General features: G+C 66.9%; 27 protein-coding genes and 1 pseudogene. 11 read left to right on the plus strand and 17 right to left on the minus strand.

All coding sequences use genetic code 11. The annotated features are described in order from the left end of the window. Positions 1-228: 228 nt before the first annotated feature. Entirely contained in the window at positions 229-651 is a 423-nt protein-coding gene (locus AB0C21_RS41535) for a hypothetical protein (protein ID WP_500211846.1), read from the minus strand. 294 nt (positions 652-945) lie between these two features. On the opposite strand from AB0C21_RS41535, the gene AB0C21_RS41540 reads away from it, so the two are divergent. After that, complete coding sequence (locus AB0C21_RS41540) at positions 946-3,033, plus strand: HEAT repeat domain-containing protein (protein WP_500211848.1); 2,088 nt, start codon at positions 946-948, stop codon at positions 3,031-3,033. 405 nt (positions 3,034-3,438) lie between these two features. Here AB0C21_RS41540 and AB0C21_RS41545 read toward each other — a convergent pair whose 3' ends face one another. The 5 genes from AB0C21_RS41545 to AB0C21_RS41565 all read right to left on the minus strand — a co-directional run bounded on the left by AB0C21_RS41545 (position 3,439) and on the right by AB0C21_RS41565 (position 11,773). Then, on the minus strand, positions 3,439-5,229 hold the full coding sequence (locus AB0C21_RS41545; RefSeq protein WP_500211849.1) for a hypothetical protein: 1,791 nt from the start codon (positions 5,227-5,229) through the stop codon (positions 3,439-3,441). A gap of 93 nt (positions 5,230-5,322) precedes the next feature. Beyond that, entirely contained in the window at positions 5,323-8,772 is a 3,450-nt protein-coding gene (locus AB0C21_RS41550; RefSeq protein ID WP_500211884.1) for an AAA family ATPase, read from the minus strand. A 5-nt stretch (positions 8,773-8,777) separates the two neighbouring features. Continuing rightward, positions 8,778-10,136 (minus strand): metallophosphoesterase family protein, encoded by a 1,359-nt coding sequence (locus tag AB0C21_RS41555; protein ID WP_500211851.1) that lies wholly within the window; start codon positions 10,134-10,136, stop codon positions 8,778-8,780. 71 nt (positions 10,137-10,207) lie between these two features. Then, complete coding sequence (locus AB0C21_RS41560; RefSeq protein WP_500211852.1) at positions 10,208-10,681, minus strand: DUF4352 domain-containing protein; 474 nt, start codon at positions 10,679-10,681, stop codon at positions 10,208-10,210. Between the two features lie 159 nt (positions 10,682-10,840). Then, a complete protein-coding gene (locus AB0C21_RS41565; protein ID WP_500211853.1) occupies positions 10,841-11,773 on the minus strand; it encodes an exonuclease domain-containing protein in 933 nt (310 codons plus the stop codon). A gap of 129 nt (positions 11,774-11,902) precedes the next feature. On the opposite strand from AB0C21_RS41565, the gene AB0C21_RS41570 reads away from it, so the two are divergent. From AB0C21_RS41570 to AB0C21_RS41590, 5 genes are all read left to right on the plus strand, one after another. Further along, positions 11,903-13,996: an N-6 DNA methylase gene (locus AB0C21_RS41570; RefSeq protein ID WP_500211855.1), complete on the plus strand. Its 2,094-nt coding sequence runs from the start codon at positions 11,903-11,905 to the stop codon at positions 13,994-13,996. A gap of 79 nt (positions 13,997-14,075) precedes the next feature. After that, positions 14,076-16,079, plus strand: coding sequence for a type I restriction-modification system subunit M (locus tag AB0C21_RS41575; protein ID WP_500211856.1), 2,004 nt, complete (start codon positions 14,076-14,078; stop codon positions 16,077-16,079). Between the two features lie 371 nt (positions 16,080-16,450). Beyond that, a complete protein-coding gene (locus tag AB0C21_RS41580; protein WP_500211857.1) occupies positions 16,451-17,311 on the plus strand; it encodes a restriction endonuclease subunit S domain-containing protein in 861 nt (286 codons plus the stop codon). 3 nt (positions 17,312-17,314) lie between these two features. Then, complete coding sequence (locus AB0C21_RS41585) at positions 17,315-20,470, plus strand: type I restriction endonuclease subunit R (RefSeq protein ID WP_500211858.1); 3,156 nt, start codon at positions 17,315-17,317, stop codon at positions 20,468-20,470. A gap of 112 nt (positions 20,471-20,582) precedes the next feature. Further along, the gene (locus tag AB0C21_RS41590; protein WP_500211860.1) at positions 20,583-22,154 is read left to right on the plus strand and encodes a serine/threonine-protein kinase; all 1,572 of its coding nucleotides are present in this window, start codon (positions 20,583-20,585) and stop codon (positions 22,152-22,154) included. 42 nt (positions 22,155-22,196) lie between these two features. On the opposite strand, the gene AB0C21_RS41595 is transcribed toward AB0C21_RS41590, so the two are convergent. Then, the gene (locus AB0C21_RS41595) at positions 22,197-22,595 is read right to left on the minus strand and encodes an ATP-binding protein (RefSeq protein WP_500211862.1); all 399 of its coding nucleotides are present in this window, start codon (positions 22,593-22,595) and stop codon (positions 22,197-22,199) included. A 144-nt stretch (positions 22,596-22,739) separates the two neighbouring features. Between AB0C21_RS41595 and AB0C21_RS41600 the strand changes: the two genes are divergently transcribed. The 3 genes from AB0C21_RS41600 (at position 22,740) to AB0C21_RS41610 (ending at position 27,750) form a co-directional block, all read left to right on the plus strand. Next, complete coding sequence (locus AB0C21_RS41600; RefSeq protein ID WP_500211864.1) at positions 22,740-23,576, plus strand: helix-turn-helix domain-containing protein; 837 nt, start codon at positions 22,740-22,742, stop codon at positions 23,574-23,576. Beyond that, positions 23,531-23,734 (plus strand): DUF397 domain-containing protein, encoded by a 204-nt coding sequence (locus AB0C21_RS41605; protein ID WP_500211865.1) that lies wholly within the window; start codon positions 23,531-23,533, stop codon positions 23,732-23,734. The genes AB0C21_RS41600 and AB0C21_RS41605 overlap by 46 nt, the downstream gene beginning before the upstream one ends. A 461-nt stretch (positions 23,735-24,195) precedes the next feature. Next, on the plus strand, positions 24,196-27,750 hold the full coding sequence (locus AB0C21_RS41610; RefSeq protein WP_500211867.1) for an nSTAND1 domain-containing NTPase: 3,555 nt from the start codon (positions 24,196-24,198) through the stop codon (positions 27,748-27,750). On the opposite strand, the gene AB0C21_RS41615 is transcribed toward AB0C21_RS41610, so the two are convergent. Then, positions 27,744-28,043 (minus strand): NIPSNAP family protein, encoded by a 300-nt coding sequence (locus AB0C21_RS41615; RefSeq protein ID WP_185030248.1) that lies wholly within the window; start codon positions 28,041-28,043, stop codon positions 27,744-27,746. The two genes, AB0C21_RS41610 and AB0C21_RS41615, sit on opposite strands and share 7 nt — an antisense overlap. A gap of 334 nt (positions 28,044-28,377) precedes the next feature. Beyond that, complete coding sequence (locus AB0C21_RS41620; RefSeq protein ID WP_500211869.1) at positions 28,378-29,058, minus strand: RibD family protein; 681 nt, start codon at positions 29,056-29,058, stop codon at positions 28,378-28,380. A 141-nt stretch (positions 29,059-29,199) separates the two neighbouring features. On the opposite strand from AB0C21_RS41620, the gene AB0C21_RS41625 reads away from it, so the two are divergent. Then, positions 29,200-29,781, plus strand: a complete 582-nt coding sequence (locus tag AB0C21_RS41625; RefSeq protein WP_500211871.1) for a TIGR04222 domain-containing membrane protein — start codon at positions 29,200-29,202, stop codon at positions 29,779-29,781. Positions 29,782-30,193: 412 nt separating this feature from the next. Continuing rightward, the gene (locus tag AB0C21_RS41630; RefSeq protein ID WP_500211872.1) at positions 30,194-30,685 is read left to right on the plus strand and encodes a hypothetical protein; all 492 of its coding nucleotides are present in this window, start codon (positions 30,194-30,196) and stop codon (positions 30,683-30,685) included. Here the strand turns inward: AB0C21_RS41630 and AB0C21_RS41635 are convergent. From AB0C21_RS41635 to AB0C21_RS41670, 8 genes and pseudogenes are all read right to left on the minus strand, one after another. Then, the gene (locus AB0C21_RS41635) at positions 30,580-32,487 is read right to left on the minus strand and encodes an MGMT family protein (protein WP_500211873.1); all 1,908 of its coding nucleotides are present in this window, start codon (positions 32,485-32,487) and stop codon (positions 30,580-30,582) included. The genes AB0C21_RS41630 and AB0C21_RS41635 overlap by 106 nt on opposite strands. A gap of 274 nt (positions 32,488-32,761) precedes the next feature. Further along, positions 32,762-34,639 (minus strand): hypothetical protein, encoded by a 1,878-nt coding sequence (locus tag AB0C21_RS41640; RefSeq protein WP_500211875.1) that lies wholly within the window; start codon positions 34,637-34,639, stop codon positions 32,762-32,764. A 236-nt stretch (positions 34,640-34,875) separates the two neighbouring features. Beyond that, positions 34,876-37,218: an AAA family ATPase gene (locus AB0C21_RS41645; RefSeq protein ID WP_500211877.1), complete on the minus strand. Its 2,343-nt coding sequence runs from the start codon at positions 37,216-37,218 to the stop codon at positions 34,876-34,878. Positions 37,219-37,226: 8 nt separating this feature from the next. Further along, positions 37,227-38,867, minus strand: coding sequence for a hypothetical protein (locus AB0C21_RS41650; RefSeq protein ID WP_500211879.1), 1,641 nt, complete (start codon positions 38,865-38,867; stop codon positions 37,227-37,229). Continuing rightward, positions 38,864-42,394, minus strand: a complete 3,531-nt coding sequence (locus AB0C21_RS41655; protein ID WP_500211880.1) for a DEAD/DEAH box helicase — start codon at positions 42,392-42,394, stop codon at positions 38,864-38,866. Before AB0C21_RS41655 ends, AB0C21_RS41650 begins: the two co-directional genes overlap by 4 nt. Beyond that, the gene (locus tag AB0C21_RS41660) at positions 42,394-43,773 is read right to left on the minus strand and encodes a protein kinase domain-containing protein (protein ID WP_500211882.1); all 1,380 of its coding nucleotides are present in this window, start codon (positions 43,771-43,773) and stop codon (positions 42,394-42,396) included. The genes AB0C21_RS41655 and AB0C21_RS41660 overlap by 1 nt, the downstream gene beginning before the upstream one ends. A 105-nt stretch (positions 43,774-43,878) precedes the next feature. Beyond that, on the minus strand, positions 43,879-44,571 hold the full coding sequence (locus AB0C21_RS41665; RefSeq protein ID WP_500211883.1) for a vWA domain-containing protein: 693 nt from the start codon (positions 44,569-44,571) through the stop codon (positions 43,879-43,881). A 664-nt stretch (positions 44,572-45,235) separates the two neighbouring features. Further along, a pseudogene (locus AB0C21_RS41670) lies at positions 45,236-45,490 on the minus strand (hypothetical protein); the annotation flags it as partial.

Genomic DNA, 45,490 nt, shown 5'->3' on the forward strand with positions numbered 1-45,490 from the left:
AACTCGGGCGGGTGAGGTGGTGGCACGAGACACTTCTTTCCCAAGTTGATCAAGGTCAACTCAGATGAGGTGTCCGTGGAACCGGGGGAAGCTCACGCCACGATGTGCGGGTTGTGATGCTCGCCGTTGGCGCCCGGGCCGTAGAGGTAGCGCAGCAACCCCTGGACCCGGACACCCCGCAAGACCTTCCCGATCACGACGCAATGCTCAGGGCCAATGCCTTCACGATCACGGCAGCCGCCTTCTCAACTCCTCGGCCAGGTCGTCCAGCTTGCAGACCGTCTGCGCGGCGGCACGGGCATACCACTGGATCGTCGACGACACCTCCCCCGAATTCAGCGCAGCGACAGCCTGGTTGAGATTGACGCCGATCCGCTGCGCCTGACCACGCGCCTGCATGACGGCCTGCAATACCTCGCGCATCTCGTTGTGCTCTGCTCGCGGCGTCCCGCTCGCCGCAGCAAGCAACGTCAGCGCCGCCCAGGCCGCGGTCGCCAGCCGCTCACGCTCGGCCGCCCTCGACACCGCCGCGTGCTCGTCCTCCGACAGGAGGATGTACAACACCCGCTTCCGCTTCGACTCGCCATGAGCTCGGCGGTTGCGTCGCCTCGCCATGCCCGACGAGGACTCGCCGCACCCCTCTTCGACCATCAGCCTCCTGACCTGGGATCGCGCTCGATCCCGCTCCCACTGCGGACCGCGCCCGGTCCGCAGCCGATAACGCTTGCGTTTTCCATTTCTTGCCCTGCGCCCTGCGTCTGCGCCAGCGCGGCACAGGGACAGGGTCGGCGCCCAGCTTCTCTCATCGCACGCGAGTGCAGTCACTTTAAACATCGGCGCGTCGTACTGTCGCTCAAAAACAACCGGAGACCACCAGGGAGAGCCGGGCGCCGTCTCGGTGCCGGGGTGGTCGCTGTGTCGGTGCCACCGGGCATAGTGCCGCTTATGTTCAGTGGACTTCACGCCATCGGCTGGTCGTCGATGGAGCATGCGTACGGCTCAGCCGAGGAGGTCCCGACCCTCCTACTGGCGCTGCGCTCCTCAGACTCAGAGGAGCGGCAGAAGGCTCTCGGCAGGTTCTATGGCGCGGTCCATCACCAGGGCGATGTGTACCCGTGCACGACGGCGAGCCTTCCGTTCCTGTTCGAACTTGCAGATGACGTCACGACGCCCGACCGGTCCGACATCGTGGAGCTGTTGGTCAGCATCGGATCGCAAGCCCTCGATCGCTGCAACGGGCAGTACGGCGCCAATGAAGAACACGTTGAAGCGGTGGCGGCCATGCGCAGCCGTGCTGAGACGCTCATCCGCTTCACCGGCGATCCCGATGTCTGCGTGCGCCGAGCTGCGATCCCCGGGCTCGGGTCATTCATCGACGACGTCGACCGGGCTTCGACGGTGCTGCGCGGTCGGCTGCCCGCCGAGCCGAGCATCGTAGAGCAGTTGCTGATTGTTGAAGCGATGGCAATCCTGGCCCTGCGCCTGCCGGAGCGCGCCGAGGCTCAGGTGATGGCGTGGTTCACCGAACTGGCCGCCGACCCGACCACAGCCCCTCAAACCAGGCTCGCGGCCGTGGTCCAGCGGGCTCGCTGCGCACCCGAGCGAATTGATGACGGCACCATCGCGACCGCGATTAACCTGCTGCGCGAACTGGAAGATGCCGCCGTGACGGCCGAAGCATGGTGCGATCCGCCTCGCCCAGCGAGCCCCACGGCCTCCGAAGACGAAGCACCACCGCAGGTCGTCGCCGCTTTCGAGGATCTCGAACGACACCGTCAGCTCCACTCACTCACCACAGATCTGCTGCACACCTTCCATTCGACTTTGGCGGCAAAGGTCCCGCAGCGCACGGCGCTTCTCGCCGAGCAACTGTGCAGCCGCGACCTAGGCTCCTGCCTGGACGCCATCCGGATGGGCGCCGGGCTCATGAAGTCCTGGCGCGGAGACCACGCACGGCTCATCAACCTCGTCGCCGAACACCTCAACGCGCCTCACGATCAAGTTGCTGCAGAGGCGGCGGCCACGTTGAACTCTTGTCATGCGATCGCCGAACCGGCTCGCGAGGCCCTGGCGGCGCACGTTGCCGCGCAGTACGCCATGTACGGGCCGGATGTCTGGTTCGCGCCCCAGCCGCACCTGCGCAGGAGTCATCAAGAGGCCGTTCAAGCACTGGCCCGTCTCGGCGATGTACGAGCGTTGCCGAGCCTCCTCACGGCCCTGGACAGCGGAGACGACGCCTGGCGGGCCGTGCAGGTCGCCGGAACACTCCCGCAAGCCGCCGACCAACTGGTACCCCGCCTGTGCAACCACCTGAGGAGTCTCGACCTCACCCAGGAACTGTGGGAGATGAGCGCACGCTCCGACCTGTCGTCCCTGGCCGCCCTCGCCGACGACAGCGCGATCGGCGTGATCACAGAGACCCTCGCTACAGCAATTCCGCACGAGCTCTGGTCGGCCGCACGCTCAGCCCTGGAAGCGCTAAAAGCGTTCGGCTCGTCAGCGGCCCCCGCTCTGCCAACGATCCGGTCCCTGATCACGGCCTCCGACGCACTTGTGCGTCCCGCAGCCGTCGCCGCGCTGTGGGCCGTCGTAGGCGACCCGGACGAAGTCATGCAGCCGTTGCTCAAACTGCTCGACGACTCAACCCCGTTCCGGATCAGCGCGGCAGCCGACGTACTGGCCGAAATCGGCCCTCCCGCGCAAGAAGCACTGCCTCGCCTACGAGACCTGCTGACCCACAGCTACGAATGGGTCCGCGTCCCCTGCGCGTCCGCCCTCTGGGAGATCGGGGGCGACGCGGAGGCGCCGGCCGTGCTGGACACGCTCCTCCAAGCCTGGGAGCAGAACCCTGCGACCGCCAACCATGTCGTGGCATCCCTGGACCGCATGGGCCCCGCCGCACGACCCGCCCTGCCTCAGCTTCGCTCCGAGCTTCTCCATGCTCGGCGTCGCGGCAGATACGACAGCATCGACAACGACGAAGAACTGCAGGAGATCACCCGCACCCTCATCGAACGGCTGACCGGAAACTAACCTCTCCGCCAGACGCGGTATGCGGCCCAGGCCGGTGATCCGGCTTGGGACCCCGGTATGCCGGTGCGGCTTCAGGCCGCGGGGGTGACGGTGAACCGAGGGCTTGGAGTCGGCGGATGTGGCCTTGCGCCTTCCAGGGCTGGCCGCTTCTGTCTGCTTGGGCGGATGCCGCCTCGCAGGTGATCACGACATCGGGCGGAGTTGTCGTGCCCCGGCACGAACGCCGCTCGACGGGCCCACCGACCAGGCGCGGACGGAAGGGCCCGCGCACGTCGCTGAGCACCCGCTCGTATGCCTCCAGGAGAGGGGCGATCCGTGGCTCGCATCTGCCCACATGGCCGACCGACGCACGCGGCCTGGTCCAGTGCGTGCGTCGGTCGCGGCGCCGTTTCTCCGGCTTGAGCCCTATTCGGCGTCGCCGGTCGCGGCCTCGGATTCAATCGGTTCGGTAGACCTCGTGCCAGCGCTCTCGCCCTGCTCGCCCGCCTCGAGGGCGGCGTAGCGGCGCCGTTGAAGATCGTCGCGTTCCGTGTCCGGGATCGTCATCGACTCGGCGAGCACGGCGGCGAGCGCGTCCACGTGTGCGTTCTCTATGTCGGCCTGGAAGATCAACCGAATGTTCTCATCGGGCGTGATGACGTCGATCGCCGAGCGCCCGTTTCCGTCCTGTGCGGCCGCCCGGACGTACCGCACCTGGTCGATCGGAATCTCCTGACCGAGCTGGCCTTGCTTACGGAATGCGTTGGTCCTCGCCATGATGATGCGGCGATCCGTGACGGCGACCAGGTTCTTTGCCGCCTTGTCGATCGCTGCTGCCGCCATGTCCCTCGCTGCCGCCACCATCTCTTTCGCTCCGCCCGAGGTCGCACCAAAGGAACCGAGGACATCGAGTTGCTCGGGGAAACCGAGGGCGCAGAGGGCCTCACCGTCCTCAAGAAACCATCGCAGGGTGCGAAGATACGGTCCGCGGTCCAACGACGCGGGTGCGCAGACGACGTCCGGATCATCAAGCGGAGGAACTGGTGGATGGAGAGCATCGGCAAGAGGCTCGATCGCCTGGAGAAGTTGGGCGCAGGTCAGGCGGGCGGCCTTCGAATCCTTCCGACTGCGGGTCAGCGGCATCGTCGCGCGGCCGGGAAGCTCGGCGATGATTCGCAGTTCCCGCGTCAGTGAGTAGACGAGGCTCCTCATCTCGATCAGAGCGGAGTCGCGCTCTGCGCGAGTGTCGCGCTCAATGACTTCGACGAGCCCCTTCTCATCTTCCCGTCCGGCGGCGTTCACCTTCGCGGCGAAGAGCACCTGATACTTGGTCCATGCTTCGAGGGATGACCGGAGGGCATAGGTATCGAAGACGATGGCCTCGGCGTTCATTTCGAGATACTCACGGCGGCCATGTGCCGCCAGTTTTTTGATCTTTCGGATGTGACCCCCGACGTTCTCTCGGTACTGGTCCCTTGCCTTGAGAAGCTCTGCTCGCTTGGGCGCGATGGTTTCCCACACGTGCAGTGTGACCAATTCGAGTTCTTGCGCCTCACCGAGGGCGGTATCGACGGCTTTAACGAGTCCCTTCAGTGTGGACCACTGCTCGTGGTACATGGTCGTGAGTACCTGGCTCGTCAGCGCGATATTGGTCTTGACGAGGCCTGCGACCTCGCTCAGCTGCAACTGAAGGGCGACCATGGCCAGCGCCGGCCCGACGGCGGCCATCCTCTCCGCCGTGCTGACCTTAGTCACTGGGATGAAGCGGGCTTGATGAAAAAGCTTGCCGTTGAGGAATACTGCCCCGATGTTCGCGCCATCCTTGACGGCAAGCGTTCCGCCGGCGTTCAGTATGGCCCGTGTCGCGTCGGTGATCCGGTAGATCCCCTCCACGCTGGCGAATGCGTTTGCGAGGTTGCCGCCCAGGTTCGCCGCATTTCCGGTCGAGGCGAGGAGCATGGTGATCTTCTCACGGTCGGTGACCGGCAGGAGTCTAGAGTCGATCGGCTCAAGCTTGAGGTCGCGCTTGAGCTTTTCCGGGACGTCACCGAAGGCGAAAGCAACCCCTGGTAGCACCTCCGCCAAGACCGTCGATACCGTTGTTGATTCGCTGTCCGAGCCGGGTGTTGATTCGTCCACATCCGGTGAGATGGCGGCATCGCTCTGGCCGTTCTCATCAGGCTCGGAGTCATCCATCGAATGCGAAGTGTCCTGCATGCGTTTCTCCTTATGGCGGGGGCGTCGGGGGGTACCGGTGTTCGCTGGTGGATGACGACGGCACAGCGTGCCGTCCCTCTCGTGTCGTTCGGGCTAATTGGGCAGCTGGTGTACGTGGCACCGCCCCTCAGGTAGTTCCTTGGCAGCACTGCGGATGACGTGCTCGTGGTGCGTGAAGACGATGACCTGGAACCGGTCCGCCATGCCGTCCAGGACTCGTAGCGCCGCCTCGGTTCGCGGTTCGTCGAACGTCATGAAGATGTCGTCGACGGCGATGGGGAGGGCGTTGCCGACTGCGGCATGGCGCTCGAGAGTGGCCAGGCGCAGCGCCAAGTAAAGCTGGTCGCGCGCGCCCTCACTCAGGGCGGCGGGTCCCAGCAACTTTCCCGCGGACGACTTGGCGCGGATGCTCGGGCGCTCCTCGTCGGACAGTTCGAGCCCGGTGTAGCGACCGAGGCTCAACTGAGTGAACATCTCGGAGGCCTGCGCCAGGACGGGTTCCTGGTCGCTGCTCCGGTACTCCTCTATGCAGGCCAGGATGGCGATCCTCGCGGCTTCCAGGCGCAGGAACTCTTCGGCGCCCTCGGCGAGTTCGGCACAGATCTGGGCGATGTCGGCCTCGGCGCGGGCGGCCTCGCCACCCCCGTTGAGACCGTCGAGCACCTGCCGTCGCGCCAGACGTTGTTCGAGCCAGGTGGCTTTGGCCTCCCCCAGTCCCTCGATATCACGGTCGAGCTCGGTCAGCTCGTCGGCGAGTTCCTCAGCGGACGTCTTGTCCGCCTGCTCGCGAAGGACGATCAGCGCCTGCCCCGCCGGAAGCGCCCGCCGGATGTTCGCGAGAGCGGTGGACTTCTCTCTCAGGGCGGCGGCGCGCTGGACGGCCGCCTCCAGTTCGGCGATCGAGGAGAGATCCAGGCGTGCAGAGAAGTCCTGCAAGCGGCTTTCGAGCCCGTTCAGTTCAGCCTCCGCGTCGCTTACCCGCTTGGCGAGGTCGGCCTTTTGCTTGAGCAGGTTCGTGCGTTGCTTCGCGCCGTCCCGCTGCTCCTCCAGATCCTGCGCCAGCAGCTCGATGGCTTGGCGCCAGCCGGCGACGGCTGTCGGCACACTCCGGCCACAGGCACTGAGCGTGTTCTCCAGCAGCTGCCCGAACTCGGAGATCCGCTGCTCGCCTTGGAGGAGTTTCTGCTCCATCGCCTCCGCAGCATCGACGTCCGCCGCCACGTGGGACAGGCTTTCCAGGTCCGTGAGAGCGGTGTCGAAGTCGCGGTCGGTGGCGAGGCCTGCGCTGCTCAGGAAGCGCTGCCATTGCCCATCGTGAACGGCCACGGCCTTCTCGGCTGCGGCCTTCACCGATTCCGCTTCCTCGAGGTCGGTGTCCGCGTTGGCCAGGTCGCGCTGTTTGGCTTCTCTATCTCGGGCGATCTGCTGGTGTTCGTCAAGGCGTTCACGTGCCATCTCGACGATCTCGGCGAATATCGCGGAGGCCTGGGCTGTACCCACGACGACCGGCGCGTCCTCACCGAGGCGCAGCAGGTGCTGGAGCCTCGCCGTGTGGGCGTCGAGGCGTTCGCGCTGACCTTCGAGTTCGATGCGGACATCCTGGAGTTCTTGCGCGTCGGTCTGGAGCCGGCCGAAGGCGTCCAGGACCTTGGTCGCCCCTTCGACATCGGGCGCAGGAGCCGGATACCCCTCCCACAGCGACTCCCAGCGCCGCTGGTCCAGCTCCTGTTCGGCGAGCACGTCCTCCACGGCCGTCTGATGGGCGGGTACGGCCGCTTCCAGGTCGGTGATCTCGCGCAAAAGCTCAGCCCGCTTGTTGACGCTCTCCGCATGCCGCAACATCATGTCGGCGGTGTCGTCGGCCCGCCGGACGGCCTCGCTGAGCGAATCCATGATGCTCGGATCGTCGCGGAACCGCGCGATGAGATCGTCACGCTCGACTCGGCGCGCTTGAAGCTCGTCGTGTGTCGGCGGCGCGTCATCGGTCACGAGCCGCTCGAGGTCGCGCCGGCACTTCGCCAGTTGCCGTTGCACGTCGTCGAGTTCTCTGGCGCGAGCATCGAACCGCTGCTTGAGGTCGCGGAAGGCCTGCACGGCTCCGGTGACCTGCTCGTGGTCGGGGAGCCGGAGCTCCAGGACGTCGGCGGGGGCGATCTCGGGCAGTTCGAGCCGGTTCCGCGCCTGGCGGAACCGGCGGTCCAGCTTCTTCTCGTCGGCCTCCGTGTCGGCGAGCTTCCCTGGCAGGTCCGCGGGGATCGACGCGCACGCGTTCCGCAACTGCGAGGCATCCTCGCCCGCTGGGAGGGTGCTCAGCTCCTTACCGAGTCGCTCGTGCTTGTCGCGGCATCGCTTCACCGTGTCGCGCGCGTGATCGAGGTCATCGCGGAACGTCCGGCCCTGGTCCCGGAGCTCCCGTCCCTTCCTACGCAGAGCGTCCGGAATCCGGTAGAGCCCTTCGTCGGCCAGAGTCGCATGCGGGTGAACGTCACGCAGCCGCGACTCGGCTTGGTCCCGCTTGTCTGCGATCTCATCGGACGCCGAGTTCTGCCGATCCAGCTCGTCGACGATCGCCGTGATGCCCTTGGTCAACTGGTCGATCTCGGCGGCATGCGGGAGGAGCGAGTCGTCCTGCACCGTTTCAGAGAGTTGCCGCTCGGTTCCCTTGAGGAGGTCGGCGTTCGTCGAGTGCACGGCCTTGTGCTCGCTTCGCCGTTGGAGCAGTTCCGGGAGCTGAGCGCGGATGTCGTCGGGGGCCACGGGCCCTTGGGCACTGATCTCCTCGATCTGTTCTTCGAGATCACGGCACTGATCCAGCGCGGGCAGGTTCTGCTGGAGTCGATGCTTGGCATCCCGCAACCGCTGCGCGGCCCGCCACTCGGCCTCGGTCTCGGCGAGGCGTCGCTCCGTCTCGGCGGCGGACTGTTCGGCCTCCCGGTACTGCTCGGGGCGGAGGGTCGCCTCGCGGGACCTCTGCCAGAGACCCTTCAGCCGGTCCAGCGCAGCATTGATCGCGGGCTTCTTTCCCTGCTTCAGGAACAGCTCGCGCTGGCGGAGCTCGATCTTGTCCAGGACGGCGTTGAGGCGCATCCCAGACCGTGCGGCGGCGAGCAGTTGGGCCATGTCGCCCTCGCCGGAGGCGAGCAGTTCCCCGCCCTTGCGGAGTTCGGCGCTGTTGAGGGCGAACTCGGTGGTGAAGGTCTTGCGGTCGACACCGCCGAGGAAGGGGGCGAGCGCGTCTTCGCTGAGCGGGTTGCCGTCACCGTCCACGAGGTCGTCCTTGCGCTTCTTCCGGCGGACGATCTCCAAGGCCACCCCGTCGGCCGCTGAGAGCCGGGCACCGAGCCGTGTCCGGTTCCCGTGCAGGAAGGCGTAGCGGGAGTTGTGGTGAATGCCGTACAGCAGCTGATCGAAAGCGCTGAGCGCCGTGGACTTGCCCGCTTCGTTGGGGCCGTAGACCAGATGAACGCCGGCCCTGCCCAGACCGTCCAGGCTGTGGCCGTTGAAGGCGCCGTAGGCGATCAGGTCGAGACGTTCTATGCGCATTCCGGTCACCGCGCTTCCTGCAGCAGGGACTCCACGAGTTGGTAAGCCTCGTCGGCCAGATTCCCGACCCACTCCGGGTCGTTCGGGGCGATGCCCTCCGGGCCTCGGATCTGGGCCGGGATCCTTCCGATGAGCGGGTGGCTCGAGAGCCTGGCCATCAGACCGTCCGGATCAGCGCCGAGCGCGGAGAGGGTGCGGCGAAGGTCGGTCAGGATCCCGGAGGTGCCCTCGGTCGAGTCGCCGCTGTCTTCACCGGACGTGTGGACCTTGATCTTCTCCAGCCACAGGTTCGGGTGGTGGCCGGCCGCCGCCCGGAGTTCGTTGAGGATCCTTTCGTGGTCACGCCACAGCGCGGCGTGCGCCGACGTCGCACCGGTGAGGGTCACCCGGACGGCGGTCAGCCGTTCCTCCGGGATCTCCTGGAAGCGCTGCTCGACGAGGCTGAGTACCTGGTCGATGTCGTCGCGGCCCGTGACGTCGACGTCGAGACTCTCCCAGCGGGCGGTGTCCAGGTCATGGTGCTCGACCGATTCGACCCGGAGGTCTGTGTCCACGGTGACGACGATGCAGCCCTTCGGTCCCGTCTCACGGGCGTGCCGTCCCTGGATGTTGCCGGGGTAGACGATCCACGATTCCCGGCTGACGATCTGCTGGGTGTGGACGTGGCCGAGCGCCCAATAGTCGTAGTCCCGCGCCTGGAGGTCCGCAACGGTGCAGGGCGCGTATCGCTTGTGGTCGGAGTAGCCGCCCTCGAGACCGGTGTGCAGCAAGCCGACGTTGAACAGGCCACCGTCACGCGCTGGATATCCGGCGGCAAGGTTGTCGCTCAAGTCCCATCGGGCGAAGCCTTGGCCGTGAACTGCAAGCCCCGCCTGTTCGTTCCGGACGGTCTCGGGCTTCCCCGTCGCGAAGACGTGCACATTGTCGGGGAGCTTGAGCGTGCGCATCGTGCGGTTCTGCGCGTCGTGATTGCCGGAGACCATGTAGACGGGGATGCCGGCCTGCCCGAGGAGTGCCATCTGCCGACTGAAGTAGAGGCCGGTCTGGTAGTCCTTCCACTCCCCGTCGTACACGTCGCCGGCCAGCAGCACGGCGTCCACTGACATGTCGGTCGCGAGCCGGACGAGGTTGTCGAGGGCTCTCCGAGTCGCCAGCCTCAGGTCGTCCTCCGGAGCTCCTTCGTAGCGGGACAGGCCCCGCAGTGGACTGTCGATGTGAAGATCGGCGGCATGCAGGATCTTCATGCTCTCCCTTTTCAGGTGGGGTCGGCGACCGATGCGGGGATGGCCCTGGAACTCCAGTGACCTGCGAAACGGTAGCCGCGTGTTGCGACTTGTCTGCTTAAAGAGACGAAACAGCGTCATGTGGTGACCGGGTTGGGCCATGAAGCGGCGTCTCGCATCACGAACCGCCTTTTCCTTGGCCCGGTCCCTGATCAGGCGACCTGGGCTCGCGCAGCCTCGGAGAACAGGGGGTTGGTCATCGCGACGACCTTCGGGCGGAAACTCCCCTTGGCGCACACGAGACCGGTCGCCTTCTCGCCGGGCGCAAGGCTCGTGGTGTCGATCTGGCCCTCGTACTCGCCGAGGGCGGAGCTGCTGTCGTGCTTGGTGTTCTTGGTGTCGGTGATGGAGAAGTAGAGCGGGTTGACTTCGAGCTGCTTCTTGGTCTGGTTGGTGACGGTGACCTTGACGCAGGACAGGGCGCCGCCGTCGCTCAGGACGCTCTTGCTCGCGTGCGCCCGCTTGGCGGTGAGCTTGATCGGGAAGGCCTTGCCCTTGGACGCGGCGCCGCTCTTGCCCGTCGACTTGCCCGGGTCGGCCGACTGGACGGCGACCGGGTCCTCTTCGAAATTGCAGCCGACGGTGAGGACGGCGACCACGGCGAGGCCAAGGATGATCTTGCGCATGGGGTGCTCCTTTGTGTCCGGGCACGTTCTGCATGGCGCCCTGGGGATGGGATTCGTGATGGAGGGGCGCCGCCGCCCGCTTAGGGGTAGGGCTGGTCAAGCGGACGGCGGCGCGTCTTCGGGGGAGCGGAGGCTGCGGCGGGCCTCCGCATGGGCTGGTCAGCCCTCGGCGACCGCGAGGAGCTCGTAGAACTCCTCGGCGTCGATGACCGTGATGTCGTGACCGGAGTCGCGGAGCCGCTCGGCCTTGGCGAGCTTGCCGGTCTTCTTCGCCCCGGGGGCGAGCTTGTGGGGTTCGATGCCGCCGACCACCAGCAGGTCGACGGACCCGGTGACGCGGGGGACGGTCCAGGCTCCGAAGGCGGCGATCCGTTCGGCGGCCGCCGTCCTCGTCATCCCTGGCAGTGATCCGGTGAAGCAGACGGTGAGTCCGTAGAACGGGTTGTCCGGGTCGGCGTTGGGCTCGGCGTCCGGGTACGGCTCGCGCCGTGAGGCTCCCCGGTGCTTGCACCCCCGGCGGACGCCGCCGCGGTAGGAGCCCATCTGGATCCGGTGGACGGCCAGGAGGTCATCAAGGGTGGCCGTTCCCTGCCGTCTCAGCGCGGCGAGCATCACCTGGGCCGCCGCCCGCGCGTCGTCGCCGGCGTCGTGGTGGTGCGGCAGTTCGATGCCCAGGGCGTCGGCGAGTACCGGGAGCTTGTAGGCGAGCAGGCCGGTCCAGGTCCGCCTTGCGACGACGAGCGTGCAGGCGAACCGGAGGTCCGGGACGCGGAGGCCGCTCGCCTGGCTCGTGTCGGCGAGGACGCCGATGTCGAAGGCCGCGTTGTGCGCCACGAAAGGGGTGCCGCCGGCGAACTGGACGATGTGCTCCAGCGTCTCCGGCCAGCCGGGGGCGTCTCTGACGCGGTCCGCCGTGATGCCGTGGATTCCGACGTTGTAGGCGTCGAAGTGGTCGTGTCCGTCCGGGGGTCTGATCAGCGATGACCACTCCTCGACGATCCGCCCTCCCTTCACCTTGACCAGTCCGACCGAGCACGGGCTTGCCCGCCGGGCGTTCGCCGTTTCGAAGTCGATCGCCACCCAACTCGTCATCCTCGCCCCTAGCGTCGAGCCGTTGAAAGCATGACTATGAGAGCACGACGTGAAAGCACTGTCAAACAGCTTTGCATCATTGGATGCTGTACAGTGGGGCTGCTCCCGAAAGCTGACGAGGAAGTTCTGATGGCATCGCAGAGCGAGCAACTGACCGCCGCCGAGATCTCTCGGCTCGCCGGGGTGACGCGGGCGACCGTGAGCAACTGGCGCCGGCGCCACCCCGACTTTCCGCAGCCCAGCGGGGGGACGGAGGCCAGCCCCAGCTACGACCGGGCGCAGATCGAGGCGTGGCTCGACGCGCGAGGCCGCCTTCCCGCGCGCTCGTCCAGGGACGACCTGCGGGCGCACCTGCACGGGCGCCCGCCGCGTGAAGCCGAGGCCGTGGCCCTTTTCACGGCACACCTGGCCGGACTGGACACCAAGAAGCGCCCTGAAGCCGCGGCCCTGGACGACAACGCACTGATCGCGCTGTACGCGGAAGCACTCTCGTCGACCGGAGCCGGTCAATCGGGCCTTGCGGACGTCCCCGCGCAGCTCCTGCGCTCGGCGGCGAAGGTGGCGCACGAGGAAGGCCCGCTTGCCGTCTTCGACGTCCTCGACGATCAGACCGAAGGACCGGTCGGCATCCGCGGGACGCATCCGACGTCGGAGGCGCTCGCCGACCTGATGGCCGGGCTGGCGACGTCCGAAGGCCAGCGTGTCCGCAGCGTTCTCGACCCGGCCTGCGGGAGCGGGCGCCTCCTCGCCGCGGCCGCGGCCGCCCTCAAGCCCGGCGCGAGCGTGAACGGCCAGGAGTACCGCCCTGTCACAGCGGCCCAAGCGAAGACCCGGCTGGCCGAGACGGTGCCCAAGGCTTCCGTGGACGTCAGGACCGGGGACAGCCTGCGCAACGACGCCTTCCCCGACCTGCTTGTGGACGCCGTGGTGTGCAACCCGCCCTACGGCGACCGCGATTGGGGGCACGACGAACTCGCCCTCGACACGCGATGGGCCTACGGCGTGCCACCGCGCTCGGAACCGGAACTCGCCTGGGTCCAGCACGCGTTGGCGCATCTGGCCGAGGGCGGCTGCGCCGTGCTGCTGCTCCCGCCGGCGACCGCGTCACGCTCCTCCGGCCGCCGCATCCGGGTCGAACTGCTGCGGCAGGGGGCACTGCGAGCGATCATCGCGCTGCCGCCGGGCCTCGCCGTACCGCACCACATCGGGCTTCACCTGTGGATACTGCGGCGCCCCGAAACCGGCCGCTCCGGCCCGGAACAGGTCCTGCTGATGGACGCCTCCGACGAGGCCGCCACCACGGAGGAGCCGTCCAGCCAAGGCAAGGCGCCGGACACGGGCAAGCTCCGCAAGACGATCCTCAGCACGTGGGAGGCGTTCACCGCGCCGGCCGAGTTCACCGAGATCCCGGGGACCGCCCGCGCGGTGGCGACGATCGACCTCCTGGACGATCTGGTCGATCTCTCACCGGCACGGCACGTCCGCACGGCGCCGATGGTCACTCCGGACGCGGCCCTGCGCGATGTCCTCAAGCTCGCCGCGCGCCTCAAGGCGGACGTGGCCGCGCTGGCCGAGGCGAGCGAGATCGGGCCCCCGGCCTCGGCCGGGGAAGCGAGCCGCACCTGGCGCAGCGCCACGATCGCCGACCTCGCTCGCGGCGGTGCGCTCGCCGTCCACCGGGGAGTGCGGGCCTCCTCTGCCGATACACCGTCCACCGACCTCGCGGACCGTCCCGTACTCCGGGCCCGTGACCTCCTCGGCGGGAGGCGGGCCAGCGGCGACGCACGCGAGACGCCCCTGGCCGACCCGTTCGTCATCAAGGCGGGAGACGTCCTGATCACCCAGGTCGTCGGCCCTCAGGGCGTCGCAACCCGGGTGGCCGGCGACGACGACGCCGGATGCCTGCTCGGCAACGGCGTGTTCCTGCTTCGTCCCGACCCGGCACGTCTCGATCCGTGGTTCCTCGCCGGGTTCGTCAGCGCACCCGACAACGTCAACCAGGCGACCACCGGCAGCTCCACACCCCAGCTCGTGGCGTCCCGACTGCGCGTCCCCTTGCTCCCGCTGGACGAGCAGACCGCTTACGGCCAGGCGTTCCGAAAAGTCCACGAGCTCAGGAGGAGCGCACAATGCGCTGCGACGTGCGCCAACGAGATGGCCGACCTCATAGCCACCACCCTTAGCGGCGGAGCGCTGCTGCCCCATGGAGCCGAGTTGCCATGAGGGCCAGCGCCACGCGGCTCTGGTGAACCAGACTTGATAGCCCTTGCCCTGAGGCCCGCAACACCACGAAGGGAACCCCTTGAACCTGAGCAAGCACACCGAACTGGTGAACCACGCCTGGTCGGTCGCTGACCTTCTGCGCGGCGACTTCAAGCAGTCGGACTATGGCAAGGTCATCCTGCCGTTCACCGTGCTCCGCAGGCTGGAGACCGTCCTGGAGCCGACCCGGGCGGCCGTCCAGGAGACGGTCGAGCGGTTCAAGGGCAAGGACATGGACACCGACCGGTTCCTCCGCCGCGCGTCGGGCCAGTCGTTCTACAACACCACCGGCTACACCCTCGATAAGATCGCCAACGACCCGGAGCACGCGGCGACAAACCTCGCCAAGTACATCGCGGGCTTTTCTCCGAACGCGCGTGAGGTGCTGGAGAAGTACGAGTTCGCCCAGCAGATCAAGCGGCTGGACGGTGCGAACCTGCTCTACAAGGTCGTCGGACGCTTCGCCGACCTGGAAGTCCGCCCCGACGTGGTGTCCAACCACCAGATGGGCTACTTCTTCGAGGACCTCATCCGGCGCTTCTCCGAACTCTCCAACGAGACGGCCGGTGAGCACTTCACGCCGCGCGAAGTCATCAAGCTGATGGTCAACCTGCTGGTGGCACCAGACGCCGATGCGCTCAGCGTGCCCGGCGTCGTCCGCAAGGTACTGGACCCGGCCTGCGGCACCGGCGGGATGCTCAGCACGACCCAGGAGTACATCACCTCCCTCAACCCGGACGCGACCGTCGAGGTCTACGGGCAGGAACTCAACCCCGAGTCGTGGGCCATCTGCCGGTCCGACCTGATGATCAAGGGCCAGGATCCGGACCACATCGCGTTCGGCAACTCCTTCAGCGACGACGGCCACCGCACCGCCAAGTTCGACTACCTGCTCGCCAACCCGCCGTTCGGCGTCGAGTGGAAGAAGGTCAAGGAGGAGGTCGAGCACGAGCACGAGACGCTCGGCGAGTCCGGACGCTTCGGTGCCGGGCTGCCGCGCATCAACGACGGCTCGTTCCTGTTCCTCCAGCACATGATCTCGAAGATGAAGCCGCGGGAGGCCGGCGGCAGCCGCGTCGCGATCGTCTTCAACGGCTCCCCGCTGTTCACCGGCGCCGCCGAGTCCGGCGAGTCCCGCATCCGCCAGTGGATCATCGAGAACGACTGGTTGGAGGCCATCGTCGCCCTGCCCGACCAGCTGTTCTACAACACCGGCATCTCGACGTACTTCTGGATCGTCACCAACCGCAAGCATGAAGACCACGAGGGCAAGGTCATCCTGCTGGACGCCCGGGACTACTGGCAGAAGATGCGCAAGTCCCTCGGCGACAAGCGCAAGGAGATCGGCGACGGCCAGGACGGCTGCCCCGACCATATCGCCGAGATCACCCAGCTCTACAGCGACGCCCTGGAGGTCGCCGACGACCCCGAGCACCCGCTGCATGGCAAGGTGAAGGTCTTCTGCAACCAGGACTTCGGCTACCACCGCATCACCGTCGAACGTCCGCTCAAGCTCCGCTTCGAACTGACCGACGAGACCCTGGCGGCACTTGAGGCGGCCAGGCCGGTCCAGAAGCTGGGCTACTCGGAAGCCCTCATCAACGCGGTGCGCCCGCTCCTGGGTACCACCTGGCCGACCAAGGCGGAGATGCTGAACGCCCTCATGGGCGCCGTCGTGGACGCCGGCCTCCAGTGGCCGCCCGGCGCGCCGTTCGCCAAGGCCGTCCGCGATGCCATCGGTGTCCGCGACCCCGAAGGCGAGATCCAGAACGTGCGCAAGGGCGTCATCGAACCCGACACCGACCTCCGCGACTACGAGAACGTGCCGCTGGGCGAGGACGTCGAGGACTACCTCAAGCGCGAAGTCCTACCCCACGTGCCCGACGCCTGGATCGACCACTCCAAAACCAAGATCGGCTACGAGATCCCCTTCACGAGACACTTCTACGTTTACAAACCCCCACGCCCCCTCGCCGAGATCGACGCAGAACTCAAGGCCCTTGAGGCCGAGATACAGGCCCTCCTCAGCGAGGTGACCGAATGACCTCGCCTTTGAATAGAGTGCCGCTCTGGACAGCGGCACAGGAAGTGCGAAGAGTCGTAGATCCTTCGACGCTAGGGCGTCATGTGATTCACTACAGCATCCCTTCTCTAGACGAATTCGGCACAGGGCAGATCGAGGAAAGCGATTCAATAAAGTCTGCCAAGTTGGCTCTCTGCGGCGGCGAAGTGCTCATTAGCAAGCTCAACCCTAGGAAGAGCAGGGTCGTTTACGTCCACCGTGATCGACTTCCCCTCGTAGCTTCGACAGAATTCGTTGCCTTGCTACCACTTCCTGGCACCGATTCTCAATTTCTTGCATATACACTCGAATCGGAAACTGTTCGACAGGAACTTGATTCAAGAGCCCAGTCAGTGACGCGAAGCCACCAGCGTGCTGCGCCGGAAGACGTTTCTCATCTTTCAATATGGGTTCCGGACGTCGAAGAACAACGGCGTATCGCCGACTTCCTCGACGCCGAGACCACCCACATCGACCGGGCAGCCAGCATTCAGGAAAGGATTCTGACGACGCTCGAGGAACGCGAACAAGCGCACCTGGACATTGCAATCGATGACCTTGTCCAAGAGTGCGGATCTGCACCGCTGCGGCGCTTCGTGTGGAGTGTCGATCAGGGAGTCAGTCCACAGTGCGATGCTGTTCCCGCCAACGAGAGCGAGTGGGGAGTTCTCAGAGTCAGTTGCCTTCGCCCCGGAATCTTTCTCCCGCACGAGAACAAGCGGCTTCCCAAGGACGTGACCCCACATCATGAAAGCGAAGTTCGCGAGGGCGACCTGCTGATCACACGCGCCAACACGCCGGAGCTCGTGGGCTCAACTTCGGTCGTTCACAGGGTCCGCCCGAAACTCCTTCTTTCAGACAAAATATTTCGAGTCCGACTATCACCTGGAATGTCGCCCGATTTCGTCGCAATCGTGGCCCGCGGCAGCCGAATCCGCGCCTTGTGCGCATCCTCCTCTAATGGCGCCTCACAGTCAATGGCCAACATACGCTTCGAAGAAGTGAAGGCCTGGCCCATGCCGCTGGCCAATACGACACAACAAGATGATTTCGTCAACAAAATAACGCTAAATCGCTGCAAGATCGAAAAGATTAAGCCTCGAATTCAAAGTCAACTGGAGCTGCTAACGGAGAGGCGGCGGGCGTTGATTACGGCGGCGGTTACGGGGCAGTTCGATGTTTCCACGGCGTCCGGTCGTGGGGTTACGGAGTAGGGCATGAGTCCTGTGCATGACGAGAAGGCGTTCGGGGACGCGATCGTCGCGGGGATGCTCAAGGGCGGCTGGCTGGAAGGCGATCCGGGCGATTACCGGCCCGAGCTTGGGCTGGATACGCGGCAACTCTTCACGTTCATCGGGGCGACGCAGGGCGACGAGTGGGAACGGCTCGTCATGCTCTACGGGAACAGCACAGAGGCTGCTCAGATCGGTTTCGCCAAGCGGCTCGACAAGGCGATAGCCGAGGACGGGGTGCTCACCGTCCTGCGCAAGGGCGTGAAGGACCGGGGGGTCCTGATCCGCGTTGCATACTTCAAGCCGAACCTTGTGCTGAACGACTCCGTGCTGGACGAGTACCGGGCCAACCGGCTGACGGTCGTGCGCGAGCTGGAGTACGCGACCAAGCAGGCCGACAAGGGCAACCGGCTCGATCTGACGTTGTTCGTAAACGGGATTCCGGTCGCGACGGCCGAGTTGAAGAACCCGCTGACCGGGCAGGGCGTCGAGCAGGCCAAGGAGCAATACCGCAACGACCGCGATCCGAGCGAGCTACTCTTCCGGCAGCGGGTGGTGGCGAACTTCTGCGTCGATCCTGATCTCGTGTTCGTCGCGACACAGCTGCGCGGCAAGAAGACGCGGTTCCTGCCGTTCAACACAGGGTCCGAAGGGCCGGGCCAGCCTGGCGGCGCGGGCAATCCAGCGCCGGTCGAGCCGGGGACCTACGCCACTTCATACCTGTGGACGCGGATCTGGGAGCGGGACACCTGGCTGGACATGCTCCAGCGGTTCGTCCACGAGCAGAAGACCAAGAGCGCCGGCGGGCGCACGAGCAAGACGCTGATCTTCCCGCGCTACCAGCAGTGGGACGTGGTGAAGAAGCTCACCGCACACGCCGCCCGCTACGGGACCGGTCACAACTACCTGGTGATGGCGTCGGCCGGCTCGGGCAAGTCGAACACCATCGCATGGCTGGCGCACCGGTTGTCGTCACTCCACACCTCCGCGAACGCGGCGGACCTGGCTCCGGAGGCGGTGGCGAACGGTGTCGAGCCGGGGACGCCGGTCTTCGACAAGGTCATCGTCATCACCGATCGGCGGAACCTGGACTCCCAGTTGCGGGAGACGATCGGCGCGTTCGAGCAGACCGCCGGGCTCGTAGTGAAGATCGACGAGAAGATCGGCGCCAAGTCCGAGCAGCTCGCGAAGGCGCTGTCCCAGTCGTCCGGGAAGATCATCACGGTGACGCTGCAGACGTTCCCGGCGCTGATCGACTTCCTGCGGCGCAACCCAACCGAGATCGCCGGGCACCGATTCGCGATCATCGTGGACGAGGCGCACTCGTCCCAGTCCGGGGACGCGGCGACCGCGGTCAAGGCCGCACTGCGCGACCTGGGCCTGGACGCCGACTCCGACGACGAGGGCGCCACGACGGTCGAAGCCAAGCTGGAGAAGAAGGCAGAGCAACGCTCGCAGGCGTCCAACCTCTCCTACTTTGCCTTCACGGCCACGCCCAAGAGCAAGACGCTGGAGCACTTCGGAACGCTGGGCACTGTGGATGGCGAGCCGAAGTACCGGCCGTTCCACACCTACTCGATGCGGCAGGCGATCGAGGAGGGCTTCATCCTCGACCCGCTGCGCAACTACGTCACCTACGACACGTACTGGAAGCTCGTCAACAAGAACCCCGACGAGCGCGAGGTCGACCCGTCCAAGGCGAACACGCTGCTGGCGCGGTACGCGGTGACGCATCCCTCGACCGTCGCGCAGCACGCGAAGATCATCGTGGAGCACTTCCGGGCGCACACGCAGGGGCGGCTCGGTGGACGTGCCAAAGCCATGGTGGTGACCGCGTCCCGCAAGAGCGCCGTGCAGATGTCGCGTGCGATCAAGCAGCACATCGAGGACATGGGATACGGCATCGGCGTCTTGGTGGCGTTCTCCGGCTCCCTCACCTACGAGAAGGAGGAGGTCACCGAGTCCAAGGAGAACGGCGGCCTGCCCGAGAGCGCCCTACCCAAGGCGTTCGCGTACACGCGGGCCGACGACCTCGGTACGCAGACGGGTGGTCCCGGAAAGCCCGAGTACCGGATCCTCGTCGTCGCCGAGAAGTACCAGACCGGCTTCGATCAGCCGTTGCTGACGACGATGTACGTCAACAAGAAGCTGGCAGGAATCTCGGCCGTCCAGACGCTGTCCCGGCTCAACCGCACCGCCGACCGCAAGAGCCAGACGGACCTGGCGGTCGTGGACTTCGTCAACGACGCCAACGAGATCCAGGAGTACTTCCGGCCGTACTACGAGGAGGCGATGACCCTCCCGTCAGACCCAAACCTCCTCTACTCCGCGCAGAGCCGGGTCATGTCCGCGCAGATCCTCGTCGACGCGGAAATGGACGAGTTCGCGTGCGCCTACCTCGAAGCCGAGGAGAAGGCCGGCGGCTCGGTCGCGCGCTGGGAGAAGCTGCATGCCGAGCTGTACCGGCTGCTCCACCCCGCCGTCGAGCGCTTCACCGCGCTGATCGACAGCGAGGACGAGGACGACCACGAGGCCGCCGAGGACTTCCGCGCGAACCTCAACGATTACGTGCGCAAGTACGGGTTCCTCTCTCAGATCATCCCGTACCGCGACGCCGAACTGGAGCGCCTCCACCTGTACGGGCGGCACCTGCTCAACCGGCTTCCCAGGCGCGCCGACGGCGGTGTCGACATCGGCGAGGTCGACCTCAGTCACATGCGGGTGGAGAAGACCGGCGAGCACGACCTCAGCCTGACGCCTGAGGGTGCCGCGGTGGTCAAGGGGTTCGGGGACGGCGCCGGCGGTGCCCAAGAGCCCGAGAAGTCGCCGCTGACAGAGCTGATCGAGAAGTTCAACGCCAAGTTCGGCACGGACTTCACCGAAGAGGACATCATCCGGCCCTTCGAGGAGGCGATGGCCGAGCCGAAGGTGAAGCAGGCCGCGGTCGCCAACAACGACCAAGAGAACTTCGGGGTCGTCTTCGACAAGGTCTTCGAGGAGAAGATGATGGACCACGTCGACACCATCGCCACCCTCGGCGAGAAGTACTTCGGCTCGGACCCCGAATTCAAGTCGTCCCTCAACAGCCGCGCCCGCCGCGCGGCATGGCAACTCCTGCGCGAGCAGGCCGGCGTCGCCTGATCCTTCGCCTGTCCGGCCGTTCTCCGAGCGATTCGGAGGGCGGCTGGACAGCCGATATCCCCCGCCATAACACTGGCCACACCGGACAAAAGCGAATGCACGCGGAGCAAGGATGCCGATCCGAACCATTGCCACCCGCTACGAACTGATCGAGGAGATCGGCTCCGGGGGCATGGGCACGATCTGGCGCGGCTACGACTCGACCCTGGACCGCGAGGTCGCCGTCAAGGCCATCCGCCCCGACATGTTGCTCTCGCCGGAGCGCATCGCCGACCTGGCCGAGCGGTTCCGCCGTGAAGCGCGCGTCACCGCACGCATCCAGCATCACGGCGTCCCACAGGTGTACGACGCGGTGCTGGAGGCCGATTCCGCAGATCGCCTCTATCTGGTGATGCAGTACATCGAGGGCAGGAACCTGCGCTCCTACATCGACCCGGACGATCCGCTGCCGATCGCCTGGGCCGCCGCGACCGGTGCGCAGATCGCCACCGTCCTGTCCCACGCCCACGCGATCCCGGTCGTCCACCGCGACCTGAAACCCGACAACGTTCTGGTGACCGACGACGGCACCGTCAAGGTCCTCGACTTCGGCATCGCCGCGATCCTCCGCCGCGACATCACCAAGATCACAGTCACGGGCAGCCCGATGGGCACCAGCCGGTACATGTCCCCCGAACAGGTCAACGCCGCCCAGGTCACCCCGCAGAGCGACCTGTACGCGCTGGGCTGCGTCCTGCACGAACTCTTGTCGGGCGCGCCAGTCTTCATTGGCGATGGCCAGTACGAACTGTGGAAGCAGCACCTCACCGCCACACCCGAGCCGCTACGCGAGCTGCGTCCAGATGTACCGCCGGAACTGGAAAAGCTGGTTCTGGATCTGCTCGCCAAGAAGCCCGAACAGCGGCCGGCCGACGCCTACGCCGTCTACGAGCGCCTTCTCCCGTTCCTGCCGTCCCCCGACTCACCGGCGGTCGCCACAAGCGAGCGACTCGGCGAAATGCCTGACCCGACTCTGCTGTACCGGCAGCCGAATGCCCCTCGCCAACGCACGCGCCGTCCACCACCCGTCTCGGCACCGCCCAGCGTGCCGCAGGCGCCGACGACACCTCCGACCCAGCTCCGGGCCGCCATTGATGACGCGCTCAAGCGGTCCACCCAGCTTCTCGGCGCCGAGAGGTTCGCGCAGGCGGCCGACGTCGTCGAAGCGGTCATCGATCCGGCAGCCAAGATGCTGGGCTCCGAAAGCCCGGACCTGCTCCTGCTCCGCTTCCACCGCGCACTGATCATCTTCCTCGGCGGAGACTCGCGCACGGTCCTTCCGGAGTTCGATGCCTTGGCCGACGCCTATGCACGCACCGCCGGGCCGACCAGCGATCGCGCACTGGAATCTCGTCGCTACGCCGCCCTCTGCCGTGCCAACCTCGGCCAGACCACCGTCGCGCTCGACCAGTTCCAGCGCCTCCTCGACGACGTCGCCGCCGCCGACAGCCACGCCAGCGAACTCGCGCTCGACATCCGGCACAGCATTGGCATGCTCCTTCTCTCGGCAGGCGACAAGACCGCCGCAGAGAACGTGTTCGAGCTGCTCTACCAGGACCACCTGGTCATCAACGGCCCCGACGACGAACGCACTCGCGAGATCGCCGAAATCCTCGTCCGCATACGCCTCCCCACGACCCCATAGCGCTCCGCTCACGGGCGGGCGGGAACACCCCTCCGCTGGTCTTTAGGTGCGGTCGATGACCGCGAAGACGACCTTGCCGACGTTGTCGGCCAAGGCGCGGATTCCCCAGCAGCGGGCGTACTGGTCGACGATGAACAGGCCCCGGCCCGTCTCGCTGGAGGTGTCGGCTGCCAGCATGTGCGGGAGGCTGCAGGCGGCGTCTTGGACCTCCATCCACAGCGCGTCGTCCTCGGTGCGACTCAACCGCAAGATCACATCGTCGTCCGTTGCGGATACCGCGTGCTGGAGGGCGTTGGTGACCAGCTCGCTGGCCACCAAGCACGGGACGAAGTCGTCCATGCCCCATTGGCCAGTGACCAGCCGCACGAACCGCCGCACCTCCGCGACCACCTTGAGGTCCTGCTTCACCACCATCTCGTTCTCCGCCGCGCCCTGCCCCATGACCTCTCCTCACTGTTTGTGACATACAGCTCACATTGAGCCACTTGCTGAGCTAAGATTTGCTTGCAGCCCTGAAGTGGTAGACAGCAGCAGGCACCGGTAGATCACGTCTGCAAATGGCAGAGCACCCGATAGGTAGGAGCAATGCCCCCACGACGCCAGCGGGTTCGAGAGGCCCCCGCTCTCGTCGCTTTCGGACGCCAGATGCGGCGGATGCGCGAGACCAAGGGCATCAAACAGGAGACCCTCGCCCATGTCACCAAGGTGAGCGGTCCACAGGTGAGTCGGATCGAGGCCGGAAAGAAGCGAGCCACGCGACCGTTCGTGGAGATCGTGGACGACTACCTGGAGGCCAGTGGAGCTCTGATCAGTCTGTGGGAGGACCTGAACAAGGATGGTCACCCCGTCCCGATCTGGTTCGATTGGCCGCAAATAGAGGGCGACGCAATCGAGCTGATCTACTACCAGCTATGCGTGATAGCCGGTATGGCGCAGGCCCCGTCCTATGCGGCGGCGATCCTTGACGGCAATGAAGAGGCCGTTGCAGCCCGACTCGAACGACAGAAGATCATCGACAAGGAGAACGCCCCAACGATCACCTTCCTGGTTGATGAACAGGCGCTCTACCGGCAGGTCGGCACGGTCGAGACGATGAGGGAGCAGTTGGAGCACCTACTTGCACTGAGCGAGCGCCCCAACGTGACAGTTCAAGTCGTGCTCAGCAGCGGCGAACACGGCGGAAACGGCAGCAGCTTCGTGATCGCTACGATGGCCGACATGAGCCAGGTAGCCTATGTAGAAACGGCTATACGAGGGCTCACAACTGATGACCCCGCAGACCTGGCAGCGGCATCGCGCGTCCTGGCCGATCTTCGCAACAGGGCGCTTCCAGGCAACATGTCGCGCGACCTCATTAGGAAGGTGGCCGAAGAACGATGGACCTCAACAAGGCCGAGTGGCGGAAGGCAACCCGGAGCCTGAACAACGGCGGTGAGTGCGTTGAACTTGCCGACGTGGCTGGGGCGGCCGGTGCGTCGGTGGTGGCGGTGCGGGACAGCAAGGACCCGGACGGCCCCGTCCTCCTGCTGACCCGCGCGGCCCTGCGCACGGCCGTCCAGTCCGCAGCCGACACGCACTGAGCACCCGGCACTACCCACCCCGCCAACCCCCGACCCACCGAGTAGCGGCGAGTCGTCCCGTGCCCCGACCCGGACGACCCGCCGCACCCCACCGTCCCCATGGGCAAGACCCCACGCCCGTCCACCTCCCCAGAGGCAGCCCCAGCCGAGCGGACACGCCCGCTGGCAAGTCCAGCCGCGCGTCCGACACTGGCCTCATGCCCGTCGAGAACCTCACCGGGCGCAAGGCAAGCCGAACCCACAGCAACAGCGGCGAGCGCGTCGAGCTGGCGAGTGTGCACGGCTGACCTGGCCGTACTCCGTGCAGCGCTCACCCCGGGCGTCCAGGACCGCAGTCGTCCGGGTCGAACCTTCATCATCGCCTTCCCCTTGCGGCAATGGCGTCCCGCTCGATTATTGAAGAAGATCAGGCCGTGTCCGGGGACGGGGTGGGGTCGCATGGGTAGCGGGACGGGCGGCGCATGCCGGTGGTGCGGCGTATGAGGCCCCGCCTGAACATCGCGTTGAACGTCCTGCTCGTGGTCGTGCTCGCCCTTCTGGGCATCCTGACGAACTACGCGACCGGGGGCGACGACGCGCCGCTGCCGCTGGACCTGCTGCGAAAGATCGCTGTTCCCGGGCTCGGGGTACTGATCGTGGCGTTGATCGTCCTGACGGTGGTGTCGGCGCGGCTGGAGAATCCGCCGCGAGCGCCGGAGCGCGAGTGGGATCCGGGTCGCACCCCGTATCCGGGGCTGGAGGCGTTCGCCGAGGACGAGGCGGCGGTGTTCTTCGGACGTGACGAGCCGGTGAGCACGCTGCTCCGTCAGCTGTACCAGCGCGATGGCGAGCGGTTCGTGGTCGTCGCCGGGGCTTCGGGGAGCGGCAAGTCCTCGATGGTGCAGGCCGGGCTGATCCCCAGGTTGCGCGGGCGCCGCTGGCTCGTGCAGCCGGTACTGACGCCGGGGTCCGATCCGATGGCTGCGTTGGCGACAACATTCGGCAACGCTCGGGACGCCGAACGGTTGCGAGGGGCGCCGTCCGCGCTGGCCGAGCTGGTCGCACAAGCGCGGCGGCGTTCGGGGCGGCGCGACGCCCGCGTCCTCATCACCGTCGACCAGTTGGAGGAGTTGTTCACGCTCGCCGGATCCGACCAGCGGGACCTGTTCCTGTCGGCGCTGTCGGCGGCGTTGCGCGCCGATTCCAGGTTGTGGGTGGTGGCGACGGTCCGCATCGAGTTCTTGCGCTCCTTCCTGGAGACTGGCCATGCCGTACTGTTCGCCCGCCCCATCGCGCTCGGTGCGTTGACGCGGGCCGAACTCGCGACGGTGGTCGAGGCACCGGGCACGCTGGCCGGGCTGCGGTTCGAGCCCGGCCTGGTCACCAGGATCGTCGAGGACACCGGGACGGCCGATGCGCTGCCACTGTTGGCCTATCTGCTGCAGGAGCTGTATTTCGCGTCCGGGCGCGGGAAGGTCGCCACGTTCGACGCGTACCGCCGGCTCGGCGGGGTCGCGGGCGCGCTGTCCCGGCAGGCCGACCAGCTCGTGACCACGTTGCGCGGAGACGAGGGCATCGAGCCGATCCTGGCGGTGCTGTTCAAGTTCGTCACCACGGAAGGGACCGAAGCCACCCGCCGCCGCGTTGTCCTGGACGATCTGAGCGAGGACGAGCGACGCGTCGTCACCGCATTCGTGGAGGCCCGGCTGCTGGTCACCGACGCGTGGGAGGGAACGCCCATCGCGCAGGTCGCGCATGAGGCGCTGTTCCGCCAGTGGGCGCCGCTGCGCCAGGAGGTGGAGGCACGGGCGGAGCTGCTGCGGCGCCGCGCCGAGCTGGAACGATGGGCTGCGGACTGGCGCCAGTCCGGGCACAAGGTCGACTACCTGCTGACCGGCGAGCGACTCCAGCTCGCGCTGCAATGGCTGGAGGGCCTGGAGTCGGCCGGGCAGGATAGCGGCGAGATCCGCGCGTTCATCGAGGCGTCCAAACGGCGCGACCTGGCGTTCCTGCGACGCGTGTCGGAGGGGATCGGCCAGTACGTCCTGGCCAACGCCGAGCAGTACCCCGAGCTGGCGATCCTGCTGGCCGCGGCAGCGCTTTCGGAGTGCCCGCCGACACCGGCCGCCACACGCGCGCTCATGGCGGCATTGGCCTTCAGCCACCTGACCCAGGTGGTGGACGGGCACACCGACGCGGTCCGCAACCTCGCCTGGTCGCCCGATGGGGCCCTGATCGCCACCGCCTCCCGCGATGGCACATGCCGACTGTGGGACGCGACCACTGGCTCCAACACCGCTGTACTGGAAGGCCACCACGGCATGGTGGAAATGGTCGCCTGGGCACCGGACGCCCGCCGCATCGCCACCGCCTCCCGCGACCACACCGTCCGCGTCTGGGACACCACCACCGGCCGAGCGCTGGCTGTGCTGGCGGGCGCGGCCGACGTCGTCCGAACCGTCGCCTGGTCACCGGACGGAACCAGGATCGCTTCAGGGTCCCGCGACAGGGTGGTGCGCATCTGGCGGGCCGACACCTACGAACTCCTGACCCAGTTACACGGCCACACCGACAACATCCTCGGCATCGCCTTCTCGCCCAGCGGGAACCTGCTGGCCACCGGATCCCATGACAGGACCGTCCGGATCTGGGATCTCGCCACCGGCACGGCCACGGTGCTCCACGGTCACCAGGACTTCGTGGAAGGTGTCGCCTGGGCCCCCGACGGAGCCTTCGTCGCGTCGGCCGGGGGCGACGCGACCATGCGCATCTGGGACATCCGCTCCTCAGCACAGACCGGGCTCATCCGCTGCCACGGCACCCGAGTGTGGAACGTGGCGTGGTCACCCGATGGCACCTACCTGGCCAGTTGCGGCAGCGACAACACCGCCCGCGTCTGGAACCCGCGGACCAGCGAGGAGATCTTCGCCCTCCGCGGCCACACCGACGACGTGTGGGGCGTCGTGTGGTCACCCGACGGCGCGCATCTGGCCACCGGCTCGGCCGACACCACCGCCCGCATCTGGGACGTCACCCCCAAAGGCGCCGAGAGTCTCCAACTGGCCGGCCATCGCGGCCCCGTCCGCGCCGCCGCGGTCACGCCGTCCGGACGGTTGATCGCCACCGCTGGTGACGACGCGACGATCCGGATCTGGGACGCCGTCGACGGCACCCTCCACGCTGCGATCACCGACCACCGGGACACCGTCCACGATCTCGCCTGGGCCAGCGTGGAGGGGCGCACGATGCTGCTCTCCTGCTCCAGCGACCGCACGATCGGTCTGTGGAGGCTGGACGAAGCCTCTCCTGGTGATATCTCCGGCGAACGAATTCCCAGCAGCGACATTCATGAGGCCGTGGCCTGGCGTCCCGGCTCGGCCACCTTCGCAACCGCAGGGCACGACCGCGCCATCGTCATCCACCCCCGCGGCGACTACGAATTTACCGAGAGCCTGGACGGTCACCACGACTGGGTCGTTGGTCTCGCTTGGTCGCCTACCGGGGCGCACCTCGGCTCCACCTCCGATGACCGCACCGCCCGCATCTGGAACGTCCATGACCCTGGCGAAGTCATGACGCTGCACGGCCACGCCAACTGGGTCGACGACATCGCCTGGTCCCCCGACGCACGCCGGGTCGTCACCGGCTCCGCTGACGGCACCGCTCGCGTCTGGGACACCACCACCGGCGAGCAACTGGCCGTCCTCGACGCCCACGAGGCCCGCGTCGCCGGCGTGGCCTGGTCACCCGACGGCTTCATGATCGCCACTGCGTCCTACGACCGCACCGTCCGTCTCTGGGCGGGCAGGACCTACGCCGAGATTGGCGTGATCGGCGTCCATCGCGGCCCGGTCGTCTCCGTCACCTGGACTCCGGACAGCCAGACCGTCGTCTCCGCCTCCTTCGACGGCACCGCCCGGCTCTGGCCCTTCGACGTCGACCTCGACGTCCTGAAATCCAAGGCCGGGACCCGCGTGTTCCGCCCCCTGGCGCAAGAAGAACGCCTCGCCCACCTGCTCCCCGAGCCCGATCAGTAGACCTGCTCGACCACACGCACGTCCCGATCGACCAGGTACTCGGACGGGTCCAGCCCCATCGCCTCCCGCTCCGGCGACGCCCAGTACCGCTGGTTCGCCTCCTCGAACGTCTCCTCCCCCTCGTACCAGATCACCCACACGAACCGGCTCCGCTCGTGATCAAGCCAGGCACCCCCGATCCCGAATCCCAGCTTCAACCGCAGCGGCACCACCGACTCCCGCCATCTGGCCGCCCACTCCTCGAGCAGGCCCTCCCTGATCGTGTACGTCCTCAACTGGACGGTCTTCGGCACGATGACCTCTCTTCCACCTGGAATCCGCTGCGTCGGCTAACACCCGCCGCAAAACTCACACAACCATGGGCCCGCCCCGCCGGGCATCTCCACCTGCGGCCCTGGCAGCCGACCCGCGCGGTCCTGCGGACGGCCGTCCAGTCCGCCGCCGACACGCACTGACCGCCCGGCACGGACCGCCCCGGCGACCCCCGATCCGCCGAGTAGCGGCGAGTCGTCCCGTCCCCAACCCAGGTGACCCGTCGCACCCCCCCGGGCACGACCCACGCTCGTCCGCCAACCTCAGACGCGGCCTCTGCCAAGCGGAGCTCCCGATGACAGCTCAACCATGCGGTCAGGAGCGTGTGAGGAGGTACCGGGCGAGGATGACGTCACCGATGGGACGGGTCTCCTCGAGCGTCATCCGGTTGCCGGGATGGTGCGGGAACTGCCCCGTTCCGACGAAGCGCGGGGCGGCGGAGTCGCCGACGAAGAAGGGGGCGATGACGAGTTGGAGCTCGTCGGCCAGTCCGGCGGTGAGGAACTGGGTGTGGACGGTGCCGCCGCCTTCGACCATCAACCGCTGAACCCCTCGGTTGGCAAGGTCGGCAAGCATGGTGTTGAGGTCGACCGGGTCACCTGCGTCCACGACAGTGGCGACATCCCCGAGGCGCTCACGGCAGCTGGCCACCGCGCTGCTGGAGCAGTACACGATCTTCTCGACGCCGCCGGCGGCGAAGAACTTGGCCCCAGGGTCGAGGTCGCCGCGGGCTGTGAAGGTGACCTTGATCGGGCTCTCGGGCAGGCCGCGGGCGACGCGGGCCTTCCGGCGCTCCTCTGTCCGGACGAGCAGGCGCGGGTTGTCTCGGCGGATGGTGTTGGCACCGACGAGAATGGCGTCGCAGCCGGCCCGCACTTCGTCGACTCGGTCGAAGTCCTCGTCGTTGGACAGCAGAAGCCGCTCGGACGTGGTGTCGTCGATATAGCCGTCGATCGAGGCCGCGCAGGACAACAGCACGTAGGGGCGTCCAGTCATTAGCTGCTCCAAAGCCGTTGCTGATCAGTTGCTGACGATACGTGCGCAGTCTTCATCGTTGACGCCGGAACGTCCGCGGAGCACAGTGCGTCTTACCGGAAAGCATTCGAACTGTCACGACCTCGGTTGGAAGTGGAACTGATGCGCGATCACACCGAAGTCGGCCCTTACGAGATCGCCTACCTGTGTGGCGGCCCCGAGCGTGTCGCGATGACCGTGCTGGTCAGGTTGGCCGGAGACGGTCAGATCAGGGTCTCGCCGGATCGGCACCGGGTGTACGCGGAACGGCGCGAACCCCGCGACCCCGTCGAGGCCGCCGCGCTGAAGGTCGTGCCGGAGGTCGGCAGGGTGCTCGGCCTGACCGTGCTGATGATCGCGGCCTCCCCAGCGGTCGAGGAGGTCGGCCGGCGGCTTCGGGCGGAGCGGCTGCTGCCGGGCTCCCGCGTCCGTGCGCTGTGGCAGTGGGGCCGGGTCCGGCGGGCCCGGCGGCTGCGCCGTGCGCTTGACCGGGGGCTGTCGCTGGACGCCCTATCCCGCGTCGCGGCCACCGGCGCCGCGGGCATCGCTGACCACGAACTCCGGACGATCTTCGAAACCCACACGTGGGAGCCGCCGGTATCCATCGAGATCAGCATTCCGAAGCCGCGGGTCAGTGATCCGCTTCCCGAAGTGCCTTACCGGTCCGGCTTGTACGGCGCGTACTCCGACTTCGGGGGCTACTGAACCCGAGCCCGCGGGGGTGGAGCAGTCCGGCGGCGGGTCGGGACCCACCGCCCGCCGGTCCTAGCGGACGGCCTGGCGGAGGATCGTGCGCATCTTCTCGGGGCGGTCTCGCGAGGATCGGACAGGTAGATCTCGTGGTCCAGGTCGTGGTGCGTAACACCCTGCACCTTCATCAGTGCGGCCCTGCGCGCGAGGGGAGCAGGCTCGTCCACGCAGGGGCCGCAGTGCATCATCCGGACGCACCGCCCATCGATGTACGTGTCGGACTGGCTTTCCGGCGGGCGTGCGGGGGCGGCCTCCGGAGACGCCACCGATCCATTTCCGACCTTGCCGCCACGGCTCGGAGGCATGCTGCCCGGGACACCTCGGGAAGTACCGATGTGTAGGTGTCGGCGGTGAACGAATGGCGCGCATGGCTGAGCGTCTCGCCGATTGCGACCGTGTGGCGATCAGCGTGGAGATCGTCAATGTCGTCTGCGGCCGTTTAAAGAGCTGGGCTGGTCCCGCTGTCGGGCGTTATGTTCAGGTTGTGACGGCTATCTGGAGCACCGACCAAAGCGGAAAGTGGCGACTTCTCACCCCGAGCGGCTATCCAGCTGAGGCTGCGTTGCACGACCTCGTCGAGCAGAGTCCACAGATTTTGCCGCTGGCTGGCTCTCCGCGGATCACGGTGCTGGGGCGCGAGGTGCGGCTGGGCGGAGGATACGCCGATCTTGTGGCCGTGGAGCCCTCCGGGCAGATGGTGATCGTGGAGGTGAAGCTGGCCGGGAACTCCGAGGCTCGCCGCGCGGTGGTGGCTCAGTCGCTCACCGATGCCAGAAGGGCGTTGAACGCCTCGATGATGACATTCGCTGTGTTGGGCGCAGCCAGCACAGCGGACTCGATCGAGACACGTGCGCCGTAGTTCGCTCTCTTCAATTGCTGAGGAGTATTGGTCCAACCGGGAAGCCGCGACAGGCTACCTGCGAGATGAAGGAGTGCTTGGGAAGAGACACCATGGTCCCGCAGCTCGGCGAAGTTGATCGATAGTAGGGACTTCGTGACGCCAATGTAGATGCTCCAAGCCGCTGCCTCGTCAGTACCGACGCTGAATCGGGCCGTGACGGATGGGTACTCGCCTTCGCCGTAATGGTAACCACGGAACGCTGCATGCCGTTCAGCGTGCCTGTACACCGCTAGTAGCGTATGCGCGAGCTTGCCAGGGCAGTATCGGTTGATGGCTTGGAGGAGGCTTTCCTCGTCCCACCCAGGTTTCGCATGCGGTGTGTCATCGCGGCGTTCGCCGGGGGCCACCGGCGCGGGCCCCAGAGTGCCTGCCTCTGCCGGTGCTGCGTTGTAATCGATCGTCGGAGGTACGGGGTCACCGAGAGCCTGCTGGATGGCGAGCGCGATCGACTCTAGCCAGGCGATGGTCTCTTCCGCCTCATCGGCGGTGATCGGCAACTTCTGGTCGGGTTGATCGGGGTTGTGGTCAGCGGTGTGGGCGATGTTGTTCCTGCGTCTTGCGATCTCTCGCATCCTTGCGCGGACCTCATCGGAGGTCACCGGAGATCTTGGATCCTGATCTGTAAGGATCTCCGCCACCTTCACCCAGAGTTTCACCTCGCTGACGTGTGCGAACCCCTCTTGTATTTTCTCAGGGCTCTGGAACGTCTTGTACTCGAACTCCCGCTCCAGGTAGGCCCGGAACAGCTCGGCTAGGGGCTCGGAGTGATGATGGATCTTCTCGAAGAGCGCCACGGGCATGGTCAGCTTGTCGAACTTGGCAGGCCGTGGTGTGCCGGGACGCAGTGCGAGAACGACGCCTCGATCGACGATCTCCCGGGTGACCCAGTGATCGATCGCGGCGACGGCCTGGCTCCAGGCCGCTCGGTAAAGGTCGGTGACATCGAAGGCGCCAACCTTGAGATGTTCCAGATTCTGGCCTCCCTGGATAAGTTGGCGTGCATAGCTGATGTTCTGCTGGAACTGGTCGAACGGGGCCGGAAGCTCGGAATCCTCCTCGATATCGGGGAGAGGTGCGGGCACCTTCGCGTCCGGGAACATCTTTCGGAAGTCGTCAACGGTGATCCGCTTTGTGCGATCCGCGCGGCCGGCGTCGTCGAACTTGAGTCCCTCTTGCTGCAGGACGTCCCGGGGGTCGTCGGTCCGCTCCGGATCCGGCCAGCGGAATCCTGGCGAGATCTTGCCGCTAGCCTGCAGAACCCGGTGCGCACCCGGCGCCCCCGACTCGGCCATAAATCCGCCCACCGACTGGGCCGCCATGCCTACCAACTCGGCGAGGTCTCCGTAGGTCGTCCAAGATCCGGGCGCCACCTGGGCCAGCGCCTCGCGCACCCGATTCCAGCGAGGATCGACATAGGTCCTGGTCTCGTTCGCCTGGCGCCGGGCACGGTACTGGCGCCCCAACTCTCGGTAGAGCTCGTCGCCCGGAAAGTCCTTGAGGGCCTGGATCCCGGTCTCAGTAATCGCCCAACCGTTTCTCTTAGTCATCCAACCGATCGACGCCGCCTCCCCGGTACGGAACCCCAGCTGTGCATGCCAGCGAATCTGCCCGTGCGCGTTAAGCTCCTCATGCTCGGGATCGATGGCGACCCGGGCTGCGACTGCATCTCGCACCTCGGCGGGCTTCAACGGTCGCCCCTCCTCCCGCAGGATCTCCATGGCCCCGCGGAAGATCGGCGCGATGTGCTCAGCAAAGGACATTCGGGACTCCTTGACGTCGGGGGGCAGCTCTCCGGCGCATCGACATGGCAACTCTGGTCCCGCCCGTGAGGCTTCGATACAGACGCGACCACGGACTACTCGACACCTATATTCATACGTTTTCGGGTCCCGCGTGGCGAGGCCGCAGAAGAAGCCGACGGCGATGAGCAGATCCTGTGGCGGGGACACCCGCGCCGGCACCTGGAGCTGACGATCCCGAAACTGCGCATGGGTCGTGCCTGAACCGGTCTGGTCGCCCCCTCTCCTGCATCGTTCAGCTCGGGGGATTGCGTACGAGGCAGCGCTCGCAATTCTGAGCGGATGACTCCGAACACCCACCGCAGTGGCGGCATATGTAGCTTCGTGCGTTGTGCCAGCACGGTACGGCGAGCAGGTCTTGGGAAAATCTGTCGTCCAGCAGGTCGCCGTGGCCGCCGGGACGGTTGGCCGACGATGGAACGATCAGCACCGGGTAGCGCGCTTGGCACGAGAGGCACCGCCGCAACTCCCACACGGTGCTGCAACTGGAGTTCGAGCAGCGGCAACGGTAGGTGTCGTCGTCGCGTACCGTGAATTCGGCGGCAGGGTTCTCGGGACGGTGCGAGCAGATCGGGCAGTGGGTCAGCTTGGTGACCTGGTCCACGGCGGCGAGCAGCCCAGCACGAAGCCTGTTGATCTCTTCTTGGTTGTCCCCCTGCCTGCGTGCCGCATCGGCGCGAGTGCGTAGCCCCGCCAGTACCGCGTCCAGGGGCTCGACCTCGCTGGTGAGAGGTGGCCTGGTCACAAGTAGTTGTCCATCACGATGATCAAGCCACCCAAAACGCCGCGTCAGGGAGTCATCCCCGGTGACCCCGCGAGGTACCCGTGCCGGATACTCCAACATGATCCGTTCGTCGAGCACTCCCCGTAGTGTCCGGGCAAGCCGGCCCATGCTGCCAAGGTCGGCAGGGCTGACCGGCACCATCATGGGCAGGGCGGCCGTCCCGACTGCATCGTGCACAGCAATGCGATGGTGTGGCGGCATTCGCTCCCGCTCGACCAGCTCACCGGGATACAGCACTGCGGCCTCGGCGCCGACGTTTCGCCGGAGAGCGTTGAGATGCTGGTCAAGGTGCTCTGGTTGCCTTGTGAGCGCATGGGGGACGGGGACCACCCGCAGGACCGGATCGTCGTCGAGCAGCAGGGTGAAGGTGTCGTCGCGGTTCCAGTCGAGCCGGACGTCATGCTCCCTGTAGGTGTAGCGGGGCCCTGGTTCGCCGATCCGCGGCCCCTCCGTGGTGGTCGGAACGACACCGAATTGCTCCAACGAGCGCAACATGAGAATCAGGGTGTAGTACGCGAAGTCGCGACACCATGTGGTCAGAGCCTCGGCAAGGCCGTCATGGTCATCCGAGCTCTGACGCGACGCGACCTCTACGTCCCAGAGCCTGCGGCAATGCCGGTAGTTGACGTCGTTGTCGAACAGGTTGGTTGGACGCAACCGCGGTGGCCCGGTGTACGGGCCGCCAATCCCAGCGCGCAGTTCGGAGTTGCGAAGCGGGGCCAGGGCTCCTCGCAGCGCCAGCAGTTCCGCTCGCCGCTGCTCGATGCGGTCGGAGAGGTCGTCCTGCTGGAGCAGTTCGGCGATGAAGGTGTACAGGCGCCGCTTCTGTCGCCAGTCCGGACGCGCCTCGGCCTGCCCCAGCAAGCCATACCCCTGCCGGACCATCGAATCGATCGCGTCGATCTCGGCGATCCTCGCCAGGACGTGCCGCCAGAGGCGGTCGAGGAGGGTGCCCACTACCCGGTTTTCGTAGAGATCGTGGTCGGCGACCTGTACAGGGGTCAGCAATTGGGCGGGTTCCACGCCGTGCAGCCTGCGCGCCTCCCACGTCTCGCTGTGCGCCGCCAGGTGCACCACGGTGCGCCAGGTCATCCGTCGGGCCTTGCTTACCGGCACCAGGACATGCTCGGTGCGCAGCCGAGCGTGTGGGGCGCGGCATACGGCCCGCAGGTAACCGAGTTCCGCGCGAAGATGGTCTTCCAAGCGGTGCGGGTGCAGGCGTTGTGACACCCCGTTGACCATGGGGGCGACCTCGCTCCACTCGCTCAGCGGCGCCTTCCTGGCGCGTAGGTCGGCCACTTTGGCGGCGATGACGGCGACGCTCTCCATGACGAGCGGCGTCGGGGTCGGGCTGGCCCCGAAGTCGCCCTGCCACCGTTCGGTGCCATGCCGGAGCTCCCACCCCCTGGCTCCGGCCGCGAGGTACGAACCTGGTGCGATGGCCGTCCTGTTGAGGGCGTAGCCGCGCCCACCTTGCGGAATCTGGTACCGGCCGAGCAGGACGGTGCCTTGCGGGACGGTGCACGGGGCACCGGTGACCCGGTCCCAGAGCGTCGGCCGCCCGCTCATCCGAGCCCCAGGGACCTGATCTCGCGCTCCAGCACCTGCAGGGACTTGCGCGGGGCAATCCCGGGGAAAGCGGAGGACCACAACACCGTGATCTCGTCGTGCAGTTCCCGCAGGTCGCCGGGTGCGACTTCGACGCGGCCGATCAGCTTGCGCAGCACCTTGGTGGCCAGCAGATGGTCGGCGGCCTCCCCGGGAGGGCCCCCGGCGACGACCGCTACCGGGACGAATCGCCTGGCCTGCCGCTCCAACCGGCTACCCCAGGACACCCCGAAGTCGCCGCGCAGCCGCTCTCCAAGCCCATCGTCAAGGAAGGCCAGCACCTTCTCGGCCTCACCGCCGTCGGTCGCCTCGGCCGCATCGAAGGCGTTCATGAGCGTCCGGTACGAGACCGGGGCAAGAGGCCGGACCTCGCCGGGCTCGAAACGCGGAGGTTTGGCCGGCAGTTCCAGAACATGCGAGCGGTCATAGGTCTTGTCTGCGAACCTGACCGTGGTCTCGTCATTGTTGGCCGTTCCGATGAACCAGACGTTCTCGGGCAGTTCCAAGGCACGGCCGTCGTGCAGCAGGCGCGGCGCCGGTGAAACCGGGGCGGTCATGAGGGGGAGGAACTGGCGCTCGCCCGGACTGCTCTCCTTGCGTTCCATCGCCGACAACAGGTCGCTGAAGTACTGCTCCGGGTGCGACAAGTTCATCTCGTCGAGCACGACGACGAACGGCTTGTCGCGATACAGCGGCAGCTGCGCCTTGTACAGGCTCTGAGTGAACTCCGATTCATAGAACTTGCGCTCGAAGGCGTTGTAATAGCCCAGCAAATCCTGCGGGCTACGCCATTCGGCGGCAACGGCGACGGTCTCCCGCCCGGCCCCGATGATCTGCGCGAACGCCTCGGGCAGGCGGGTCTTGCCGATTCCGCTGATGCCCTGCAGCAGGTGCAGCCGACTGGCGGCCAAGCCGGCGACGAAGCAGCGCAGATCAGCCTCGGAGTAGTACAGCCCCAGGTCGACGGCCATCCGGCTGCGGATCCGGGCGATGAGATCAGGCAACCGGATCGGCTCGCGGTCCAGGACGGGAGCGACCTGATAGCCCTCGTCCTCGTCCATGGCCGAGCATGCCGGGAAGGGCGAGCTGTCCTTGAGCACATCCTGCATCTGCTTGAGCCGCGCCGACTGCTGGTCGATCTCGGTGGTCAGCACCTCGTTCTGCCGCTGCAGCGCCTGGTTGATCATGCGTGCGTTCTCGCGCTCGGTGGCGGAGATCATCGTCGCGGTGGTGTGCCGGCGTAGTTCGGCGTTCTGCTGGAGCAGTTCGTCGCGTTCGATCAGCAGATCGTGATGGCGGGCTTCCAGATCGGCGACCCGTTCCCGGTCCTGTAGGGGGTTGGCGGCCAGCGACGTGCGCAGTTCGCGGTTGTCCTCTTGGAGCCGCTGCAGTTTCGCGGCCGCCTCCTGCAATCCCATTCCGTTCAGTTCCGCCTCGGCCGCCTCGTAGCGGGCCAGTTCACCGGCCCGCCGCTGGGCAAGGTTTCGCATGGCCTCCAGCTGTTGCCGGTGACCTGCGGCGTCCTGGCGAGCCAGCTCCAGTTCGGTCTGCAATCCGGCGATCCGCTCCCGGATCCGGTCGTCGGCCTCTTGGTCGAGATGCTCCTCACGGGCGGCCAGCCGGCGTTCCAGACGCTTCTGCTCCAGTTCCCTGCGGTTGAGCGCGGCCTCGCGTTCATCGAGTCCGGCGCGAGACGTCAGTAGTTCCCGCTCGCGCTGCGAGTGCCGGTCCGCGTGCTCTTTCTCCAGCTCGCGCTGCCTTTCCTCGAACTCGGCCCTGCGGTCGTCCAGTTCCTGCTGGAGAAGGTCGAGCTGTTCCCGCCGGTATCCGGCGAAGCCTCGTCTGGCCTCCTGTTGCAGGTCCGCCAACCGCTCCCGCTCTTCAGCTAGCCGCCTCTCGTCGGCGTCCAGCGCCTCCTCGCGCTGTCGTAGGTCCTGTTCCTTGCGTTGATGCTCGGACCGGTTCTCGGTGAGCTCGGTGACATCGTCTTCCAGCTTGGCCTGCTTCTTGTCCAGTGCGGCCTGCCGCGTATCCGCCCGCTTGCGGGCGGTCTCGACTTGCGCGATGGCGCGCCGCAACCGGTCGACGGTGACCGGTCCCGTCACCTCCTCTTCCTTGACCGGTTCCACGGCCGTCTCCCCGTCCGGTCCGGTCACCGCCGCCGGTTCGGGCTCAGCTGCCTCAAGCTGTTCGGCCTTCTTGAGCAGCTCGGCCTCGCTCGTTGCCGCCCTGGCCTGCTTGCCGGAGCCCGCGCCTCCTCCGCGTTGGTTGCCACCTGTCCTGTTGTTCCTCTTGGCCATGAAGGTCGCTATGTCCTTTCCGGGGGTGGTGGGGGCATGGAGATGAGGACTCGGGCGGCGTCCAGGGCCAACAGCCGACACCATTCGACGTCGTCTTCGACGGTGGCATCCCGAGTGTTGTGCGAGCCCCGGTTGCGCAGCCTGCCGAGTTCGTCGAGCTCGATCAGTAGGCCGGAGCGGGCACCGACCAGTGCGCGCAGCGGGTGGTCCCGGTGGTGCGGGCTCTTCGGATCGGCCGCCGCCATCAGCGCGTAGGGCAGAAGTTCTCGGATGGTGGCCTTGTCCAAGTTGATCGCTTCGCGGATGTCGCGGGTCCGGCGATAGGCCTCCGGATACCCGAGCATCTCCCGCCGGGAGAGGCTCATGGCGCCGAGGTAGCCGCCGACGCGGGGCTCGTCGAGACCGAGCGTCTTTGCGGCGCGTTTGAGCGCTGCCTTCGCCGTTTCCCAGGCCGCCGTCTGGTTGCCCGCGTCCCAGCTCGGCCGTTCCGGTGGCGGATACTCGGCCACCAGCCGCCGCAGCAGGTGCTCGTAGAGGCGATATGCCTCGCGGGCGACCGATTCGACCCCTGACTCACCACCCCGTGCCGCCGCCTCTTCCAGGCCGAGGAGCAACTTGAGCGTCCCCGGTCGGCGCCGCAGTTCGCTTCCGAGTTGCTGCACCAGCCGTATCTCGGCCGCTTGGCCGACCGCCTTACTGACCGCCCGGTAGTCCTCGGTGATGCGGGCGAAGGAGTCGTCGGTCGCCTGTGACACCGCGTCCGCCAGTCCTGGCTCCTCGCGGTTCCAGTCGGCCAGCAGTCGCCGCAGCATCGGGTTCGGGTCCAGCCCGAAGGGATCCCGCACCTGTGGTCCGTCGCCCGGCTCGCTCCCATTCTCCAGCCATACCAGCAGGTACTCGGCCGCCGGGCGGCCGATGTCGAGCACCTGGCGCACCTCGACGTCGTGCGGCAGCATCAGCTCGGTGGACAGAGCCTGGAGATCCCTTTCGACGGCGGACGCGCTGGGCGTGCGGCCGTCGCGCAGATCGGTGAACCGTTCCGCCTTACGGGCGAGCTCCGCCTTGCGCTGCGCGCCGACGGCGTTGATGATCTCCTGAGCGGAGGGCGGGCGCGGCAGCACCGGGTCCGTACCGTCTCCGACGATCCGCGCCGTTATCGGACGGGGCGCGCCCGCGCTGTTGAGCCTCAGCCGAGCCTGGCCGTCCCCGGCATTGCTGGCCCGCTGGAATACCAGGTCCCTGGCGGCTCTCGGCCATAGCCGGCCCGTCAGCGGGTCCTGCAGGACGTGGGTGACCACGTACTCCGGTTCCTCGCCGACCCGGCCGCTGATCAGCGTCTCCACCCCCCGGTCCGTCGGTGTCCCGCGCTGGTCGACCCGGCCATCGGCGCGCAGTTGCCGCAGCACGTGTTCGCACAACTCCGCGCTCTGATGGATCTTTGCCGCGATGTCCTCGGGCTGCCGCACTCCGGCCTGGCACAACGCCAGGACGACCTTCTCGATGATGTTGAGATGCCGGACCCGCAGCACAGGTGCGGTCACCCGATACGCCAGCACCGGCCAGCACAGGAACATGACCTCGCCAGACTCGGGCGGTCGGTGGAACTGCAGGACGCCGCGCCTGATCTCGAACGTGTGCCGCTCGCTCACCGGCCGACCTCTTCGGTGTCGCGGCGAGCCCGCGCCGGTCCCCGGAGGGGACGGCGAGGCCTCGCGGGTGGGGGATCGAGCAACACTCCGGCTGTAGACGGCGGTGCACACAGGCGGTGGAAACTCGTCAGCGGCTCTACCGCAGGCGGCGCCAACCGCGAGGTGAACATGGCGTCGTCGCCGACCAACACGAGGAGCCGCTTCTGGCGACTCATCGCCACGCACAACCGGTTCGGCAGCATGAGGTGCCCGTAGGCGCGCCGAGCCCACCGCTCGTAATCGGCGTGTTCCGGGTGCGCCGGTCCCGCCGCGGCGGGATCGAGGCGGGGCGGGGGGGTGCACCGGACGACGGACAGCAGCGCCACGTCGAACTGTTTGCCCTGGAACGCGTCGACGCTGCCGACCTGAAGCCTGTCGCGTTCGACGCCGTCGGCGTCCCAGCGCAGTTCCTCCACCGGCCGGTAGCCTGAGCCGTCGCGTTCGGCCAGCCCTTCCTTGACCAGCTCCTCCCAGATCAACCGGACCTGCGCGCTGTAGAAGCTGATCACACCGAACGTCAGGTCGGGCCGGTCGGCGACATGGCGGCTCAACTCCCGGGCAATCGCCTGTGCCTCAGCCGTCCGCGATTTGCTCTGCCCGCCGTGCTCGCTACCGGCGGCGCGCGGCACCTGTAGCCACGCCGCCGGTCGGCCCTGGTAACCCTCCAGCCCATGTGCGAACTCGGTATCAGGGCGTACCGACTCGAGGTCGCCTCCGTAGAAGGCGTCCGCAACGAAGGCGCCGAGCACCCGATGCATCCGGTACTGCTTCCGCAGCCGTACCGCCCTGCGCCTTCCCGGCGTGGCATCGCCCCTGTGCAACAGGGTGAACATGCGCCCGAACAAGCTCTCCCGCAGCATGGCCAACTGGTCGCCCGGGTCAGACCGGAGTTCCTGCTCCACATCAGGTTCCAGCATGTGCGGAAGCTGGTTCTGGTCCCCCACGAGGACCACCCTTCGGGCGGCCAGCGTGAGTGGGATCAGCAAGTCCAGCGGGTTGGCCCGAGCAGCCTCATCAACGATGACCGTGTCGAAAAGCCTCTCGCCGTCCTTGGCCTCCTGAACGGCCCGCGAATCCGCCTGCTGACATGTCGCGGCCAGCGACGTGGTGTAGAGGCGAAGGGTGGCGAGCACGGCCTCCGGGTCGCCTTCGAGCTCCTCCAGGTACTCCGCCAGCGCAGTGTGCGCCCCTTCGGCGGTCTCCCTGCGCCGCGCGTCCAGTTCGTCCACGATCTCGTTGAGCAGGTCGGCCACGTCCTCCCGGGTCACCGGCCGGAACAGCCGGTCCGCCCGATCGGTGAGCCGGTCCAGCAGCGCGTCGCGCACCTGCGCCAGCTCGACCAGGAAGGGTGGTGGCTCGTCGTGGTCCCAGTCGGCGGCACGTTCGAGCAGTTCCCTGTCTCCATCGTCGGCGACGGGCATCCGGTTCAGGTGCTCCAGGGCGGACGCCGCCATCATCGGACCGTCGTCCCCGAAGGACACCGGTGCGCAGCGGATGCCGCGCACCGCGCGCAGCGCACTGTCCCGCCGAGGGTCCGCCTGCAGGTTGGCGACCCGCGTCGCGGAACGCAATTCGGTCGCGATCCGCTCCAGCCGGCCGAGGAGCAGGTCTGGCACCAGCCCCGCCACCCGCTCGGCGATCCCGTCGAGCCGCTCCACCAGTTCCTCAGCCGGCCAGGGCGCCAGGCAGTACTCGGCGGTCTGCCGTGCCACCTCGCGCATCGCCAAGGTACGGCGGCCGTCCGGGGTACTGCTCATCTCTTCCCGCAGGGCGCGCACTGTCGCTAGGCGCCAGCTCTCGATGTGCGCCATGGAACCCCGGTTCTGGGAGTCGATCTTCACCGAGGGCAGGTCCCACACCATGGAGCGCTCGACCAGATTGTCCACCGCAGCGTGCTGGTAGCTGGTGAGCAGCATGCTCCGGCTGAGCACGGCGTGCCCGCGTCCCACCTCGGCGAGCCGCACCTGCAGAGCGGCGATCAGCTGGGTCTTGCCGGTTCCGGGAGGCCCCTGGATCACAGCGATGTCGGGGGTGTTGAGCGCGGCGGCCAGCGCCAGCCGTTGCTCGGCGTTCGGGCCATCGTCACCGAAGCATGCCACCGCAGCTGGCGACAGCGCTGGCACGGCCGGTTCCTCCTTGCCCCGCTCGGGAACCCCCTGGAGGAGCGGCAACAGCTGCGGCAGGGGGATGCGTCCGTCCAGAAGGCGCCGCAGCGCCCGCTGACGACGCTCGAGCCGTCGACGGTCGCCCCGCACGGCGGCGTGAAGGAATCCCTGGGGCGGCGGCATAGCGGGCCCCTCGTCGTCACTGCGGCGGATCATCCGCATGTGCACGACACGGTTCTCGACGTCGGCGTGAACGACCTCGCCGACCTCGTTCCCCGTGGCCAGATCCAGTTCGAGTAGTCCGGCCATCGGGTCGGCCTTGGCCGCCCCGCCGAGGACCTCGGGGAGTTGCACGGTGCACTCCAGATCCGCCGCGTTGCCGCTGTCGAGTTCCTCCCGCAGCCGTGTCAGCAACTCGTCCCGGCCACGGGCGATTTCGAAGCGGACGACGTCCTCGCTCTCATCGATGTAGGACCACCGTGCGTACTCCACGAAGTCCAGGTCGCGCATCCGGCGTAGCGCGTACCGGTTCTCCATCTCGTGGTAACGGCGCCAAACGCCCATGAACGTCTGCTCGCCCTCCCCGCTGCCGAGCCGCGTCAGTTCGTCACGCATCCGCCGCTTGAGCCCCGCCTTGACCGTCGCATCGAAAATCTCGACGCGGACGTGGATCAGTACGACCCGTTCGTGGTCGCGGGCGGACCGGCTCTCCCGGTGCACCTGCCGTAGCCGCCATTCCCCGTTCTCTTGGCGGAGCGTGGCGACGACGCCGCCGCCGACGAGCCGGCATGTTGACGGCGAAGCCATCTCCTGCCCAGGTGTCACAAGCGCGACAAGCCGACGCGACAAGAGGCCACCCTGGCCCTGACCACCGGGCACGTTGAGTGGACTTGGGCGCCCGGGTGCGTCACGGAACAGGAACTGCCGTTCCAGCCAACCGAGTTCCTGACGTCTCCCGCGGACCTGCTCGTGACCCGCGATGCTCCGTGCGGAGCGCAGCGCCGCCTCGTCCGCGCCGACCCGCAGTTCTCCCCAGTCGAATCGGCCCGCCAGTTCGTAGATCCGCAGGCGTAGCCAGTCGCGACCTTGGTTGTCCCGATCGAGATCATCAACGAAGGCGATGATCTGGCTGTTCTCGGTCACGACGGTGCGCAGCGTTTCGTCGTCACGGTCAGCGCGCCCCTGCGGCGCGTGGGTGCGGGTGTTGCCGTCCGGTGCGAAGTAGGTGGCCATCAACGCGGGGCCGAGTCGTTCGAGAAGGACTTCCCGGCCGCTCAGCCCGGCTGTGCGCATACCTCGCGGCACGTCCACCCATGCGAAGGCGGCTGTACCAGGCAGTGCGTCCACCAATGGGGTACTCGCAGCCTGTGCGTTGCCGGCCATTACGCCCCCTGCCGGGGGAGGAGTATCCGGATGAAGCGATGGATCTCGTTCCGTCCGCCGAAGTGGATCGTCCAGCGCCCGGTTTCGGTCAGGTCGAGCGGCCAGGTCTCACCCACGGCCAACTGCGAACTACGCCGCGCCGATCGGTTGACCACATAGACCTCATGCCTTCCCACCCGCCGAACCATGAGTTTTGGTCCGCCGTCCCAAGTCAGCTCCACCAGCGGCTCGCCGGGATCGACCGGGACTTCCGACGGCCCCCGGTCGAGGCGCAGCAGCCCGGTGCGTGCCGCCACCATCTGGGGTTGGTGGGCGGCGAGGATCAGTGACCGGAGTCGGTCCGTCTCGACGTCACCTGCCGTTCCCGGCACCGCTCCGGCGGGCACCAGGCCATGGACGTCACAGCGCACTACCGGCGGGCGCGCCGATCCCCCACACCAGGGGCACCGGGAAAGTCCGGCGTGGTATGTGCCTGCGCATGCGGGACAGGCAACCATGAGGAGCGCAGCCTGGTCGAGCTTGTCGTGCCATTCCCGCATGGAAGGTCGTCGCTCGGGATGCCGCAACCCTTCTTCAAAGGTCAGCGAGACCAACCGCCGTAGCCCTTTGGTGAGCACCATCTCCCGCGAGAGCCCCTGTCTGCTCTCGTTGCGACGGTCAGACGGATGGTCGATCCACGGCCACTCCCCTCGGAACGCGGACGCCTCCAGCTCTGGCCTCTGGTCGATCACGTCGCCGCGGAAGGGATGCACCAACGCCAGGATCTCGAAGGCCAGCACGGCGAAGGCGAACACGTCGGTGAGAGTGTCCTGACCAGAGGTCCCTTGTGCGAGCTCGGGCGCGGCGTAGCCATGGGTGACGTGCGCCGTCCTCAACGGCCGCGCGTGCACCGACACGTTGTCGGGGTCGATGAGGTGCACTTGGTCGTGCTCACTGCGCGCCGACACCAGGATGTTGCCAGGGGATACGTCGCCATAGGAGAGTCCCCGCGAATGCAGCTGGTCGAGCGCCTCGGCCCCTAGGGCAAGCAACCTTAGCCGGCGGCGCAGTCCGCCGGTGCTTTGGAACCACTCGGCCTCTTTCTGAGGAGGAACGGTGGCCAACGAACCGATGGAGGTCATGCCCGCCAACAACTCCATGGTGTAGCCGACCTCGTCACCGACCAGCAATGACAAAGGCCGCGCAATCGGGATCCCGGCCAGGTCGAAGCGCCGCACGGCTGCCACCCTGCCCCGCAGTTCCTCGGCGCCAATCTGAGCTTCCGGCTTGAGAATCTTTACGGCAACTCGCTCGCCGGTCAGCGACCAGACGGTTCCCTGTCCACCTCCGCCGATCTCAGCATGCAGTTGCAGGGCCTCCCCTCGGTCGTCATGGATCATGTCGCCCGGACGGTAGGTCCGGCGCCTTCGCCGGCTGGACACAGGTGCGGTCACGTCATCGTTCCCATCGGCTGCTAGGCACCCTCCGTTGGTGTGTTGAGTTGGTCAGTCGCTCAGATCTGCCAGCTCGCCGGGATCGAACACCGAGACGTCATCGGGGCGGGCGCTGTTGACCCGGACGCTCATGCTCTGGGTGAGGTACTTGAAGATCTCTGGGATCCGGTCGGCCTCTTCTGCTCGGATCACCGGATACAGCGGATTGGCCACGAACGACTCCAGCACCCGATAGGCAGCCGAGCCGGTTTCGGGGCCGATCGCCACCGCCAGCCGGAGCGACCTGGCACCGCGCTCGGAACTCAGTAGGCGCTTCAGTTGTGGTTGCCACTCCGACGTCGGCCTACCGTCCGAGATCAGTACCAGCGTGACGTCGTACGCACGCGCCGGGATCATCTCCGCGTCGTCGAGGATCTGCCGGGCCATTTCGAAGGCACCGCCCATCGGCGTGCCGTCTGGACCCCCAACGGCCTCCATATCCGCCCACGTCGCCGAGGCGGCGGGGACGGGGCGCTGATGTAGCGCAACGCCCCGACCACCGAAGGTGATCAGGCCGATGTTGATCTCCCCCCGGGGGGAACGCTCATGGGCCAGCGCTCGGACCATGCTCGCCGTCGCCAGGTTGAGCGATTGGATCTTCCCGTGCTCGGTCATGCTTCCGCTGACGTCCGCCAGCACAAGCACCGGTAGCGGCCGGGGCCGCTGGACGGCGGCGAACGGCGTCTCACTGTGCTCAGATGTCATCGATCTCGCATCTCCCTGCGTCCCGCGGGGCGCGGAACATTGCAGGATTTCTTCTGTCGACCACCAAGTCAAGGCATGAAATCACGTTACTTGTCAGTACATCCTGGTTCTGTACGAACCCAGGAAGTTCGGTCGACCGTCACCACAGATCTCGGACGAGTCCAGCGGCACAGCGGCGCATGGGCAGCACCCGGCTCATACATGCCGAGCCGACACTCTCCCGCGCCGCCTGCGGTAGCCCAGATCTCGATTGGCGAAATAGCCTCGCCAACGATTACGGTGAGTACTCAGTTGGCCAGTGGTTGTCCCTTGAGGTCCTCGGCGATTGGTGAGCACAGGGTGCGCACGAACTGTAATGGATCAGGGGGGATGAGGTGGAACCATGCAAGCCGCTGACCTGCGGAAGTGTGGACTTACGAGGACCGTGAATCACCTCATAACACGCCAAAAATGGAACTGCTAATGCGGTTTGGGTGCAAGCCCATCCGGGGTTCAAATCCCCGATCCTCCGCCACTCCGACCAGGGACTTCGTCCAAGATTGCGATCTTGAGCGAAGTCCCTGTCGCGTTCCAGATGTCCGTTTCTCCTGGCCTGGTGTGCACGGGATGTCGCCGGAGTGCTTTCGTCGCCGGACGATGCGGGTGCTGGTCGTCTCGGCTTTGACTACCCTGCGTGTTGGCCGCGCCGGTTGCGATGGTCCGCGAATGAGATCACGTTGGTGGCGTCGGACGGTCCCGGCTGCGGTCGGCGAGGGACGACCGCAGCCACCGCCTCGGCAGCTGCCCGGGACACCTCAGGAAGCATCGAGGTGTAGGTGTCGGCGGTGAACGAGTGGCGGGCGTGTCCGAGCGTCTCGCTGATCACTTTCATGTTGACGTTGCCGAGCAGGGCGAGCGTCGCGGCTCCGTGTCGGAGGTC

Source organism: Spirillospora sp. NPDC049024, from assembly GCF_040649235.1.
Classification (GTDB): Bacteria; Actinomycetota; Actinomycetes; order Streptosporangiales; family Streptosporangiaceae; genus Spirillospora.

What these genes read in the sequence shown, in the direction of transcription:
- AB0C21_RS41535 (WP_500211846.1), bottom strand. Translation starts at nt 651, where the DNA reads ATGGTCGAAGAGGGGTGCGGCGAGTCCTCGTCGGGCATGGCGAGGCGA.
- AB0C21_RS41540 (WP_500211848.1), top strand. Translation starts at nt 946, where the DNA reads ATGTTCAGTGGACTTCACGCCATCGGCTGGTCGTCGATGGAGCATGCG.
- AB0C21_RS41545 (WP_500211849.1), bottom strand. Translation starts at nt 5,229, where the DNA reads ATGCAGGACACTTCGCATTCGATGGATGACTCCGAGCCTGATGAGAAC.
- AB0C21_RS41550 (WP_500211884.1), bottom strand. Translation starts at nt 8,772, where the DNA reads ATGCGCATAGAACGTCTCGACCTGATCGCCTACGGCGCCTTCAACGGC.
- AB0C21_RS41555 (WP_500211851.1), bottom strand. Translation starts at nt 10,136, where the DNA reads ATGACGCTGTTTCGTCTCTTTAAGCAGACAAGTCGCAACACGCGGCTA.
- AB0C21_RS41560 (WP_500211852.1), bottom strand. Translation starts at nt 10,681, where the DNA reads ATGCGCAAGATCATCCTTGGCCTCGCCGTGGTCGCCGTCCTCACCGTC.
- AB0C21_RS41565 (WP_500211853.1), bottom strand. Translation starts at nt 11,773, where the DNA reads ATGACGAGTTGGGTGGCGATCGACTTCGAAACGGCGAACGCCCGGCGG.
- AB0C21_RS41570 (WP_500211855.1), top strand. Translation starts at nt 11,903, where the DNA reads ATGGCATCGCAGAGCGAGCAACTGACCGCCGCCGAGATCTCTCGGCTC.
- AB0C21_RS41585 (WP_500211858.1), top strand. Translation starts at nt 17,315, where the DNA reads ATGAGTCCTGTGCATGACGAGAAGGCGTTCGGGGACGCGATCGTCGCG.
- AB0C21_RS41590 (WP_500211860.1), top strand. Translation starts at nt 20,583, where the DNA reads ATGCCGATCCGAACCATTGCCACCCGCTACGAACTGATCGAGGAGATC.
- AB0C21_RS41595 (WP_500211862.1), bottom strand. Translation starts at nt 22,595, where the DNA reads ATGGGGCAGGGCGCGGCGGAGAACGAGATGGTGGTGAAGCAGGACCTC.
- AB0C21_RS41600 (WP_500211864.1), top strand. Translation starts at nt 22,740, where the DNA reads ATGCCCCCACGACGCCAGCGGGTTCGAGAGGCCCCCGCTCTCGTCGCT.
- AB0C21_RS41605 (WP_500211865.1), top strand. Translation starts at nt 23,531, where the DNA reads ATGGACCTCAACAAGGCCGAGTGGCGGAAGGCAACCCGGAGCCTGAAC.
- AB0C21_RS41610 (WP_500211867.1), top strand. Translation starts at nt 24,196, where the DNA reads ATGCCGGTGGTGCGGCGTATGAGGCCCCGCCTGAACATCGCGTTGAAC.
- AB0C21_RS41620 (WP_500211869.1), bottom strand. Translation starts at nt 29,058, where the DNA reads ATGACTGGACGCCCCTACGTGCTGTTGTCCTGCGCGGCCTCGATCGAC.
- AB0C21_RS41625 (WP_500211871.1), top strand. Translation starts at nt 29,200, where the DNA reads ATGCGCGATCACACCGAAGTCGGCCCTTACGAGATCGCCTACCTGTGT.
- AB0C21_RS41630 (WP_500211872.1), top strand. Translation starts at nt 30,194, where the DNA reads ATGGCTGAGCGTCTCGCCGATTGCGACCGTGTGGCGATCAGCGTGGAG.
- AB0C21_RS41635 (WP_500211873.1), bottom strand. Translation starts at nt 32,487, where the DNA reads ATGTCCTTTGCTGAGCACATCGCGCCGATCTTCCGCGGGGCCATGGAG.
- AB0C21_RS41640 (WP_500211875.1), bottom strand. Translation starts at nt 34,639, where the DNA reads ATGGAGAGCGTCGCCGTCATCGCCGCCAAAGTGGCCGACCTACGCGCC.
- AB0C21_RS41645 (WP_500211877.1), bottom strand. Translation starts at nt 37,218, where the DNA reads ATGGCCAAGAGGAACAACAGGACAGGTGGCAACCAACGCGGAGGAGGC.
- AB0C21_RS41655 (WP_500211880.1), bottom strand. Translation starts at nt 42,394, where the DNA reads ATGGCCGGCAACGCACAGGCTGCGAGTACCCCATTGGTGGACGCACTG.
- AB0C21_RS41660 (WP_500211882.1), bottom strand. Translation starts at nt 43,773, where the DNA reads ATGATCCATGACGACCGAGGGGAGGCCCTGCAACTGCATGCTGAGATC.
- AB0C21_RS41665 (WP_500211883.1), bottom strand. Translation starts at nt 44,571, where the DNA reads ATGACATCTGAGCACAGTGAGACGCCGTTCGCCGCCGTCCAGCGGCCC.